Annotated in this window: 35 protein-coding genes (1 of these 35 running past the window's edge); 24 read left to right on the top strand and 11 right to left on the bottom strand. The window is 60.5% G+C overall.

What is annotated here, in order from left to right; all coding sequences use genetic code 11:
• Positions 1-825: the 5' portion of a protein adenylyltransferase SelO gene (locus AC1DX3_RS23575; RefSeq protein WP_476991807.1), read on the bottom strand. It extends 537 nt beyond the left edge of the window; 825 of the gene's 1,362 nt are visible here — the first part of the coding sequence; it begins with the start codon at positions 823-825; its stop codon lies beyond the left edge, outside the window.
• The gene (locus AC1DX3_RS23570) at positions 825-1,172 is read right to left on the bottom strand and encodes a cystatin domain-containing protein (protein ID WP_476991806.1); all 348 of its coding nucleotides are present in this window, start codon (positions 1,170-1,172) and stop codon (positions 825-827) included. Before AC1DX3_RS23570 ends, AC1DX3_RS23575 begins: the two co-directional genes overlap by 1 nt.
• A 510-nt stretch (positions 1,173-1,682) precedes the next feature.
• On the opposite strand from AC1DX3_RS23570, the gene AC1DX3_RS23565 reads away from it, so the two are divergent.
• Positions 1,683-4,268: a TonB-dependent receptor gene (locus AC1DX3_RS23565; protein ID WP_476991805.1), complete on the top strand. Its 2,586-nt coding sequence runs from the start codon at positions 1,683-1,685 to the stop codon at positions 4,266-4,268.
• A 207-nt stretch (positions 4,269-4,475) separates the two neighbouring features.
• On the opposite strand, the gene AC1DX3_RS23560 is transcribed toward AC1DX3_RS23565, so the two are convergent.
• Positions 4,476-5,819 (bottom strand): hypothetical protein, encoded by a 1,344-nt coding sequence (locus AC1DX3_RS23560; protein WP_476991804.1) that lies wholly within the window; start codon positions 5,817-5,819, stop codon positions 4,476-4,478.
• 277 nt (positions 5,820-6,096) lie between these two features.
• Here AC1DX3_RS23560 and AC1DX3_RS23555 point away from each other — a divergent pair, with 277 nt between their 5' ends.
• Both AC1DX3_RS23555 and AC1DX3_RS23550 read left to right on the top strand, forming a co-directional pair.
• Entirely contained in the window at positions 6,097-9,369 is a 3,273-nt protein-coding gene (locus AC1DX3_RS23555) for a beta strand repeat-containing protein (RefSeq protein ID WP_476991803.1), read from the top strand.
• A 167-nt stretch (positions 9,370-9,536) separates the two neighbouring features.
• Positions 9,537-13,367, top strand: coding sequence for a beta strand repeat-containing protein (locus tag AC1DX3_RS23550; RefSeq protein ID WP_476991802.1), 3,831 nt, complete (start codon positions 9,537-9,539; stop codon positions 13,365-13,367).
• 64 nt (positions 13,368-13,431) lie between these two features.
• Here AC1DX3_RS23550 and AC1DX3_RS23545 read toward each other — a convergent pair whose 3' ends face one another.
• Both AC1DX3_RS23545 and AC1DX3_RS23540 read right to left on the bottom strand, forming a co-directional pair.
• The gene (locus tag AC1DX3_RS23545; protein WP_476991801.1) at positions 13,432-16,518 is read right to left on the bottom strand and encodes a VIT domain-containing protein; all 3,087 of its coding nucleotides are present in this window, start codon (positions 16,516-16,518) and stop codon (positions 13,432-13,434) included.
• An 89-nt stretch (positions 16,519-16,607) separates the two neighbouring features.
• Entirely contained in the window at positions 16,608-18,413 is a 1,806-nt protein-coding gene (locus AC1DX3_RS23540) for a long-chain-acyl-CoA synthetase (protein ID WP_476991800.1), read from the bottom strand.
• Positions 18,414-18,615: 202 nt separating this feature from the next.
• On the opposite strand from AC1DX3_RS23540, the gene AC1DX3_RS23535 reads away from it, so the two are divergent.
• The 9 genes from AC1DX3_RS23535 to AC1DX3_RS23495 all read left to right on the top strand — a co-directional run bounded on the left by AC1DX3_RS23535 (position 18,616) and on the right by AC1DX3_RS23495 (position 29,746).
• Positions 18,616-18,840: a hypothetical protein gene (locus AC1DX3_RS23535; RefSeq protein ID WP_476991799.1), complete on the top strand. Its 225-nt coding sequence runs from the start codon at positions 18,616-18,618 to the stop codon at positions 18,838-18,840.
• 321 nt (positions 18,841-19,161) lie between these two features.
• The gene (locus AC1DX3_RS23530) at positions 19,162-19,473 is read left to right on the top strand and encodes a TrbC/VirB2 family protein (protein WP_476991798.1); all 312 of its coding nucleotides are present in this window, start codon (positions 19,162-19,164) and stop codon (positions 19,471-19,473) included.
• Positions 19,474-19,476: 3 nt separating this feature from the next.
• Positions 19,477-19,761 carry a VirB3 family type IV secretion system protein gene (locus AC1DX3_RS23525; RefSeq protein ID WP_476991797.1) on the top strand — a complete coding sequence of 95 codons (285 nt, stop codon included), beginning with the start codon at positions 19,477-19,479 and terminating at the stop codon, positions 19,759-19,761.
• 13 nt (positions 19,762-19,774) lie between these two features.
• Positions 19,775-22,210: a VirB4 family type IV secretion/conjugal transfer ATPase gene (locus tag AC1DX3_RS23520; RefSeq protein WP_476991796.1), complete on the top strand. Its 2,436-nt coding sequence runs from the start codon at positions 19,775-19,777 to the stop codon at positions 22,208-22,210.
• The gene (locus AC1DX3_RS23515; protein ID WP_476991795.1) at positions 22,210-23,493 is read left to right on the top strand and encodes a TrbL/VirB6 family protein; all 1,284 of its coding nucleotides are present in this window, start codon (positions 22,210-22,212) and stop codon (positions 23,491-23,493) included. Before AC1DX3_RS23520 ends, AC1DX3_RS23515 begins: the two co-directional genes overlap by 1 nt.
• Positions 23,490-24,287: a TrbG/VirB9 family P-type conjugative transfer protein gene (locus AC1DX3_RS23510; protein WP_476991794.1), complete on the top strand. Its 798-nt coding sequence runs from the start codon at positions 23,490-23,492 to the stop codon at positions 24,285-24,287. The genes AC1DX3_RS23515 and AC1DX3_RS23510 overlap by 4 nt, the downstream gene beginning before the upstream one ends.
• Positions 24,288-24,303: 16 nt before the next feature.
• Complete coding sequence (gene virB10 / locus AC1DX3_RS23505; protein WP_476991793.1) at positions 24,304-25,392, top strand: type IV secretion system protein VirB10; 1,089 nt, start codon at positions 24,304-24,306, stop codon at positions 25,390-25,392.
• A 1-nt stretch (position 25,393) separates the two neighbouring features.
• Positions 25,394-26,386, top strand: coding sequence for a P-type DNA transfer ATPase VirB11 (gene virB11 / locus AC1DX3_RS23500; protein ID WP_476991792.1), 993 nt, complete (start codon positions 25,394-25,396; stop codon positions 26,384-26,386).
• Positions 26,387-26,761: 375 nt separating this feature from the next.
• The gene (locus AC1DX3_RS23495) at positions 26,762-29,746 is read left to right on the top strand and encodes a tetratricopeptide repeat protein (protein ID WP_476991791.1); all 2,985 of its coding nucleotides are present in this window, start codon (positions 26,762-26,764) and stop codon (positions 29,744-29,746) included.
• A gap of 49 nt (positions 29,747-29,795) precedes the next feature.
• Here the strand turns inward: AC1DX3_RS23495 and AC1DX3_RS23490 are convergent, their stop codons facing one another.
• Positions 29,796-30,182, bottom strand: coding sequence for a hypothetical protein (locus AC1DX3_RS23490; RefSeq protein WP_476991790.1), 387 nt, complete (start codon positions 30,180-30,182; stop codon positions 29,796-29,798).
• A 724-nt stretch (positions 30,183-30,906) separates the two neighbouring features.
• Here AC1DX3_RS23490 and AC1DX3_RS23485 point away from each other — a divergent pair.
• Together AC1DX3_RS23485 and AC1DX3_RS23480 are read left to right on the top strand one after the other, a co-directional pair.
• Positions 30,907-31,851, top strand: a complete 945-nt coding sequence (locus AC1DX3_RS23485) for a dioxygenase family protein (protein ID WP_476991789.1) — start codon at positions 30,907-30,909, stop codon at positions 31,849-31,851.
• Positions 31,852-32,006: 155 nt separating this feature from the next.
• Positions 32,007-32,729 carry a metallophosphoesterase family protein gene (locus tag AC1DX3_RS23480; RefSeq protein ID WP_476991788.1) on the top strand — a complete coding sequence of 241 codons (723 nt, stop codon included), beginning with the start codon at positions 32,007-32,009 and terminating at the stop codon, positions 32,727-32,729.
• Here AC1DX3_RS23480 and AC1DX3_RS23475 read toward each other — a convergent pair.
• Positions 32,726-34,312, bottom strand: a complete 1,587-nt coding sequence (locus tag AC1DX3_RS23475) for a phospholipid carrier-dependent glycosyltransferase (RefSeq protein ID WP_476991787.1) — start codon at positions 34,310-34,312, stop codon at positions 32,726-32,728. The genes AC1DX3_RS23480 and AC1DX3_RS23475 overlap by 4 nt on opposite strands.
• Before the next feature lie 109 nt (positions 34,313-34,421).
• Between AC1DX3_RS23475 and rfbC the strand changes: the two genes are divergently transcribed.
• Entirely contained in the window at positions 34,422-34,976 is a 555-nt protein-coding gene (rfbC, locus tag AC1DX3_RS23470) for a dTDP-4-dehydrorhamnose 3,5-epimerase (protein ID WP_476991786.1), read from the top strand.
• Between the two features lie 30 nt (positions 34,977-35,006).
• Here the strand turns inward: rfbC and AC1DX3_RS23465 are convergent, their stop codons facing one another.
• Positions 35,007-41,261 carry a beta strand repeat-containing protein gene (locus AC1DX3_RS23465; RefSeq protein WP_476991785.1) on the bottom strand — a complete coding sequence of 2,085 codons (6,255 nt, stop codon included), beginning with the start codon at positions 41,259-41,261 and terminating at the stop codon, positions 35,007-35,009.
• Positions 41,262-41,579: 318 nt separating this feature from the next.
• On the opposite strand from AC1DX3_RS23465, the gene AC1DX3_RS23460 reads away from it, so the two are divergent.
• From AC1DX3_RS23460 to AC1DX3_RS23425, 8 genes are all read left to right on the top strand, one after another.
• Positions 41,580-42,686: an ABC transporter ATP-binding protein gene (locus tag AC1DX3_RS23460; RefSeq protein ID WP_476991784.1), complete on the top strand. Its 1,107-nt coding sequence runs from the start codon at positions 41,580-41,582 to the stop codon at positions 42,684-42,686.
• Positions 42,686-43,570: a carbohydrate ABC transporter permease gene (locus tag AC1DX3_RS23455; protein WP_476991783.1), complete on the top strand. Its 885-nt coding sequence runs from the start codon at positions 42,686-42,688 to the stop codon at positions 43,568-43,570. Before AC1DX3_RS23460 ends, AC1DX3_RS23455 begins: the two co-directional genes overlap by 1 nt.
• Positions 43,567-44,394 carry a carbohydrate ABC transporter permease gene (locus AC1DX3_RS23450; protein WP_476991782.1) on the top strand — a complete coding sequence of 276 codons (828 nt, stop codon included), beginning with the start codon at positions 43,567-43,569 and terminating at the stop codon, positions 44,392-44,394. The genes AC1DX3_RS23455 and AC1DX3_RS23450 overlap by 4 nt, the downstream gene beginning before the upstream one ends.
• Positions 44,391-45,701: an extracellular solute-binding protein gene (locus tag AC1DX3_RS23445; RefSeq protein ID WP_476991781.1), complete on the top strand. Its 1,311-nt coding sequence runs from the start codon at positions 44,391-44,393 to the stop codon at positions 45,699-45,701. The genes AC1DX3_RS23450 and AC1DX3_RS23445 overlap by 4 nt, the downstream gene beginning before the upstream one ends.
• 86 nt (positions 45,702-45,787) lie before the next feature.
• Positions 45,788-46,918, top strand: coding sequence for an aldose epimerase family protein (locus AC1DX3_RS23440; protein WP_476991780.1), 1,131 nt, complete (start codon positions 45,788-45,790; stop codon positions 46,916-46,918).
• Between the two features lie 94 nt (positions 46,919-47,012).
• Positions 47,013-48,140, top strand: a complete 1,128-nt coding sequence (locus tag AC1DX3_RS23435) for a glycoside hydrolase 5 family protein (RefSeq protein WP_476991779.1) — start codon at positions 47,013-47,015, stop codon at positions 48,138-48,140.
• A 171-nt stretch (positions 48,141-48,311) separates the two neighbouring features.
• Positions 48,312-51,014, top strand: coding sequence for a TonB-dependent receptor (locus AC1DX3_RS23430; RefSeq protein WP_476991778.1), 2,703 nt, complete (start codon positions 48,312-48,314; stop codon positions 51,012-51,014).
• A 182-nt stretch (positions 51,015-51,196) separates the two neighbouring features.
• Positions 51,197-52,231, top strand: a complete 1,035-nt coding sequence (locus AC1DX3_RS23425; RefSeq protein ID WP_476991777.1) for an arabinan endo-1,5-alpha-L-arabinosidase — start codon at positions 51,197-51,199, stop codon at positions 52,229-52,231.
• Between the two features lie 18 nt (positions 52,232-52,249).
• On the opposite strand, the gene AC1DX3_RS23420 is transcribed toward AC1DX3_RS23425, so the two are convergent.
• From AC1DX3_RS23420 to AC1DX3_RS23410, 3 genes are all read right to left on the bottom strand, one after another.
• The gene (locus AC1DX3_RS23420; RefSeq protein ID WP_476991776.1) at positions 52,250-52,990 is read right to left on the bottom strand and encodes a FadR/GntR family transcriptional regulator; all 741 of its coding nucleotides are present in this window, start codon (positions 52,988-52,990) and stop codon (positions 52,250-52,252) included.
• Between the two features lie 167 nt (positions 52,991-53,157).
• Complete coding sequence (locus AC1DX3_RS23415) at positions 53,158-54,807, bottom strand: sialidase family protein (protein ID WP_476991775.1); 1,650 nt, start codon at positions 54,805-54,807, stop codon at positions 53,158-53,160.
• Positions 54,808-54,907: 100 nt separating this feature from the next.
• Positions 54,908-56,062, bottom strand: a complete 1,155-nt coding sequence (locus AC1DX3_RS23410) for a M14 family metallopeptidase (RefSeq protein WP_476991774.1) — start codon at positions 56,060-56,062, stop codon at positions 54,908-54,910.
• Between the two features lie 254 nt (positions 56,063-56,316).
• Between AC1DX3_RS23410 and AC1DX3_RS23405 the strand changes: the two genes are divergently transcribed.
• Positions 56,317-57,671: HAMP domain-containing protein (locus AC1DX3_RS23405; RefSeq protein WP_476991773.1), on the top strand; the 1,355-nt coding region annotated here is incomplete at its 3' end.

Raw genomic sequence — 57,671 nt, 5'->3', positions numbered from 1 at the left:
GAAATAGGCGGCGGTGAAATTCGGATCGTAGCGCGGCAAAAAGCGATAGGGACCATAATCGAAGCTCTCGCCGGTGATGTTCATATTATCGGTATTGAGCACGCCGTGGACGAACCCCGCCGCCATCCACCGCGCCGCCAGCCGAGCCGAACTGGACACCACGGCGTCGAACAGGCCGGCGGCGCCGTCGGCCTCGGGATAATAGTTCTCGACAACAAAGGTGACGAGATCGCGCATGGTCTCGACCTCGTTGTGATAGGCCAGCCGCTCGAAGGTCCCGAAGCGGACATGGCTGTGCGACAGCCGGACCAGGACCGATGACCGCGTCGGCGAGGGTTCGTCGCCGCGAAACAGAGCTTCGCCGGTTTCGATAAGCGAGAACGACTTGCTGGTCGGCACGCCCAGCGCCTCCAGCATGGCGGTGGCCAGGACTTCGCGCACCCCGCCCTTAAGCGTCAACTTGCCGTCGCCGCCGCGCGACCACGGAGTCTTGCCGGAGCCCTTGGTGCCGAGATCGAGCAAACGGTTCTGATCGTCGAGCATCTGGGCGAACAGGAAGCCGCGCCCGTCGCCGAGATTGGGATTATAGTGGCGGAATTGATGGCCGTGGTAACGCAGGGCCAGGGGCACCGGCTGATTGTCCGGCAGGGGGAGAAACCGGCCGAAATGCGCCAGCCAGTCGGCGTCACTCAGGCCGTCCAGACCGACCGAGGCGGCAGCACGGTGATTGCGGTAACGCAGGATGGTTTGCGGAAAATCGGCGGCGGCGACCGCGTCGTGCAGGGCGAGCGGGCTGTCGGCCAGGCGCGGAGCAGGGCGGTACATCAATCGCAGACCTTGACCTCTTCCCACGAGGTGACTTGGTAGTGGCCCTGGAGATCGTGATAAACTTTGGCGGCGACCAGGCGGCCGTGTTTGAACAGCCCGAACTTCGGCGATACGACGCGCAGACACAGGCTGTAATTCATACCGGCGACGACCTGCTGGCGCGCTGAAACGATCTCTTTCAGTTTGGCCGGGGTGGGCGCCACCGAAATAGCATAGGCCGCCGCAGCCTTGACGCCCGGGTCGTCGACCGCGGCCGGTCCGAAGCCACCGACGATGGGCGGTGACGGCTGGGCAAAGGCTATCGTTGGCAACAAAAGAGTTAATGCAACTAAGGCGGGTTTCATGAACGGTACTCACTTTGAAGCGGACGAAGACCACACCTAAATGAAGCTTTTGCATGATGGCGGCAAGGGGCCGCCTGCTCGCCATCCGCGCGAGGTGTGTCTTTTATGCGCCATAGCCGCCATAATGAGCCGGTTTGTGCCCTTTTCGGCCGTTCAAAGTTGTGAAAAACCGACCGATTTCACGGTAAAATGTGGCGTTGTCCTTGCGTCAATGCTTGTGCTCAACGCAGACGCAGCAAATAAACACTTGAAAAAAATTTCCCTAAGGGAATGAGAAAATAATTTACCCAATTCAATAGGATATAGTAAATCTTCAGGGAGTGGATGGTTTAAAAATGGCAAGGGGCGCCAAAAAGGCTCAAGGTTATGTTGCGCCGCATTCTGGCCGTAAACAGCATTTGTTTCCGTAAACGTCATGTGTTAAGGCTTTGCCGATCGCCGGATTGCAGTTGTCGGCCGGTTGCAGAAGCAAAAAATATAATCTTCAAGCAGGTTACCTAAGGGAAAGAAATGCGAAACGCCACTCAATTACTCAACAGCCGTCGTGTAACTCAATTGATGGTCGGCGTGGCGGGCTCGGCGCTGCTGGCCGCTCTGCCGGTTGCCGTCATGGCTCAGGACACCACGGCCCCGGCCGCCGCTGCGGACGACACCACTGTCGTCATCGTCACGGCGCAAAAGCGCGAACAACGCTTGCAGGACGTGCCGATCGTCGTCACCACCCTGTCGGCAAAGTTGTTGCAGGACGCCGGTGTCCACGACATCAAGGACATGCAGATTCTGACTCCCGGCCTGACCGTGACCTCGACGCAGAATGAGACCCTGACCACTGCCCGCATCCGCGGCGTCGGTACGGTCGGTGACAATCCCGGTCTCGAATCGTCGGTCGGTGTGGTCATCGACGGCGTCTATCGTCCGCGCAACGGCGTCGGCTTCGAAGATCTCGGCGAGATGGAGCGCATCGAAGTCCTGAAGGGCCCGCAAGGCACGCTGTTCGGCAAGAATACCTCGGCTGGCGTCATCAATATCATTACCAAGAAGCCGCAGTTCACCTTCGGCGCCGATGGCGAGGCCACCTTCGGCAATTATGGCGCCCAGGGTTATTCGGCCTCGGTAACCGGTCCGATCGCCGGCGACACCGTGGCAGGCCGCCTCTATATCGCCCAGCGCAAACATGACGGTTACACCAACGTCAATACCGGCGTCGGCCCGCGCACCCTGAAATCCGACCAGGACCAGGACTTCTCCACCATCCGTGGCCAATTGCTGTTCACGCCAAACGAAGATCTCGATATCCGCGTCATCAGCGATTTCAGCCACCGTGACGAATATTGCTGCGTCGCTGTCCAAACGAAGGTGCCTGCCTCGCCCAGCACCGCGGACATTATCAACCTGCTGGCCGGCGGCAATGGCATTGCTCATCATGGCAGCGAAGATCCGTCCGCGCGTCTTGCCTATTCCAACCGCGACACCCACCAGGTCGTGCGCGACGGCGGCGTCTCAATCGAAACCAACCTGAAACTGCCCGACTTCTTCGACTCGACCCTGACCGCCATCACCGGCATTCGCGACTGGAAGGCCACCAATGGCCAGGATCTCGACTATTCCGGCGCCGACATTCTGTATCGTAAGGACAATGGCGACTTCAACGCCCGCTTCAAGACCTTCAGCCAGGAAATCCGCCTGGCCGGCGCCACACCCTCGATCAACTGGTTGGTCGGTGGGTTCTACGTCCGCGAAGACTTGAGCCGCAACGACTCCTATGTCTACGGCTCGCAATACGAGCCCTATATGGGCCTGTTGATTTCCAGCCAACTGGKCCTGCAGGATCCGGGCTTTGTTGCCAAGCTGACCAGCCCGAACGGCAATCCGGCGCTCGGCGCTCACTTTACACCCGGCGCCCAAGCGCGCGACATGTATACGCAACGGGACGAGAGCTATGCCCTCTTCACCAACGATTCGTGGAAATTGACCGACGCCATCGAACTGACGGTCGGTCTGCGCTACACCCACGAACAGAAGGACATGACCGGCATTTATACCAATAGCGACAACGGCGCGGCCTGTAAGGCCGGTCAGGTCGCCTACGGTACCGCCGCTGCCCTGATGCAGGCCTATGGCGCCGCCAATGCTGTCGCCCACGGCGCCAATCCCTACTGGGTCGGCGCTATCGGTGCCGGTAAGGCCACGACCCTGGTCGGCGCGCTCTGTCCGTTCTGGGCCAACCCGGCTTTCAACGGCCGCCGCGTCGCCCAAACCAACAGCGACGGCGATACTTCCGGTACGTTGAAGGCCGCCTGGCACGTGACACCCAACGTCATGACCTATGTCTCCTACGCCCGCGGCTACAAGGCCGGCGGCTTCAACCTCGATCGCGCCCAGACCGGCATCACGCCGGATGACAATCTGTGGTTCGCCGCTGAAACCGTCGATTCCGGCGAGCTGGGCATCAAGGCATCGATGATGAACAACGCCCTGAGCATCAATGTCGCGGCTTTCGACCAGAAGTACAAGAACTTCCAGCTCAACACCTTCCTCGGCACCGCCTTCGTCGTCGAGTCGATCCCGACCCTGACCTCGAAGGGTATCGACGCCGATATGGCCTGGCGCACGCCGATCCCGGGCCTGAGCTTCCAGGGCGGCATCACCTATGCCGACACGAAGTACGGCAACTTTACCGCCGCCGATCTCGACAATCCGTCGCACTTCGCCGGCCTGTCCCTGCTGCCGGGCTCCCAGGTGTCGTTCGCTCCGAAGTGGTCGTCCTCGGCCGCCTTCAGCTGGCAGAACACCTTTGGCAACTTGCGTGCCTCGGCCAACCTGACGGCCAAGTATTCCTCGGAATATAATACCGGTTCAGATCTCGATCCGAACAAGATGCAGGAGGCTTTCACCGTGGTCAACGGCCGCGTCGCCATCGGCGCTGCCGACCGTCGCTGGACCGTCGAACTGTGGGGCCAGAACCTGACCGATGTTACGGTCCGTCAGGTCGTCATCAACGCCCCGCTGCAGGGTACGTCTCAGGCCAACAACACCTATGACGCTTTCTTGGGGGCGCCGAAGACCTACGGCATGACTCTCCGCGTGAAATACTAGACCGCTCCTCTGAGCGACTCTGACCCTACTGTGAACGGCTGCAAACGCGTCGTCTTCCCGCGTGCCCTTGCTCGTGTACAAGCGTACACGTCGCTGCGCCTCGGCGGCCCCGGGATACTCGGAAGCCAGCCATTTTCGCCGGCTCACAGCGGGTCAGACCGCCGGTGATTTAAGGAAGGAAAGAGGGCGCTGCAATGGCGCCCTTTTTTACGCCTGGATCTTGGCGACCAGGTCCTGATAGGCCTTGAGCGGATGCAGCGGCGCCAGGCGCGGGTCGAGCCGTGTATAGATGATGTCCGGGTCGTGGCGGTCGAAGGCCAGTTTCAGATAGGCCATGGCGCCGTCACTGTCGTGCAGTTGCGCCGATATGCCCGCCAAATTGAAGGCGCTGCCGATCCCGTGGCTGTATTGCTTCTGAAGGACCTCGAGCAGGGCGCGCAACATGCCCTCGTGGCCGTTCTTGTCGAAACCTTCACGAGCGGCGCGGGCCGCGGATTCACCGTACAGGTCGTTGGCCAACTGCGCCGTCGCCATGGCCTCACGCAGGAAGTCCTCATCCTTGCCCTCGAGAAAATAGATCTGGGCGAGGTAGCTGTGCGGCGACCGGAAGGCAGGATGATCCTTCGCCATCTGTTTCAAGATGGTGACGGCGTCCGCCGCCTGGCCGGCGCGATACATGATTATGGCACGGTCGGCCTGGATAGAGATCGAGGACGGGTCGAGTTCCAGCGCCCGGTCGATATGGTTTAATCCGCCCTGAAAATCGGTCTGGGTATAGAGAAAGGTGGCATACCAATGCTGGGTATTGGCGTTGTTGGGCTCCAATTGCAGGGCGCGATCGTACTCCTTGCCGGCGCGCTCCGCCTGCCACGAACCGTAAAACAGGCTGAAAGCCAGGGCGGCATGGGCACTGCCGAGGCGGTCATCGATCCGGATGGCGTGTTCAGCGGCTGCGGCGGCCAGCGGAAAGGCCTGGCCCGACGGCATGGCCGTATACTCGCTCAGCAAATTGTAGCAGTTGGCCAGGCCGACATAGGCCTCGGCATAGCCGGGATCAATGTGGATGGCGGCGTTGAACTCGTCGACGGCGCGGGTCAGCGAGACGGGCGTGCGCGCGCTCCAGTCCTCCATGCCTCTGACATAAAGGGCCTGAGCTTCGGGCGGAGCGGTATGTGGTGTGGAACGAAATTGACCCGTTCCCCAAAACAGCGCGGCCCCCGTAATGATGGTTGCCGCCACCAGGCTCGGTAAGATGTAGGGACTGGTTCGCCGGACCTTCGCTTGCGGTTCCGCTATCGCCGGAACCGGCATTTCGACCGTGTGGGCGGGGCTCGCCGCTGTTTCATGATCCGGGCCGTCGGCACTGCGCAGCCAGGCTTCCAGTTCGTCGACATCGGCCGAGATGCGGCTACGCAGGTCGCCCGGTAACCGGTGGATGGGCAGGCCGCGCTCGCTTTCCCAGCGCATGACCGTGCGTTCGGTGCGGCCGAAAAAGGCGGCGACCTCCTTCCAGCTCTCCAGACGGCTTTTCTTCCCTTTGGGGCCGTTCATACCGCTGTTCTCCCTCGCCGCGAGAGAACCACGAAAACGCCCGCTTGCAAAGAGGGTTCGCCCCGCCGTCCATGTCGGTTCGTGTCACAAGATGTCGCCTCATGTCATGTCAAACCAGGCGCGATCGCAGGCCCCTCGTATTAGTCTACGGAAGCGGTTCGCAGGCTCTCCGGCGGGGGCGGCCCGTAACATTTATTTGGCGCTCGCCTTTGCGTTCCTTTGACCCGAAATCCGGCCGCCTTACGCCTTACATTATATATCCGCAGGAGAGACGACTATGGTATCCACCTACACGGCTGGCGGCGAGTTCATCGTCAACGCGACTCAGCAATATAACGAAACGCCGAACTACCATGCGCATACCGTTACGGGTCTGCCCGGTGGCGGTTATGTCATCGTCTGGCAAGGCGGCAGCGCCGCCGGCACCTTTGACATCTACATGCAGCGTTACAATAATGACGGCACAGCGGTGGGCGGTGAAACCATGGTTAATACGACCGTGCCCTTCGGCCAGACCCAGCCTCAGGTGACCTTCCTGAAGGACGGTGGCTACCTGATCGCGTGGACCAACTATACCGGTATTTCCCCCGCGGGTGTGCCGACGGGTGGCGATATCTTCTTTCAGCGTTACAACGCAGCGGGCGCCAAGGTCGGTGGCGAGACCATGGCCAACACCACGACGACCGATGAACAGGACACGCCGAGTATCATTGGCCTGGACGATGGCGGTTACGTCATCACCTGGGACAGCTTCGGCCAGGACGGCGACCGCTACGGCGAATACGGTCAGCGTTACGACTCGACCGGTGCCAAGGTCGGCGGCGAAATCCATATTTCGACCACAACCGTCGGCACCCAGGATAGCTCTGCCATGGCCGCCTTGCCCGCCAATGCGGCGCTCGGTTTTGCCGGCGGCCTGGTCGTTGTTTATAACAGCTCGACAACCTTGAACGGCAATAACGCCACCAATTATGATGTAATGATGCAGCGTTACGACCTCGCGGGTAATGCTGTGGGAACGGAAACCCGCGTCAACACGACCACGACCGGCAATCAGGACTTCGCTTCGGTCACGGCACTGGCCGGCGGTTTCGTCGTCACCTGGATCGATAATTCCGGCGGGAACAACCATTCCCTGGTGCGCCAACAAATGTATCTGTCAGACGGTACAACTTTCGGCGCGGAAACCACCGTCAACTCGACGACCCACACCGGCGATGCCGAAAGTACCAATGTCACGGTTTTGCTCGATGGCACCTATGTCGTGACCTGGTCCATGTCGGCCGCTGACGGCACAAATTACGACGTCTATCTCCAGCAATTCAGCGGCACGGGCAGCAAGATCGGTGGCGAAATCGTCGTTTCCAACTCGGCAGGCAACCAGATATATAGTTCGGTGGCCGTCCTGTCCAACGGCAGCTATGTCGTGACCTATCGAAGCCCGGACAGCGATGGGCAAGGTGTCTATCAAAAGGTCTTTTATCTCGACCACGTCCTTAATGGTGATGGCCTCGACAACACGATCACCGGAGATGCCAATTTCGCCACGACGATCAACGGCGGCGCCGGCAACGACACGCTGAGCAGCGGAGTCGGACTTTCGCCGGATACGCTGAATGGCGGCGACGGCAATGACACCTTAACGGTCGATGGCGGCGATACCGCGGTCGGCGGCAATGGTGACGATACTCTAATGATCCGCCATCTCAACGGCATGAACCTGTCGTTCGAAGGCGATGCCGGGCACGATATCATCGACACCACCCTGACGGACTTCGACCCGACCCTGTTCATGCCCGGCGGGGTGGAAGAGTTCCGCGGTGGCGCCCGTAACGACACGGTGGACGGTCACCAGACCGCCGAAACGACCCTGCTGATGAATGGCGGTGCGGGCAACGATGTCCTGACTGGCGGTATGCTGAATGACACGATCAATGGCGGTGAGGGCGACGACATTCTCAATGGCTGGTCCGGCAACGATGCCATGGCCGGCGGCGGCGGTAACGACATCTATGCTGTCGACAGCATAAGCGATGTGGTCACCGAAGCAAGCGGCCAGGGTACGGACAGCGTCAACGCCGCCGTCAACTACACCCTGACCAGCAATGTCGAAAACCTGACTCTGATGGGCGCGGCCAATATCAACGGTACCGGCAACACGCTCGCCAATACGATGATCGGCACCAGCGGTAACAATATCCTGGACGGTGGCGCCGGCGCCGACACCATGACCGGCGGCTTGGGCAATGACACCTATGTCGTCGATGTCCTGACCGATGTCGTCGTTGAAAAAGCCAATGAAGGTTTGGATATGGTGAAGACGGCCCTGACCTATACGCTGGGGCTCAATCTGGAAAACCTCAGCCTGACCGGGACGGGCAATGTCAACGCCACCGGCAACACGCTTGCCAATACGCTGACCGGGAATACCGGCAAAAACATCTTGACCGGCCTGGACGGCAACGATGTCCTGGACGGAGGCGCGAACGCCGATAAGATGATCGGCGGGCTCGGCAATGACAGCTATTATATCGACAATGCCGGCGACGTCGTTACGGAACTGTCCAATGGCGGCACCGACACGGTTTTCAGCACGCGGCCCTATACCCTGGGCAGCAATCTTGAAAAACTGACACTTCTGGGCAAGGGCAACGCTGCCGGCACCGGCAATGCCCTGGCCAATACGCTGGTCGGCAATGAGGGCAACAACCGGCTCAATGGCGGTGACGGCAATGACAGTCTCATCGGCGGCCTTGGCGACGACACGCTGGATGGCGGCAGAGGCGGCGACACGATGCGCGGCGGCCTCGGTAACGACCGCTACTATCTCGACGGCAAGACCGACGTTGTCGTCGAATTCAGCGGGCAAGGTACGGATCAGATCGCGATATCGGCGACTTACACCCTGGCCGCCAATGTCGAGAACTTGAGCCTGACCGGCTCGGGCGCCTATTTCGGTACCGGCAATGCGCTCAACAACGTCATCAATGGCAATAATGGCAATAATACGCTCGGCGGGGCCGAGGGCAACGATAGCATCAATGGTGGCAAGGGCGCCGACGTCATGCGCGGCGGGTTGGGTAACGACACCTTCTATGTCGATAATGCCGGCGACACGGTTGCAGAATACACCAATCAAGGCACGGACTCAGTCATTTCGACCGTCGCATTTACCCTGGGCAACAACCTCGAAAACCTGACACTGACCGGCGTCGGCTCCGTCAAGGGCACCGGCAATGCGCTCTCCAATGTCATCATAGGCAATGATGGCAAGAACACTCTCGACGGCGGTCAGGGCCACGATACCCTGACGGGCGGGGCCAATGCCGACATCTTCCTGTTCGGCGCCAAGAGCGGCGCCGATACCATCACCGACTTCTCGGCGGCACAGAACGACAAGATCAATGTCAACGCCTACACCCATGGCACGGCCCACGCCTCATTTATCACTCACGTTGGAAGCGATACTATTATCACCCTCAGCACCGGCAATGTTATTACCGTAACAGGGGCCTCCGCCGCCGATGTAACGGCGCACATGATCTGGTGAATGGAGGCATGCGTAAGCGTTTGCCGGGCCGGTAGTGACGCTTCGTCACCGCCGGCCTGGCTTGATTTTTACGAGAAACGGGAAGCTGCTGGTCAGGTTGCTGATGTGTGTGACCTGAATTACTTCTTTTTCCCGCCAATAGACATATAACCGCAGGAGAGACGACCATGGTATCCACGTACAAGGCGACCGGTGACTTCCTCGTCAATCAGACGACCGCTGGTAATCAGACGCCCGACTATCACGGCCGGACTGTCACCGGCTTGCTGGGAGGCGGCTACGTCATCGTCTGGGAAGGGCCCGACTCCGGCGGCATCAATCAGATCTACATGCAGCGCTATGACAATCATGGCGTCCGGGTTGGCGGGGAAACCGTCGTCAATGATCTGACAGGCACCGGCCATACTCTGCCCCAGGTCACCTATCTCGCCAGCGGCGGTTACGTCATTGCCTGGACCGGATACGGCCTCGACGGCGGTGGCGGCGGCAATGGTGGCGGCAGCATCTATTTCCAGATGTACGATGCATCGGGCGCGAAGGTGGGTAGCCAGACCCTGGCCAACACGACTGTTGCCGACGAACAGGATACCCCGACCATTACCGGCCTGCCCGACGGTGGTTTCCTGGTCAACTGGGACAGTTACGGCCAGGACGGCAGCGCCTATGGCGAATACGGTCAGCGTTTCAATTCAGCCGGCGCCAAGGTCGGCGGTGAAATCCACATCTCGACCACCACTACCGGCTCTCAGGACAGTTCGGCTGTAGCGGCCCTTGTGGCGGTGCCGGCCCTGGGGGCACCCGGTGGACTGGTCGTCGTCTATAACAGCTCGCCTTTGAATGCGAGCAATGTGGCCACGGATTACGACATCTACTTCCAGCGTTACGATACCGCCGGCGCCAAGGTCGGCACCGAGACGCGCGTTAATACAACGACGGCAGGACACCAGGATTACGCGTCCGTAGCGGCCATGGCGGACGGCGGTTTTGTCGTCACCTGGGTTGATAACGTCGCCAGTCATAACCGTATCTGCTCACAACGTTACAGCGCCAGCGGCACGGCCGTGGGTGTGGAGACCCAGGTCAATACGACCGCCAACGGCCTGGCCGAAGATACCTCGATCACAGCGCTGGCCGACGGCGGGTATGTCGTGACGTGGAGCATGTCGGGCGGCGCAGTCGACACCGCTGGACGCGGCGTTTACCTGCAGCAATACGACATATCGGGCAACAAAGTCGGCGGCGAGGTCCTGGTCAACGGCTTCCTGACCGGCAATCAGATATTTGCGTCGGTGGCCGTCCTCAGCACCGGCAGCTTTGTCGTCACCTATCGTGGCCCGGATCAATATGACGCCAATAATGTCCCGATCAGCACCGGTATCTATGAAAAAACCTTCTTCCTGACCACGACGATCAATGACGGCGCGGCCGGCGGTCATACCCTGACCGGCACGGGCAATTTCGCCACCACCATCAACGGCCTCGACGGCGACGACACCCTGGACGGCGGTCCCGGCGTCTCGCCCGACACGTTGAACGGCGGCGACGGCAACGACACACTGATTATGCGGGGGGGCGATTATGCCTCGGGCGGCGCCGGCAACGACACTTACAAGATCGTCGAGCTGAACGGCCAGACTTTCCAGTGGGACGATACCGGCGGCTTCGACACTATCGATACGACAGCCTTGATCTACGATCCGATCTTCTACTTGACCAATACCCAAGCGGCGGAAGCCTTCCGCGGCGGTAATGTCAACGAAACGGTAGACGCCCATTGGACGACCAATGTAGCGACCTTCCACGTCGATGCCGGCGCCGGCAATGACACCATCACGGGTACGACGGGCAACGACATTCTGAACGGTGAAGTAGGTAACGACATCCTTGACGGTTATCTCGGTGCCGATACCATGGCAGGCGGCACCGGAGAGGACACCTATTATGTCGACAATGTCGGCGATACCGTTACCGAAGCCGCTTTGGCAGGCAATGATCTTGTCTATGCCTCGGTCAGCTTCACGTTGGGCGCCAATATTGAAAGCCTGACCCTGACCGGTACGGCCAATATCGACGGTACGGGCAACAGCTCGGACAATAACCTCACCGGCAACAGTGGTAACAACGTCCTCAGCGGCGGCGCCGGACACGACCTGTTGCTGGGCGGTGACGGCAACGACACCCTGGATGGCGGCACGGAGGTCGATACGATGAAAGGCGGTCTCGGCGACGATACCTATGTCGTCAATGTCGCGACCGACTCCGTTGTCGAGTTCGACAGTCAGGGCACGGACACCGTCAGGGCGTCGCTCGGCTGGACCCTGGGCAGCAATTTCGAAAACCTCATCCTTACCGGCGCCGCCAATCTCAATGGCGGTGGCAATACGCTCGACAATGTCATTACGGGTAATAGCGGCGTCAATACGCTCAACGGCTTTGACGGCAACGATACCCTGGATGGCGGGGCGGGCGCCGACACCTTGAAGGGCGGCGTGGGTAATGACAACTATATCGTCGACAACAGCGGCGATATCATTGTCGAGTTGGCCGCAGCCGGGACCGACGCGGTTATGGCCACGGTCAATTACACCCTGGCCGCCAATGTTGAAAACCTGACCCTGACCGGTGCCGGCAATATCACCGGCGTCGGTAATGCCGGCGACAATACCCTGACCGGCAACGGCGCCAACAATACGCTGAGCGCCGGTGACGGCAATGATATCCTCATCGGCGGGGGCGGGGTCGATACATTGAAGGGCGGGATCGGCAACGACAGCTATTTCGTCGATTCTTCCACCGACATCGTCACCGAATTCAGCAATGCAGGCACCGACACGGTCAACAGCTCGGTCGGTTGGACGTTGGGCAGCTATGTCGAAAACCTTGTCCTGACCGGCTCCGCCAATCTCAACGGCAACGGCAACACGCTTGACAATGTCATGACCGGGAACAGCGGCACGAACACKCTCAACGGCAATGACGGTAACGATACCCTGGACGGCGGACTCGGGGCCGACACCTTAAAGGGCGGGGCCGGCAACGACACCTATTGGGTCGACAATATCGCCGATGTCGTCGTCGAACTGGCCGCGGCCGGCACCGACACGGTCAATGCTTCGGTCAGCTTCAGCCTGGCCGGTCAGCAGATTGAGAACATCAATCTTACGGGCAGCGCCAATATCAATGCTACCGGGAATTCCCTGATCAATGTGATCAACGGCAATACCGGTAACAATACGCTGGACGGTGGTGGCGGTGCCGATACCATGACCGGCGGCCTAGGTGACGACACATATATCGTCGACAATACCGGCGATATGATCGTCGAAGGCACTGCTCAAGGTACCGACCTTGTGCGCGCCTCTGTCACTTACAGCCTGTCGGGTAAGCAGGTCGAAAACATGACCCTGACTGGCACGGCCAATATCAATGGCACCGGCAATAGCCTGGCCAATGTGCTTACGGGCAACAGCGGCAACAACGTCCTGGACGGCGGCAGCGGCGCGGACACCATGGCCGGCGGAACCGGCGACGACAGCTATTATGTCGACAATATCGGCGACGTGGTGACGGAAGCCGCCAATGCCGGCACCGATACCGTCATCTCCTCGGTGACCTACACCCTGGCCGGGCGGGCCGCCGAGAACCTGACGATCAACGGCTCGGCCGCTGCCAGCGCCACCGGCAATAGTCTGGCCAACGTGCTGAGCGGCAATAATGCCACCAATACGCTGGACGGGGGCAGTGGCGCCGATACCTTGACCGGCCATGGCGGTGCCGACATCTTCCTGTTCAACTCGGCAAGCGGCGCCGATACCATTACCGACTTCTCCGCGGCCCAGAGCGACAGCATCAATGTCAACGCCTACACCCACGGCACGGCGCACACAGCCTATATCGTTCAGGTCGGCGGCGACGTGCATATCAATCTCGGCGGCAGCAATGTCATCACCGTGACCGCAGCCACCGCCGCCGACGTGACAGCCCATATGGTGTGGTGATGGCTTTGCCCAAGTGATTGCCTTATTCTGAAGGGCGATCACTTGGGCGGATTGTGATCCGTGCCTATTGTCTTACAAACGATCCGACCTTCACCGCCCCCTTGTCGTCCTTCTTGAGCTCGATGACAAAGGTCTCGACCTTTTCCGTCGCTCGGCCCCAGTCGCGGTAGAGATGGACGGTAATGCTGGTGGCGCCGTTGCGGTTGATGACGTCGGCCGCATAGACATTGGCCAGTACGGCATAGGTGCCTGCCGGGGCATAGTGCAGCAGGTACTCCTCGGGGCCATAACCGCGCGTCATGTCGTTCGACAACCGCCCGCCCAAGCTGGTCTTCGGATTGCTGTAGATGGCGCGCTCGCCCGACGGTTCGTCGACCCACAGGTCCATGTCGGTCTTGTCGGTATTCCATTCCAGGGTGATGCGGATATCGACGTCCAGCAGGTCGGTCAGTTCGGCCGGCAAGATATCCGTCAGGTCGTCCTCATCTTCGCCCAGGCTCTTCAGCCGGGCGACCAGGTGATTGGCCTCCATCAGGGCAATAACCTCGATACCGTCATAATCGCCGCTCCACGGTTTCAACACGACCTCGCTGAGTAGGCTCAAGGCGCGGCGGTAGGTCACCACGGCCGCGCTCTTGCTGACCGTGCCTGCCGCCAGCCGGGCGTCGGTCGCGGTCACCAGGGCCAGGGCCAAGTTGCGTGTCGCCTGCGGCTTTTCCGGTGTCAGGCGGACAACATGCTCATCAATGGAGATGGCATCGTCATAAGCGCCGTAGCGCAATAACCGGTCGGCGAGGATGATCTGACTGTCGATATCGCTGCCTGGCAGGTCGAGCGCATTGCGTGCCATGCCAGCGGCGCCGGCAGCAAAACCATTGCGGTACATCCATTCCGCGACGTCGAAGTAGAAGCCCGGTGTGTCGCCATATTGCTTTTCCTGGACAGCTAAGACCGTGTCGAGGCCGGCCTGGTCACCGCCTTTGATATCGATTAAGGCTCTGAGATACGGCCGGTCCGGGTTCCATTCGGCCGTCTGGACATCAATCCTGGCTTCACCCAGTGGGCCGAGCGGCGCGCGACGCACGCCTGTCACGACCACCATCTGATTTTCGTCCGAACCGATCTCGCCGTTAGAATCGGGCAGAGCACCAATATCGTTGCCGGCGATGATTCCCGCCATTGGTTCCGCGTCAACCGGCTCAATGGCCGAAGGGGGTGTGGCACGGGGCTGTACGACCGGCGGCGGCGCCATGGCAGGCGCTGGCGGCGGCGCACCGACTTCCCCACCCCCGCGATCGTCCTCGATATCGCCGGCTCGGGCGCGCCGTTTGTACATCTTTGTCGCATCTTTCAGGCTGACCGCCGGCCCATTCCACCACGCCTTTTCTTCCGTCCACAGCGCCTCGACATCGCTCAATCGCTCATCCTTGGCGGTCCTGGCGGTTTCGGCCATCCGGTCGCGTGCCGCCGTATAGTCGTCCCATATGTCGTGCGACGCCGTCTTGGGCGGTTCGACCCCGGCACGGGCATAGGCGGTGCCGTTTTCGAGGACGAGGAAGCTGATGTCGGGAGTCGCCACGTGATAATGCCGCGCCAGCTCCAGCACCTTGTCGTTGTCGGGCGCATCGGTGGCGGTCAACCGGTCGATCAGGGCATGGCCCCACATTGTTCCCGCGCCATCATTGTCGGCGGCCGTCAGCCCGCGCGTCACATAGGCCTGGTCCTGGCCATTGTAGTCGAGATCGATACCGGAGGACGGCGACCACGGGCCGATGACGCGGTAGAGATCGTCGCCCATTGGCGTAACCATATAGTCGAGCGAGGCGCCGTCATCGTCAATTATGTCCCAGAGCTTCGGCGCCCGGACCAGCAATTGCGTCAAGGCCTTGTCGTGGCCCAAATCACCCAAGTCGACATAGACGCCATCATTGCGCCCCGCCAGTTGCCCGAGGATGTCGCGCCGCGCGGACTTGGCAGACGACAACGTCATCACCCGGCACGGCCAGCGATTGGCGGCAAAACTGCCGATATCGGCACCGCCATCGGAGACCACGATGCAGACATCGGCCCGGCCGGGCAGGACCTTTTCCAGGCTTTCGAAACGCGTGGCGCCGCCATAGGTGATCCTGCCCAGAGCTTCGAGCACGGCCGCCGCCGTCGGCGCGTCGATATGGACGACACGCGGCGCGCTATCGGCGAAGACGACCAGATCGAGCGACCTCGGCGTTGTCTTCGCGACATAGTCGGCGATCAATTGCGCCTCGCCCTGGGTATCCTGGTCGCGGCGCGACCGCGAGGCGTCCCAGTATAACCGCACGCTCTTGGCCTTGAATGCGCCGGCCGGTTCGGCAGGCACCACCATCTCGAAAAACGTCTCGCCATTGCCGTGGCGCGACAGGCTGACCGGATTTGCCGGCGTCAGGCCGCTCAGGACTAGGTTGCCCGACAGGATACGATCCTTGGCACCCGCGGCGAAATGGTAGGTATTCTTGTCTTTGAGGATTTCCCCGGCAGTGTTCTTGTCCAGGGTGCCAGGCAGGCTGATTTTGAGCGGCCCGACCATGTCATGGGCTGTGACCTCGAGATGGAAATCGTCGACGGCGCCAGACGTCCCCAGCGGCACCTCGAAGTGCCCGTCCGCCGCCAAGGGCGTCACATAGACGATCTTGACCGTGCGGCCGCCCTCGGCAGGAATCGGAAAGATGTGGGTCGTGAAACGGTTGCCGGCATCCACCGTGGCCAGGCCGGGGTCGACTCCGTGACGCAGGCTTTCTTCATAGGCTTCGGTGGCCTGTAGCCGCGGCTGCAGCACGCCGTCGGTCAGGACATCCTTGATGTCGAGCCCATAGCCGGTGACCGTGGCGCCCGCCGGCAAGTCGAGGCTGAAATCACCCTCCAGGTCGCCGTCCGAAGGGTTGGCGAAAGTGATGATCAGGGTGGTCTGGGCCTGGTGGCCTATGATATCGACCTTGACGTCCAGCGACGCGATTTTCAGCGCGACATCGGCGACCTCGGCGCGATCTTCACCCAAATCGTGCGCCAGCAATTGCAGGTCCGCATTCAGCGCCGTATCGGCCCGCGCCGCCAACGGCTGTGCGGCGCTCAGCGCCAGGATCAAGGTCGCGATGGAAATACCTGACAGAGCGCGCATTGTAACCCCCCGATTTATTGCTTCTTGTGGGGTTAACTTGCCTGAGGTGGGAGCAATTGCAACCCTTCTTTGCGAGGGGCGGCCTTTGACTACATGCGCAGGCTGCCGTCCTTGATCTCGGCCAGCATATCCTTGGTCATCGGCACATATTGGTCGTTGCACAGGATATAGATCGGATCCTTGGTCGCGGACGGATCGTAACCCGCCTTGATCAGGTCCATCTTCTTGTACTTGAACGTGCCCGTCGTTTCGACATCGTGCAGGATGCGCACGAAACGCGGACGCGACCAGTTGGGCAGCAGGCTGTCGACATGGTTCTTGAAAGTCGTGAGGTCGAAGCCCTCTCGCGTGATCAGCGACGCCATGCCGGCCTTGCCGTCGTGATTGGGCACCGGCACACCATAGATGATGGCCTCTTCGACGCCGGGCGCGGAAGCCGCGTATTCGGCGACCTCCGAGGTCGAGACGTTCTCGCCCTTCCAACGGAAGGTATCGCCGATGCGGTCGACGAAATAGAGATAGCCGGCCTTGTCCTGTTTCATCAGGTCGCCGGTCCGGAACCAGGCGTCACCCTTTTTGAAAACGTCGGTCAGGATCTTCTTCTGCGACGCACTCTTGTCGACATAGCCGGAATAGGCGTGGCGGGCGTCGCCGGCGATCTGGCCGATGGCCTCGCCGATCTCGCCGGGCTTGCATTCGTAGCACAGCCCATCCGGGCGGCGCTCGGGCATTTCGCTTTCGATATCGAAGCGAACAAGACGAACATTGAAGCGGCCGCGCAGGATCTTCGGCACCCGGGCGATGGCGCCGGAATGGCCGTCGAGATTGAACAGGGATACATTGCCTTCGGTCGAGCCGTAAAATTCGACAATGGTCGGGATGTTGAAGCGCTGCTTGAAATGGTCCCACACCTCCGGCCGCATGCCGTTGCCGAAGGCCATGCGGACCTTGTGCTTGGTCTCGTCTTCAGGATTGGGTGACGGCGGCGAATTGACCAGGTAACGGCACAGCTCACCGATATAGACGATATGGGTGATGCCGTTGCTGCGCACATCGCTCCAGAACTGGCTGGCTGAGAATTTGCGCTTCAACACGATCGAGGCGCCGTTCATCAAGGCGGCGCCAACGGCGCACAATCCGGCCGTGGCGTGGTACAGCGGCAGGACGCAATAGAGCTTGTCCTCCGGCTTCATATGGGTCAGGCCGGCAAAGGCCATCATGTACATTTGCGCGCGGGCGTTGGAAATCTTGGCGGCCTTGGGCAGGCCGGTCGTGCCCGAGGTGTAGATGTAGAGCGCCACGGCGTTGGCCGTCATGCCGGCGCGGATAGCGGCGTCCGGACGCACCGTGCTCACGCCCTTGAGCGCGGCGTCGAGGCTGCGGCAGTTCTCGCTTTCCTTGGTGCGGTCGAGATCGAGCACCCACAGGGCCTGGAAGCGTTCGACCTGCTTCTCGATTTCCTGGAAAGCCGCCATGGTCGAATTGTCGACCAGGGTCAGGCTGGCCATCGAGATATTGATGCAGTGGGCCAGACCCGAACCCGTCAGCGAATTGTTGATCAGGGCGGTGATGACGCCGATCTTGTTGAGGCCGATCCAGATAGCGAGATAGTCGAGCCGGTTCGGCATGAACAGCGCCACCGTGTCGCCGGGCTTCAGGCCGCGTTGCCGCCCCCAGTGGGCGTAGCGGTTGGCCAGGACGTCGAGCTGCTGATAGGTGAGGGACTTGCCTTCGAAGACGACCGCCGTATTGCGCGGGAACTGATCGGCGACCTTTTCGAAATCGTCGCAGACCAGATTGGGTGAATCCGGGCTGACATTGTGGATGCGCCGCAGGATGCGCATCAAACGCTTCATGAAAACAAAATCACGTTTGATATTATTGAAGAGACGCATACGGGCTTCCGGGGAGGTTGGGCATTCGCCGCACAGGCTACAGCCGAATCATTACAGACAAAGCGTGAAATTGCCGTGAACGTGTGTTTTTTTAAGGACTTGCCTCACCCAGGCGTAGCGGAAAGTGGCCATCTTCCGGCAAGCCACTTGATCAGGACAGCCGAAGCCGTATAAGCACGGTCATACATTATGGAGCCTTGCCTTGACCGTCGCAGAAGCCCTCGAAGACATCTACACCTCGCTCGCCAACGACAATGTCGAGCTCGATGAGCGTATCAAGGCCGCCAAGGCGGCATTGGCTGCCGAGGGCCTGAAGGAACTGGTCGTCGAGCCCGGCCGCCTGGCGCAGAACAACCGCCAGGGCCGCAAGCTGATGCAGTCCTATTTCAAGAAAAAAGGCGTAACGGTGACCTTCGCCGGCGCCTGAGGGCGATTTTTGCCGCGGAAAGGTTTTGAACTTTTCGTGTTGATGACGAAATATACATGCTCGGGCCTTGGTGGCGCCGCCATTCCGGCTTAGACGTATCGACCGATGTGGCGAAATATCGGTAGTACGGTCATCGGCTTGCCGTTCAGCCACGTACTGGACCAGAGACTGGTATCGAGCGGGCGCGAGGGCGGACATATCCTTGATAATGCTGCGAGCTTGGGCAACAGTGGCGGAAGTGATTCCGTTGCGGAGCAATGGCCCTGTGAACTTTGACGAATGCCCGCATAACGCGGGTCATTTAGGTAATGTGAGGTGGATATGAAAAAACTAGCATTGAGATCTCTGGCAGGATCGCTGGCGGCGATGCTCGTGACCTGGGCGTCGAACGTCAGTGCGCAGGTGGCCGACCCTCAGGGCTCGTCGCCGATTTCGAACGCGCTGGACTGGATCCAGGGCACGCTGATGGGCAAGGTCGCAACGACGGTCGCCGTCATCGCGGTCGCCGCCGTCGGCTTCATGATGCTGACCGGCCGCATGAACTGGAAGTTCGGCGCCACGGTCATTCTGGGTTGCTTCATCCTGTTCGGCGCCGCGACCATCGTCGGCGGCATTCAGGCGGTCGCTCATTGAATCATGGCCGATCTGATCAAGTCGCCTGTTTTCAAAGCCCTGACGCAGCCGCAGATGTTCGCGGGCGTTACCTATAGCTATTTCATCATCAATGCGGTGGTGACGACCGAGGCCTTCCTGATCACGCGCTCCTTCTGGGCGTTTGCCGTCGCCGCGATCGTCCACGTCGTCGGCTACCTGGCCTGCCTGAGAGAGCCGCGCGTCTTCGACCTGTGGCTGACCAAGGTGTCGCGCTGCCCCCGCATCAAGAACTGGCGTTTCTGGCGCTGTAATTCCTATCATCCGTAGAGCGTAACGACATATGGCCGACGGCCCCAAAGGTTTGAGTGGTTTCGCCAGCTGGTTCCAGAAAGAACAGCGGGTCGGCGACCGGCTGCCCTATGACCGCCTGCTCGACGAGCGCACGATCCAGCTGCGCGACGGCAGCCTGATGCAGTCGATCTATCTCGAGGGCTTCGCCTTCGAGACGGCAGACACCGACGAGGTCAATCACCGTCAGATCGTTCGGTCGGCCGCCTTGCGCGCCATCGGCTCGTCGCGTTTCGTCGTTTATCACCACATCATTCGCCGCCGCGTCAGTGTCGGTTTGCAGGCGACCTACGACGATCCGGTATGCAACCTGATCCAGCAGAAGTGGCAGAACAAGCTGGCCTCGCGCCAATTGTTCGTCAACGACCTGTTCCTGACCATCGTCCGCCGCAGCCCCAAGGGCAAGGTCGGGGTCGCGGAACGCATTGCTGATCTCTTCGGCAAGGGCATGGGCGAAAACGCCGAAGCCGCGACCGAGGCGCGCGACCATCGCGAACTGATGGCGGCCTCCGAAGCCCTGATGGCGGCGCTGCAGGCCTACGGCCCGCGTCTGCTGGGTGGCTACGACACGATCAACGGCCGCTGTTCCGAGCCCCTCGAATTGCTGTCGGCGATCTATAATGGCGAGATGCGGCCCGTGCTGCGTCCGACCAGCGATCTCGGCCAATATCTGCCCTATCGCCGCGTCAGTTTCGGCCTGGAAGCCATCGAGCAGTCAAGCCTCGGCGACGGCAAGGACTTCTCGGCCATCCTGTCGCTGAAGGACTATCCGCCCCAGGCGACGCCCGGCATGTGCGACGCCATATTGCGCCTGCCGTTCGAGATGACCCTGACCGAAAGCTTCGGCTTCGTCGACCGCCAGATCGGCTTGGAGCGCATCAATCTGGCGCTGCGCCGCATGCGCGCCGCCGACGAAGAGGCCATGTCGCTGCGCCAGGGCCTGATGTCGGCCAAGGACGATCTGGCGACCGGCGCCATGGGCCTGGGCGAACACCATATGAGCCTGTTGGTGCGGGCAAAATCGCTGGAACAACTGGACGGTTGCACGGCGCAGTCCCTGGCGGCCCTGGCCGATCTCGGCGCCATAGCCGTGCGCGAAGACGTCAATTTGGAGCCGGCCTTCTGGTCGCAATTCCCCGGCAACGAAGCCTATATCGCGCGCAAGGCGCTGATCTCGACCGGCGCCTATGCGTCGTTCGCCTCCCTACATGGTTTCCCGATCGGTCAGCCCGAGGGCAATCACTGGGGCCAGGCGGTGAGCGTCTTCGAGACCTCGTCCGGCACGCCCTACTATTTCAACTTCCACAAGGCCGACCTCGGCAATTTCACCGTCATCGGGCCGTCGGGCTCGGGCAAGACGGTGGTGCTTAACTTCCTCGCCGCCCAGGCACAGAAATTCAAGCCACGCACCATCCTGTTCGACAAGGACCGCGGCGCTGAAATCTTCATCCGTGCCATCGACGGCCACTACGCCACCTTGCGGCCGGGCGAGCCGACCGGTTTTAATCCGCTGCAACTGGCCGACAATCCGGGCAATCGCGCCTTCCTGCGCGCCCTGGTCATGCAGTTGCTGACACGGCCGGACCTGCCGTTGAACTCGGAAGAAGAGGCCATTATCACCGAGGCGGTCGAAGCCAATTTCGACCAGGAACCGCAATATCGCCGCCTGCGTTATTTCCGCGAACTGCTGGCCGGCGTACGTCGTCCCATGCATGGCGATCTGGCGGCGCGCCTGTCGCCGTGGTGCAATGACGGCGAACATGCCTGGCTGTTCGACAATGCCGACGACGAGCTCGATATGGAGCGGCGTACGCTCGGCTTCGACATGACCCTGTTGCTCAACGAGCCGGTTCTGCGCACACCGTGCATGATGTACCTGTTCCAGCGCGTCGAGGAACGTCTCGACGGCACGCCGACCATCATCATTATCGACGAGGGCTGGAAGGCGCTTGACGACGAGGTCTTCGCCGCCGCCATCCGCAACTGGATGAAGACGCTGAGAAAGCGCAACGCCATACTGGGCTTCGGCACCCAGTCGGCGCGCGATGCTCTCGACAGCCGTATATCGTCCGCCATCATCGAGCAGTCGGCGACGCAGATCTTCATGCCCAATCCGCGCGCGCAGCCGGAAGACTATTGCGACGGCTTCGGCCTGACCGCCCACGAACTCGACCTGATCCGCGCCCTGCCTAATGCGTCGCACGCCTTCCTGGTCAAGCACGGCAATCACAGCGTCGTGGCGCGGCTCGACCTGTCGTCCATGCCCGATGTCCTGACCCTGTTGTCGGGCCGTGAATCCACCGTGCGGCAACTCGACGATCTGCGCCTGCAACATGGCGACGATGTCGCCGCCTGGTGGCCGCACCTGATCGGCACACCTTTCCCCGACGCCATCGCTGCGCCGAAGAAAAAGGGGAGGGCGCTCTGATGCAGGCCGGTTATTGTCCCTCGATCACCCTTGTCGGCGAAACCAGCGTCTCGGGCTCGCTCTACGCCATGGATTGCCACATCAATGCGGCGGTCGAGACCGGCTATAATCGTCTGTTCGGACCGGGCGGCGCGTTCGGCTATGCCCTGACCGCCATGCTGATCATCTATGTCGCGCTGCTCGCCTACGGTTTCATGACCGGGCGGACACGACTGACCGTCACCATGATGTCGCCGCGGATCATGACCATGATCCTGGTCCTGACCTTTGTGTCTGTGTGGCCGGCCTATCACGCCATTTTCTACGGCCTGATGATGAACGGCCCGGACCAGATCGCCGCCGCCTTGCTCGGTGAAAAAGGCAGCGCGGTGATGAACTTCGCCCAGCAGCTCGACGGTCTGTTCGTCCGCTTCGCCGATATCGCCCGCATGCTGGATACCGGCAGCAACAGTACGGTGGCGACCAGTTCGGGGCCGCAGCCCATGCCCTTGCCCCATTCCATGCCGGTGACCCTGTTCTGGCTGTCGGGCCTGTTCCTGCTGGTGTCGACGCTCGGCGTCCTCATCCTGACGCGCATGGTGCTGTATCTGTTGTTGATCCTCGGGCCGATCTTCATCGTCATGGCCCTGTTTCCGCAGACCCGCGGCCTGTTCAACGGCTGGCTGCGCACGACCCTGATCTTTGCGCTCGCGCCACTGCTGACCGTTCTCGGCGGGACGGCGGCCCTGATGCTGTTCGCCCCGCTGATACAGGCGATCGGCGACGATCCCGCCGGCGCGGTGAAGGCCGTCCAGCCCATGGTCATCCTGTTCATGGGCTCGCTGATCTATTGCGCGTTCCTGTTCACCCTGATGTGGGTGGCGGCGTCCCTTGTTCGCGACTGGCAGGCGGCCTTACGCGAGAAGCCGGGAACCGGCGGCATGGGCTCGGCAGCCAATCCGATCTATACGACCCCGTCCATACCTTCGACGGTATTTACCGTCACCGGCAATTCGTCGGCGACCGACACCTATCAACGCACCGAGCCGCTGGTGACCGCGGTGACCCGTGATTCCGGCGGTGGAGGTGGCGGCAATGGCGGGGGCGGGACGCGTACAGAGGTTTTGGGCCTTTACGATCCCCAGGCGCGGACGACCTCGGGCGATCGCTTCAGTCGCGTCCAGGGCCTGGGACAGAGATTTCGCGGGCGAACCTCGCCGCTGGCGACGCCCGGCGCCGGCGCCCAAACGACACCCCAGACGCCTTCGGGAAATTTGGGGCCTGTAAAGCCGGATATGACATGATGAAACGCCTGATCCTGACAGCTCTTATCCTGCTGGCTCCTTTCTCCGCCCCGATCCAAGCCTTGGCCCAGGGCGACGATAGCGACATGCGCCTGCTGACCCTGCCGTACAATCCCGACGGCATCATCCGCCTCGATGGTTGCATCAATTTCCAGACCATGATCGCCTTCGGTCCCGGCGAAGTGGTGCAGAATGTCGGACTGGGCGATTCCAGCCAATGGCAGGTCACGCCCAACAAGAAGTCCGACCTGTTGTTCGTCAAGCCGCTCGTAGCGCATGCCTTTTCCAATATGAGCGTGGTAACCAACAAACACAGCTATAATTTCGAGCTCCACAATGCGTCGCCGAGCGACTGCGCCAAGGGGCGGGTCGTCTATACCCTGCGTTTCGCCTATCCCCCCGATGCGCCCTCGGGCACGGTGACGGCGCCATCGCAACCGATCGACCCCAACGCTTTCCTGCCCTTGCCGGAAAAGCGCAACACCGCCTACACCTATAGCGGCGATGTCGCCCTGGTGCCCGTGCGCGCCTTCGATGACGGCGTCTCGACCTATTTCAAATGGCCGGCCGGCATTTCCACCCCGGCCGTGTACGCGTTGAATGCCGACAATACCGAAAGCATCGTCAACTATGCCTCGCGCGGCGACTATTTCGTCGTCGAACAGGTGGCGCGTGCCTTCGTGCTGCGCCGAGGCGATGAGAAAGCGGTGCTTTATAACGATTCCTATGTCGTTCAGGGTTTGGACGCCTTGTCGCCCAAGCTGCGCGACAGATCCCAGGGAGTGGTAAAATGATGGGATTGGTAAAACAATGACCAGAGCCCCCTTACCGGCGGGGAACGACCCGCGTCTGAAACTTGAGCCCGATGAACTGGAAGCGGCGTCCGTTCGCGCCATGCCCCAGGTCGCGCGTGCCTCAAGCATGGGAGACAGCCTCGGTCTGGCCGCTATTATTCTAGGAGCGTGCGGTCTTGGCGCCGTCGTCTGGATCAGTATGTCGGGCACACCGAAACCGCGTCCACAACCGCAACAACCGCCGACGGTCCAGCAGCCGGCGCCGCAGTCGGTCCTGCCGCCGATTGACCCAAGCCTCAATCCGCAACCCGAGGCGCCGCCAGCTTTCGTGACGCCGCAACCGGTGACCCAGCCCGTGCCGCCACCGGCCGCCGTGACAGATCCCAACGCCGCCCGCGCCCCGGCCCTGATCATCGACAACAGTACGCCCGAGGCCGCCACTGCCGCGGCGCCCAATTCCGGCGCCCAGGCCGCGGCGGCGCCGAAAGCGCTCAACGCCAACGACCAGTTCCTGGCCAGTCAGAACACCGACGTATCGCAAAAGGCCACCAAGATCGGCGATCCGTCCAAGGTCGTGCCCCAGGGCGCGGTCATCCCGGCCGTGTTGGAAACCGCAATCAATTCCGACCTGCCGGGCTATACCCGCGCCATCGTGTCGCGAGATATCCGCAGCTTCGACGGCACGGCCGTGCTGATTCCGCGCGGCAGCCGGTTGGTCGGCCAGTACAAGAGCGGCCTGACCAGCGGTGAGACGCGCGCCTTCATCATCTGGAACCGGCTGATCCGGCCCGATGGCCTGTCGATCAATCTGGCCTCACCGGCGACCGACGATCTCGGCCAGGCCGGCATGTCGGGCAAGGTCGACAGTCACTTTGCCAAGCGCTTTGGTTCGGCCATGCTGCTGTCCGTCGTCAACGGCCTCTCGGCGGCCTTCAGCAGCAAGAATTCTTCCACCATCGTCATCGGCACCTCCAGCGATGCCCAGGGTGTGATTGGTGACGCCTTGTCGAACGACATCAAGATTCCGCCGACCATCAAGGTGCCGCAAGGCGCTTCTATCCAGGTGTTCGCGGCGCGCGACCTCGACTTCAACCTGGGGCAATAGCGTGGCAGCTTTGGCGGAAACCGACACTGGTGTCGTCGCCCTCGACGGCGTCTATCTGCGCACCTATCTCAAACCCTTCCTGCCGTTTCTCGAACGCGACGAGGTGACGGAAATCTTGGTCAACCGGCCCGGTGAAGTGTGGATCGAGGCCTCAGGCCAACCACACATGCAGCGTCTGGAGATGCCCGAGGTTGACGACATCCTGCTGGCGCGTCTGGCGGCCCAGATCGCCCGCGTCGCCCACCAGGGCATCAACCGCGAAAGCCCGCTCCTGGCGGCCAGCCTGCCGAGCGGAGAACGCGTGCAACTGGTCGGACCGCCGGCAGCCAAACATTGGGCTCTGGCGATCCGCCGCCACCGCATGGTCGACCTGTCGCTCGACGCCTATGACCGCGGTCCGATCCCGGATCTTGCCGGTCACGGCCGGCGCGACGACCTGGTCTATGCCCGCAAACATCCGATCGCCTTTCTGAAAGAGGCTGTGGCGGCACGCAAGACGGTGCTGATTTCCGGCGGCACATCGTCGGGCAAGACGACATTCCTCAACGCGCTGCTGAAGACCATCCCGCYGCACGAACGCATTATCATGGTCGAGGACACGCCGGAAATTGCCTGTGCCCATGCCAATTCGCTGGGCCTGCTGGCGGTCAAGGGCGAGCTTGGCGAGGCCAAGGTCACGATCAACGATCTGCTGCAGGCGTCCCTGCGCTTGCGGCCCGACCGCATTATCGTCGGCGAAATCCGCGGTGAAGAGGCGACAACCTTCCTGCGTGCCATCAATACCGGCCACCCGGGCTCTTTCACCACGGTTCATGCCAATACGCCGGGTGGCGCCCTGGAGCAGATCGCCCTGATGGTCATGCAATCGGGCACGCAACTGACACGCTCCGAAACCTTGAGCTACGCCTCGTCCCTGATCGACGTGGTGGTGCAACTGACGCGCTCGGGCGGCGAGCGCATCATCAGCGACATCGCCTTGCCGGTGGCCAAGTAAGACAAGAATTTTTGCCACGGATGAGGCACGGATCGCCGCTTTGCGGCGACACGGATGGCTGCTGGCGCGATTCGGAGTAGTTCGGGCTCAATTTACCGCAAAATCGGCGCTCCGAATGAAAACACGTGGATTGTTGGTGGTATTATAATGCCTAGATCGCATTGCTTTGGCTCAATGTTCGCTCGAGGAAATTGCTGACATAGTGGAATCATTTCTCCTGCCCAGCTTGCGGGGAAGGTGGTGAGCTTGTCTCGCCGGAAGGGGGATAGGTCGTCTTCCACATCGCCCGGCGCCCTCGCGAAAATCTCGGTTTAGTTGTGTGAAATCTTGTGTTTGGCGACGAAGCTGATGTATGCTTCACCCACGGGGTGAAACATGACAACACAAACAGTCTCCGGTAATGGCGCCATAGCCGTCCAGATCGAAGGCAATGACAACCGCGTTGAAATTATCGCGGGTGGCGCGCGTCTGGTCCTCAATCGCCTGCATTTATCACGCGATCATCCGAAGACAATTCTGGAACTTCTACGCGCCGATATTCGCGCCATCGATCTTGTCGGGCGCCAGGATGAGCTTTCCAACCTGGCAAATTGGCGTAATAGCGACCGTCATGTCGCCGTGCGTTGCATCACCGGCCGCGCCGGCTCGGGTAAGACCCGCCTCGCGATCGAAGCCTGCGAAGCGGCTGACCGCGATGGTTGGACGGCGGCCTTCGTTTCCAGTGACGAACTAAAACGATTCCACCTGACGCAAAACCTCACCAACTGGTGCTTGCCGGCCGACGTTTTATTGGTCATCGATTATGCCGCCACATCGCTGGATATTATCAAGCCCTGGTTTGCCGACCTGGCGTCCAGCCGCCACACGGCGTCCGATGGAAAATTGCGTATTTTGCTACTGGAGCGTCAGGCTGACCCTCAATCGGGGTGGTGGGAAAGCTTGACCCGACGCGACAGCCGAGACCATGCCTGTGCCGCTGATCTTCTTGATAATGAACTACCGCAAGCTCTGCCGTCGCTTGGGTCCATAGTGGACAGACGGACTCTTCTCGAATCCACTATGGCGAAGGCCGCGCCACTCCTGGCAAAGTCGGTAAAAGCCTTACCGATAATTGGAGTGGATTCCACTTTTGATAAACTTTTGGCTAGCGATCGCATTGAAAATGAGCCGCTCTATCTTCTAATGGCCGGCGTATACGCTGTTCAACATGGGGCTCCAACCGCGCTAGCCCTTGGCAAGCCTGATCTGGCCGAAGCAATGGCTATAATTGAACGCAAGCGTATCGAGCGCCTGGCACAAAGCCGGACCTTTACGGACAATGGAGAGTTTCTGGCCCATCTGGTGGCCTACATAACCTTACGGGGCGGTTGTCCGTTGGGAGAAGTCGAAGACCTTATCCGTCATGAAATGGCACCGACGGAATTCAAAGGATCTCAAACGGCTCAATCCATTGCCGGCGTATTATGTGAGTGTCTTTCGGAAACTCTGGACGGCCGCCTCGACGCCCTCCGTCCGGACTTGATCGGCGAAGTCTTCGCCGTGAAGGAAATTACAGGCCCCAAAACAAAATCTGAATCGAACCGTATTGCTGTCGTCAAGCGCGCCCTCGCCGAAGATCAGCCCCGCGTTATTGATACCCTGATCCGCGCGTCTCAGGATTTGGCCGAGGGGAGCGCCGATCATATCAGTGTGAGATGGCTCCGGGCGGTCGTTCAGGATACAGGCGATTTTGACCAGCTAGTTAGCATCGAACGCCTTTTACCGAAGCGGAGCTTGGCTTTGCGTGAGCTTGCCTTGAAAGTAAGTCAACGGATTGTCGCAATTATTAAAGCATCCGGTCACGACGACCATAACCGTAAAGCCCCGTTGGCGGTGGCGCTCAACAATCTCTCGAATCGTTTGAGCGATTTCGGTCTAATAGAAGAGGCACTTGAAACCGCTAGGGAAGCCGTCGATCTTTATAGCGTTATTGCGGTAGATCAGCCTGATGCCTTCACCCCTGATCTAGCCATGTCACTTAGCAATCTCGCCAATCGTCTAAGCGCTATTGGCAAGAGAGAAGAGGCGTTTGAAACGGCCCTAAGGGCTGTCAACCTTTATCGCGATCTGGCGATGGCTAAGCCCGAAGCCTTCACCCCCAGTCTGGCAAATTCGCTCACTAATCTCGCCAATCGTCTGAGCGGTGTCGGCCGAAGTGAGGATGCTCTTAAAGCGGCTCGGGAAGCCGTCGATCTTCATCGCTCTCTGGTGGCGGTCCGGCCTGAAGCCTTCACCCCAGACCTGGCGGGTTCGCTCGGCAATTTCTCCCGGTGCCTGAGTGATATCGGAAGGAGGGAGGAAGCGCTTGAAGCGGGAGGGGAAGCTCTCAGACTTTATCGCACTTTAGCGGCGGCCCGGCCCGATGCGTTCACCCCAGATATGGCCAAGTCGCTCAATAATTACGCCAATCGTTTAAGCAGTGTCGGCCGCAGAGAAGATGCCCTAAACGCCGCCTGGGAAGCTGTTCCGCTTCATCGCGCTCTGGCGGCCGAACAACCGGAAGCCTTCACGCCATATCTGGCGCATTTACTCACAAATCTCGCTGTTAAGTTAAGTGATGTCGGTCGAAAAGATGAAGCGCTCACTGCGGCCTCTGAGGCTGTCGATATTTATCGCACTCTAATCGTAGACAGGCCCGATGCCTTCACTCCCGATCTAGCGCTGTCGCTTAACAATCTCGCCAATCGTCTGGCCACTGCCGGCAAAATAGAGGCGGGGCTAAAGGCGGCCCGGGAGGCCGTTGACCTTTTTCGCACCCTCTCAGCAACGCGGCCCGATGTCTTTACCCCCAATTTGGCTATGTCTCTCAACAACCTCGCCAATTTTCTTAAACGGGTCGGCCAGAGAGAAGAGGGGCTTGAAGCGGTCCGGGAGGCCGTTGTGCTTCGTCGCGCTCTGGCGGCGGCAAGGCCCGATGCCTACACCGCCGATTTGGCTATGTCGCTCGGCAACCTCGCCATCTTCCTTACCGAAGTCGGCCAGAAAGAAGAGGGGCTTGAGACGGTCCGAGAGGCCGTCGACCTTTTTCGCCGCCTAGCGGCGATGCGACCCGATGCCGTCATTCCCGATCTGGCAAATTCATTGTCCGTGCTTGCCAATATACTTCAAGCCAATGGTCACACCGCCGAGGCGGTTAGCCAGGATCGTGAGGCCGTCGCTACGCTTTCGCCGTATTTCCTGGCTCAACCGGCGGCATTCGCGCAACGGATGACGGCCTATTTGGGGGGCTACATCCAACGTTCGGAGGCTGCCGGAGTTGAAGTGGATGCAAACCTTTTGGAACCTATTGTGTCATGCCTCAAAAAACTTGAGGGCGAATAGCGTCAAGGTTGTCGCCGGTTTGGCTCTCCGAAAATGTCTCAACCGGCCGTCAGGTTATCGTCGTGCTGTTGCCATATCCCTTTATTTGCACAGCCTTCGCTCCCGCTCCGCTGACAGTCTGGTTCATCATCGTGGCGTCAAGAACGCTCGGGGGAAAAATCTCCCGCAATTGCTGTTCAAGGGCCGGCTGCGCCTTCAATACGTCTTCGAGGTCGGTCTGAAAGGCAGCAATACGCTTCGGATTATCGGGTTCCGTCGCCAGCATATCGAGTGACTCCTTGGCGCGACCGGTAAGATTTTTCTGGAGATGTGCCATCAATTTGCCGGCGATTTCAACGCTGGCTTCTCCGATTTTACTGGCGGCGCCTTTTCCTGCCTCAACGAGGTAGGGGCCTACGACAGTAAGCACCGCAGCCGACAAGAGTTCGATACTCATGCTTTAATTTCCTGAGTTGAAAGAAATCAACGTGAAGCTAGTGGTACGTTGAAACTACCTGATCATACCATCAGAGATGGAAAATTGCTAGCTAAGACAAGATCAAGATCAGACAGAGTTCTGAGCTCTTCGATATCCATCTGCCGAAAGCCGATGACAGCTACGGCCACCACCCGCGTCCCTGCGATATCCGCCGTGTCATCTGGATCATAGGTACTACAGCCGTCCGTGACGTTACGCATCGATATGGATGGCTGTGGCGAGATTTTTGGCCTTATTCGAGGAAAACCGGCGCTCTGAATGAAAAGGCGGCTGGTTGTGAGCGGCATTATAATGCCGATACAGGCTCTATCCTGCAAGATGCCTGCAGTCGATTGATGCGGTATTATAAGGCCGTTTTTGGCCAGTTGCTTGCTATTCGGAGTGCGGGTTTTCGTCGAATAGGGCCAAAACCACTCCGAATCTCGCCAGCAGTCCTTTCAGAGACGGCCGGCCATGAACAAAGTTGTGCTCCGATTTTTCACACTCCGGGTCCCATGGCTTGAGGCCTGACTGCGCTTCGCCGCATAAAATTTGCTCGCCCGGCTAGCCTTTTCCGCATCGAAACCGATTACATGTCGCGGTTGACACATACCGACGGTATTGAAACAAAACTGACGGAAATTTCGCCTCATTCCCTCCGTATCGCTGCTCTCTTCAACAGTCGCATATCCGGGGATATCTCATGCAAGACCAACACTCACAGGAACCGTTGCACAAGGACGAGGGCAGCCTCGAAGACCTGATCGCCTCGGTCGCCAGCCCTTCACGCCGCAAGGCCGTGCTCTTCATGGGCGGAGCGGCCCTGTCGGCATCGGCGCTGGCGGCCTGCGGCGGCGGATCGTCCGGCACCAGTGTGTCGGTGTCGTCATCGTCAACCTCTTCGTCGAGCTCGAGTTCGTCGTCTTCGAGCTCAAGCAGTTCGTCCTCCTCATCTTCCTCTTCTTCGTCGTCTTCGTCAGCCGGTACCTGCAACACCACGGCCTTGCCCGAAGAGACGGCGGGGCCCTATCCCGGCGACGGCTCGAACTCGGCGTCCGGTTCGGTCGTCAATGTGCTCAACCTGTCGGGCGTCGTGCGCAGCGATATCCGCACCAGCATCGGCAGCTATTCCGGCACGGCTGCCGGTGTCCAACTGACCCTGACCATCACCCTGGTCAACATCAATCTCGGCTGCACGCCCTTGTCCGGCTACGCCATCTATCTGTGGCACTGCAATCGCGACGGTAATTACTCGCTCTATTCGATCACCACCGAAAACTATCTGCGCGGCGTCCAGGTGACCGATGCCAACGGCCAGGTGACCTTTACCACCATCGTTCCGGCCTGTTACTCCGGCCGCATGCCGCACATCCATATCGAGGTCTATCCCAGCCTCAGCGTGGCGACCAGCTACACCAACAAGATCAAGACGACGCAATTTGCCATCGACCGCGATTTCTGCACGACCTTTTATGCCTCGGCGACCGGCTATAGCTCGAGCGTCACCAATCTCTCCGCCATCACCTTCGCCACCGACAATGTTTTCAGCGACGACACGTCGGCGCAATTGGCGGCCTCGACGATTTTGCCGACGGGCAGCATGTCGGCGGGTTATACCGGTAGCATACAGCTTGGCATGGCGCTGTAATGCCAGCAGTCTATGAGATTTCTCATAGACCGCTGGGTAGCGGGCGAACGCCCGCCCGAGCCGTTGCGAGGAGCCATGCGGCGATTGAGCTGAAAAAAGCGTTTATCCCACCGGTCATTCTTTGACCGGTGGGATAAACTTCCCATATTGGGGGCATGACCTCCCGAATCGCCCAACTGACCTATGCCATCGGTGATATCCATGGCTATGACGACCTGTTCGAACGCATGATCGACCGCGTTCGCATCGATGCCGAACTGTTGGGCGAACGGCCCCGCCTGGTGCTGCTGGGCGACTATATCGATCGCGGCCCGTCGTCACCCGAGGTGATCCGGCGGGTCGCGCGATTGCTTCATGCGCCGTGGTGCGACGTCGTGGCCCTCAAAGGCAATCACGAGGCGGCCCTGCTGCGCTTTCTCGATGACCCCGAGTTCGGCGAGACCTGGCGCAACTGGGGCGGCGGCACGACCCTGGCGGACTATGATGTGACCGCGCCGTTCCTGACGCAAGGCTTTGAGGTCTGGCAGGACGTCGCCAATGCGCTCAAAAGGGCAATAGATCCGGATCATCTCGCCCTGCTGGCCGGCCTGCCGACCTCGTTCCAGGCCGACGACTACCTCTTCGTTCACGCCGGCGTCGATCCCGACCTGCCTTTGGACGAGCAGGACGGCGACACCTTCATGTCGATCCGCGGCCGTTTTTTGCGCGCTGAAAAAGCCTGCGATTACGTCGTCGTCCATGGTCACACGCCGGAAAAGACGCCGACGAATGATCGCTGGCGCATCGGCATCGACACGGGAATCTATTTCAGCGGCGTCCTGACAGCCGTCCGGTTACGTGGCGAAGAGCGCAGCTTTATTCAGGTCAAAGCCTCTTAAAGCACCGGTTTGGCCGGTTTCTTCGGCACGGGCTGACAGACCACCAGTTTCACCGGAATATTGCGCAACTCGCACTCCGATCTGCTCAGATATTGATGATAGGTTAGCGGCGCATAGAAGAGATAGGTGCCGGCGATCAGCAAACTTAAGCCGCACAGGATCGAGAAGCGGTGCTTGTCGATGAACTTGACGCGCCGTGCGATGATCTTGAACGACAAGGCGACCAGCATAAAGCTCAAACTGAGGCCGATGAAATAGTGGTAGATGTACATGACGCGCTGGGTTCCGAGATAGACGTGGAACCACCAGAAGATCATGTACATGGCCAGCACGGCTTCCAGCCGGTCGTGATCGAGAGAATCGGCGTCTTCCGGCTTGAACACCCGGCGCCGCGCCACCAGGACGCAGGCGGCAAGGATGCCGGCAATGGCCAGGCCCCAGTTGAACGGATTGCCGACCATCTGGGTATAGGCGGTACGCTTGCCGTCGAAATCCCAGCGATAATTGATGGCGCGCGACATCAGCGGCCATAGAACGGGCTGCGAACCGTTGGGCTCGCTTTTGATCTCGCCGACGAAATCATGCTTCATATACTTGTAGTAGCCGGTCGTTGCGTCCCAAACGACGGACGGCGACAACGGCCGCTTGTGGTTGAGATAGTCCTTATAGACCTGACCCATATAGAACAGGTCCTTGCGGCCGGCCTCGGTCTTCGGATCGGGAGAGTTGGGATTGAGGACGACGTGCAGGGTGAAGACCAGGGCCACCATGGCGGTGAAACTGACCGCGATCGCCGATCCGCGGGCCAGCACCTTGACCACCGTACTCTCCGATCGATCCAGCCACAGCATGCGGATCAGGCTTAAGCCCCCCAGAGCCAGCATCACCAGGGAATTGACCTTGACCATGAAGCTGAGACCGCACAGCACACCGAACAAGGCATAGGTCAGGATCGGGCGTTTCGGTTCCCGGGCAAAGGTATAGAGCCAGACGAGAATCGAACCCAGGGTGAAGGTAAATTGATACGGATCGAGATGCGCTGCGCGAAAATGGACCAGGTAGGCATTTTCGAACACGTATAGCAGCGAGAAGACGAAGGCCTCGAAACTCTCGCCGCTGATGCGCAGCATGATCAGATAGAAGAGCAGGGCGCTGATGACCGAGAAGATAGCGGCGGGCAGGCGGATGCCGGTAAAGTCGTAGCCCTTGGGGACCACGCGGGAATCGAGCTTCTTGATGTCGCCGAGAAAATGGGTGTCGATGTTTTTATTGGCGCCGGTCGCCTTGATGCCGAGGTCCATGAACATGAAACCGAGCGGCGGGTGTGAGGCGTATTGCGCTTTGCCCTCGACATAGCGCTCGGCCGAGGTCAGGTAATAGGACTCGTCCCAAAAGGCGTGGTTGGGATTGTTGAGATCGCGAGCAAAATTGAAAATCGCCAGCACGACGATCAGGGCGCCCAGGACCCAACGCAGGGTCTTGTCGTCGGCGTTCCACAACATGTTCAGGAAATCGGTGATCTTTTGTCGGGGCGTAGTGAGGGCGGTGGGCGCTTTTGGCAACGGAGGGCTCGCACGTGTCATGACTTCAGGGTCTTATGCCCTAATAATTTCGCCCTGCCTATAGGCTTGAACGCGCTTGATGCTCCCGTCGTTACACCCTAGTTTGCGACATTCAACGGAGGCATGACCTGTGCAATTCGAAACCTTTTCCATTTCCGGCCCGGCACTGATTACCCCAAAGCGTCTGGGTGACGCCCGCGGTTGGTTCATGGAGGCTTTCAAGGACGGCTGGTTCCGCGAACATATCGCTGATGTCACCTTCGTCCAGGATAATCAGTCCCTGTCGGCCGAGGTCGGTACGATCCGCGGCCTGCATTACCAGTCGGCGCCGTTCGGCCAGGGCAAGTTGGTGCGTTGCCTGAAGGGCACCATCTTCGATGTCGCCGTCGATATTCGCCCTGGCTCTCCGACCTTCGGTCAATGGGTCGGCGCCGAACTGTCGGCCGAGAACGTCCAGCAATTATGGGTGCCGGATGGCTTCGCCCATGGTTTCTGCACCCTGACGCCTGATTGCGAGGTCTATTACAAGACGACCAATCCCTATTCGCGTGACCACGATTTCGGCGTCGCATTCGACGATCCGGACATCGCTATCGACTGGCCGATCGACCTGGCCAAGGCGGTGTTGTCGGACAAGGACCGTCGTCAACCGTCATTGGCGGAGCTGAAAGTCTCGCCAAAATAAAGGCCGGGTGACGGGAATCCGATTGAATGCCTACCAGACGATATGGCTAAACATATTGGCGTCGGTCGCCGTCGTATTCTGGAGCGTCACCGTATTGCCGCCGCCGAGATCGATGATCGTATCGCTGCCCGACTGGGTAATTACCGCCGTCGCTTGGGCGTTATAGGCGTGCAGGTTGATCAGGTCGCCCTGGCTGGCCGAAAAATCCTTGACGATATCGGCGCCCGAAGCCAGCCCGAAGGTGAAGGTGTCCGCCCCCAGCCCGCCGGTCAGGGTGTCGTTGCCGGTGCCGCCGGTAATGACGTTGGCGCCGGTGTTGCCGATGATGATATTGTCCATCGTATTGCCGGTGCCGCTGACATCGGCCGTGCCGGTCAGGGTGAGGTTCTCGATAAACGACCCAAGCGTAAAGGTCACCGCCGAACTGACCTTGTCGGTGCCGCCCGTATCGACGCCGCTCGACGTTTCGATGGCGCGGTCAGCGATATTGTCGACGACATAGATGTCATTGCCGGCGCCGCCGTACATGGTGTCGACGCCCTCCTTGCCGTTCAGCGAATTGTTGCCGCTGTTGCCGCGCAGGGTGTTGTCGAGCGAATTGCCGTTGCCGTTGACATTATCGGTGCCGGTCAGGGTCAGGTTTTCGATGAAACTGCCGAGACAGAAGCCCACCGATGAATTGACCTTGTCGGTGCCGCCAGTATCGACGCCGTTATTCGATTCGTAGACCTTGTCGGTGCTGACATCGACATAATAGGTGTCGTCGCCGGCGCCGCCCTTCATGGTGTCGGCGCCCGCGCCGCCGTTCAGCACATTATTGCCGTCATTGCCGACCAGGGTGTTGTCCGACGCATTACCCGTGCCGTTGATGTTGTCGGTGCCGGTCAGATACAGGGTCTCGACATAGGTCGAGGCGGTGAAGCTGACTGTGGAATAGACGCGGTCACTACCGCCGGAATCCACGCCGCCGCTTGTCTCGACAACCTTGTCGCCGGTGTCATCGACATAATAGGTGTCGTCGCCGGCGCCACCGGTCATGCTGTCAGCGCCAGCCAGGCCCTTAAGCGTGTTATTGCCGGCATTGCCGACGATCGTATTATCGAGGTCGTTACCCGAGGCGTCGATATTGTCGGTCCCGGTCAACACCAGGGTTTCGACAAAACTGCCGAGCGCGAAGGTGACCGAGGCATAGACCTTGTCGGTGCCGCCGGTATCGGTCGTACCGCTGGTTTCATAGACGCGGTCGCCGATATCGTCGACATAATAGATGTCGTTGCCGGCCTTGCCGTACATCTTGTCGGCGCCGGTGCCGCCGTCCAGGCTGTTATTGCCGGAATTGCCGGTCAGCGTATTGGCCAGGTCGTTGCCGGTGCCGCTGATGGCGGATGTCCCGGTCAGGGTCAGGCTCTCGATATAGGCGGCCAGGGTGAGGGTCACCGACGTATTGACCGTGTCGGTGCCGCCGGCGTCGACGCCGCTCAGGGTTTCGATCGCGAGATCGCCGATGTTGTCGATGACATAGGTGTCGTTGCCACCTGCGCCGTACATGGTGTCGGCGCCCGTCTTGCCGTCCAGCGTATTGTCGGCGCTGTTGCCGGTCAGCACATTGACGGAGCTATTGCCGATTCCGTTGACAGCGTCGGTCCCCGTCAGGACCAAGTTCTCGACATTGCTGCCCAATGTGCGCGTAACCGCGCTCATGACCGTGTCCGAGCCCTCGTTGCTGTTTTCCGTCACGACATCGCCGGCATTGTCGACGCCATAGATATCGTCGCCGGCACCGCCGGTCATGGTGTCGGCGCCGACGCCACCATCGAGATGATTGTTGCCGCTATTGCCCGTCAGACTGTTGTCCAGCCCGTTGCCGGTGCCGTCAGTATTGTCAGTGCCGCTCAGGACGAGATTTTCAACATTGTCGCCTAAGGTGAAGCTGATCGCGGCTTCGACCGTATCGCTGCCGGCGTCGCTCGCCTCGGTCACCGTATCGGATGCGCTGTCGACAACATAGGTGTCGTTGCCGGCGCCACCCGCCATTGTATCGCCGCCGGCGCCGCCATCAAGGCGGTTATTGCCACTATTGCCGGTGATGGTGTTGTCAAGGGCGTTACCCGTGCCATCAATAGAGTCGGTGCCCATCAAGGTCAGGCGCTCGACATTGCTGCCGAGGCTATAGCCGATCGACGACTCGACCGTATCCGTGCCTGAGGTGGCCGCTTCTGTGACGGTGTCCCACACGCTGTCGACGACATAGGTATCGTTGCCCGCGCCGCCAGCCATCACATCGTTGCCGGTGCCGCCGTCGATGCGGTTGTCACCGTCATTGCCGGTGATGGTATTGTCCCACCCGTTGCCGGTACCGGTGAGATTGGCGCTGCCGGCCAGGATCAGATTATCGACGTAATCGGCCAGGGTATAGTTTATCGAGGCACGCACCGTATCATTGCCGCCCCAGTCGTATTCAGTAATGATATCGCCGAGGTTATCGACATAATAGGTATCGTCGCCGTAATTGCCGATCATGGTGTCCGCGCCGGCGCCGCCATCCAGCACATTGTCGGCATCATTACCGGTTAGAGTATTGGCTGCGCCGTTACCCGTCCCATTGATCGAATACCAGCTCTTCAGGACCAGGTTTTCGACGTTGTCGGCCAGGGTGAAGCTGATCGTGGTGTTGACGGTATCCGTGCCGCCAGCGACCGCTTCGACGATGACATCGCTCAGGCTGTCGACTGTGTAGGTATCGTTGCCCAGGCCGCCGGCCATGTTTGTGTCGGAGCCGCGACCGTCGAGCGAATCGGCGCCATCAGTACCGGTGAGATAGACCGTGGTGTCGGCCAGGAACGTGCGCTGATAGATCTCCTGGGCGCCCGTCGTCGCGTTGTAGCCGTGCCAGGTGATGACATAGCCGCCGTCGCTGGTGGCGGCGATCGAAGGCGCATCCTGATCGCCCGTCGTTGCGGTATTGACCCGCGTTTCGGCACCCACGACGTGGCCGTTGGCGTCGAATCGCTGGGCGTAGATGCCCCAGCCGTCGCCGTCCTGGTCGTCGCTCTGCCATGTCACGACATAACCGCCGTCAGACAGGCTAACGACTGCTGGCGCGGTTTGGGCGCCGGCGGGCGTCGTATTGATCAGCGTCTCGTGCCCCATGGCGACGCCCGAGGAGGTATAACGCTGGGCATAAATGCCGAAGCCGTCACTGTCATTGCCGGCCCAGGTGATAATATAGCCGCCGTCGCCAAGCCCGGCGACCGCGGGCGTCACCTGATCGGTGCCAGCAAGATCGACCACGGTTTCGAGACCCACCACACCGGCGGCGTCATACAGCTGGCTGTGGATCAGCGTGCCGTCACCTTCGTCCGACTGCCAGGTGATGACGAAGCCGCTGTGGCCGACAGCCGCAACGCTGACCTGGCCTTGCGCGCCCGCAAGGGACGTGTTGGCGATGGTCTCGCTGCCGGCCTTGGCGCCATCGGCGTCGAAGCGCTGAAAGGCGACATCGTCATCCGTGCCGGCGATGACATAGGCGACGACATAGCCGCCATTGCCCAGCGCCGTGACGGCCGGAGCCGAGCGGACGCCTTCAATCGCGGCGCTGACCAGGGTTTCGCCGCCGACCGCCTGGCCGAGCCCATTATAGGTTTGGGCGAAAATTCCCTGACCATAGTCGTTCTGCCCCGAACTGACCCAGGTCACGACATAGCCGCCGTTCAGTAACCCGGTAACTACAGAGCCGGTCTGGTCCGCAACGCGATACGTGTTGACCGTCGTCTCGGATCCCATGGCATGACCCGCCCGATCGTAGAGCTGGGCATGGACATCGATCCCGGTGGCGGTGGCATCGCTGCTGGTCCAGGTTACGACATAGCCGCTGCCGTTCAGGCCCGCGACGGAAGCGTGGTCCTGGGACCCGTCCATATGGGTATTGACGACCGCCTCGGTGCCGGTCACCAGGGTGGTAACGGGGGCGTCGGCGGTAAAGGCCTTCTGATAGATTTCTTGTTCACCGGTAACCGCGTCGTAGCCGTGCCATGAGATGACATAACCACCGTCGGCCAGGGCTGTGATCGCCGGCGCGGTCTGATCGCCGCTGGTGGCGGTATTGACCACGGTTTCCGCGCCGACCAGGCCGCCATTGAGGTCGAAACGCTGGGCATGGATATCGTAACCGCCGCTGCCATCAGCGCCCTGCCAGGCGACGACATAGCCGCCGTCGGCCAGACCGGTCACCACACTTTGGGTTTGCGCGCCGGTTGTGCTCGTATTGACGACGGTCTCGGTACCGACCTTGGCGCCGGTGGCACTGAAACGCTGGGCTGAAATATTCCAATCGTCGCCATCGGTTCCGATAGCGGTCGACCAGGTCACAACATAGCCCCCGTCGGCGAGGCCAGCCGCCGTGGCGTCGACCTGATCGCCCGCCACCACGGTATTGACGAGGATTTCCTCGCTGATCGGCGTACCGGCCGAGGTGTAGAACTGGCAATAGATGCCGGTGCCGTCACCATCGTGATCGGTCGATTGCCAGGTCACGACGAAACCGTCGCCAGCGGTCGCGATGTGGGCGTTCGACTGATCGCCGGCAGTAAAGCTGTTGACGGCGAGAGGATCGCCGACGCTGGCGCCGCTGGCGTCGAAAATCCGCAGATAGATGTCGATGCCGTCATCGGTTCCTTGATAGGCGACGACGTAACCGCCGCCAGGCAAGGCCGCGACCGACGGGACATGCGTATCTGCGTTGGCTACCTGGACCTGGTCGCCAACCTTCGTGCCGGCCGCGTCGAACACCTGGGCGAAAACGCCGCCGTCGTCACCGGCGCCGGTCCAGGTGACGACATAGCCACCGCCGGTCAGGCCGATAACGGTAGCCGGTGTCTGGTCCGTCGCCGTGGCGCCATTGACGTCGAATTCCGCGCCGGCAGCTGTGCTGGACGCATCGTACAATTGCGCATGAATATCGCTGCCGCTGGTCCACGTCACGACATAGCCGCCGCCGGCCAGCCCGGTGACAGCGGCACCGTCCTGATTGCCGTCTGTATCGCTATTAACGACCGTCTCGACCTGTGCAGTCACCGGCGTAAGCGCCGGCCCGACCGAATAGATTGTCTGAACAAGATTATGCGTGAAGGCGCCGCCCGTCGTGGCCTGGCTCCAGGTGACGACGAACTTGCCGTCATCGAGCGCCGCAACCTGGGGGCCCGTATCTCCGCCGTTGCGGGCGGTGCTGGGCACGGCGTTGAACTTGATTTCGCCGCCAGCTGCGCGGCCGTCGGCGCCATAGACCTGGCCATAGGCATTGTAGGACGACGGGTCCATCATCATGTCCTCGCCGCGGATTTCCGTCTGCCAGGCGATGACATAGCCGCCATCGCTGAGCACGGTGACCGAGGGTGCCATCTGGTCGGAATAGGTCGTCGTATTGACGCGGATTTCGCCAGTAATGGCGTGACCGTCGGCGTCATAACGGCGCGAATAGATGCCATAGCCACTGCCGTCTTGGTCCGAACTGGTCCACACGACAAGGTAACCGCCGTCATCCATGGCGGTGATCTTAGGCATGTATTGCGCGCGATACGAGGAGGGCAGGTTGATCAATGTGTCGGTGCCGACCTTGGCGCCCATGGCGTCGTAACGTTGCGCATAGATGTCGTAACTGCCCGGCCCGCCGTTATAGTCGGCATAGGCAACGACATAGCCTCCATCCTTCAGGCAGGCGATGACCGGCGAATCCTGGTTGCCGCCGGTGCGACCCACAAGGTGCGTCTCCGCGCCGACCGGATTGCCATGGGCATCATAGCGCTGCCCGTAACTGCCGTAGCTGTTGCCGTCCTGGCCCTGGCTCTGCCAGGCGACGAAATAGCCGCCATCCGACATGGCCGTGATCGACGGATTTTCGGTGTAGTTATTGCCCCAGGTATTGACGCCGGTTTCGGTACCCTGCGGCACGCCATCGGCATCGTAACGCTGCATCCAGATGCCGCTGGCGCCGACGACACGACCCCAGGCGATAACGAAGCCGCCGTCGCTTAAGCCTGTCACGACCGGCGAAGTTTGGTAAGAATAGTCGACCGTATTGACGTGGAACTTGCTGCCCTGGGCCTCGCCGCTTTCGTCGTAACGCTGGGCGTAGATTTCCAGGAGGTTGTTGGTGTCGTAGACCTGCCAGGTTACGACATAGCCGCCGCCCGCCAGATGGGCGACGCTTTGCGCCGACGACGTCGCCGAGGAAAGTGTCACAACGAGCGAAGGATCGCCGGCGACGACAGTTCTTGTCGTTACGGTCATGATAAGCACCTGTCTACGCGCCTGGAAGCGATTTTCGCTTCCAATGGCTGAATATTACCTGCGACAATTATGCATGATAGAGTTTAAATAAGAGAGAATACGTAGCTAATGCATTTTAATATTTTAATTGCCACAAGTAACTATTAAATTGCGTCAATTTATATTAAATTTCATTTACTTTTACAGTTTAAATCTGATTAACCTTAAACGCCGGCTCATGCATTGAGCACCCTGTTCCTCGCCCGACTTCTGCGCTATGACATGCGCCGGGGACGGGGCCGCGCATCGCGCCGGCCGGGTGCAACAGGTAGAACCGCAATGCCGCAGCAGAGCCATGGCCTGGAATTTCGCCATGTGGTCAAGACGTTTGACGATCTGCGCCTGTTCGAAGACCTGTCCCTGACCATTGCCGGCGGCGAATTCTTCGTCATCCTTGGCCCCTCCGGCTGCGGCAAGACGACCCTGCTGCGCCTGATCGCTGGCCTGGAAAACGTCGACGGCGGCGAAATCTTTCTCAATGCAAAGCCGATCCACAATGTCCCGGCCGGCGACCGCGGCGTCGCCATGGTCTTTCAGGATTACGCCCTCTATCCGCACATGTCGGTCGCCGACAATCTCGCCTTCGGCCTGCGCAATATGGGGGTGGCGCCCGCCGATATCGCCGAGCGTATCAAGACGACCGCCGCGACCCTGGCCATCACCGACCTGCTCGACAAACGCCCCGGCAAGCTGTCGGGCGGCCAGCAGCAGCGCGTGGCGCTGGGCCGCGCCCTGGTCAAGAAACCCGACCTCCTCTTGATGGACGAACCGCTGTCCAGCCTCGATCCGGCCCTGCGCCTGCGTACCCGGCGCGAACTGGCGCAGTTGTCGCGCACCCTGTCGGCAACCGTGGTCATGGTGACCCACGACCAGGTCGAGGCCATGACCCTGGCCGACCGCATCATGGTCATGCACGACCACGTCGTCCAGCAGATCGGCAGGCCGCTCGACATCTTCATGCGGCCTGCCAACCTGTTTGTTGCCCAGTTTGTCGGCGCCACTCCGATGAACCTGCTGCCCGGCGCCGTGCGCAAGGGCAGGGATGGGCATGCCGATTTTACCCTGGCGGCCGGTCCTGTGGTGCACACCGCGATCGGCATGAGTACTCTGCCTGAGGCCGCGGACTGGCGGCTCGGCATCCGCGCCGAGCATGTCACGGTGGCGCGGGCGAAAAAGACCGGACTTACCGCCACAGTCGATTTCGTCGAACGCCTCGGCGAGCATTCCTGGGTCCATGTCCGCCTGGGCGATGGCAGCGAACTGATCGCCGCCGAAGCCGGAGTCAGCCTGCACCAGCCCGGCGACACGGTGACCGTCACGATCGACGGCGCCCACGCCCATCTGTTCGATGCCGCTGGCCTGGCCTATCATGCGGAGCCGGCCTGATGCGGTTGCGCGCTTTAGACGGTCCGTGGCGGAATATCCTCTTCGCCCTGCCTTTCCTCAGCGTCTATGTCTGGCTGCTGGTCTATCCGCTGCTGTCCGGTATCCGCCTTAGCCTGTTCCGCGCCAACCTGTTCGGCGGCCAGCATTTCATCGGCCTTGAGAACTATATCCGCCTGTTCCGCGACAAGACCTTCCTCCAGGCCCTCGGCAACAGCTGCTTGTTCGTGGTCCTGTGCGTGCCCGTCCTGATCGTCCTGGCGCTCGGTCTTTCCCTGGCGCTCAACCGCTCGACCCGCTTCGCCACCTTTATGCGCAGCGTCGTGTTCGCCTCGTCTGTCCTGTCGGTGACGGTCATGACCATCATCTGGCGCCAGATCCTGACACCCGACGGCGGCCTTATCAGCCATTTTGCCCGCTTCGTCCACCTGACGCCCGCGGCCTTCCTCAGCGACCCGCACTCTGTCCTGCCCAGCCTCGCCGTCATCACGGTATGGTGGAGCCTCGGCCTGCCGATGATCCTTTTCCTGTCCGCCCTGCAACAGGTGCCGCGCTCGGTCTATGAGGCCGCCGCCCTCGATCGCGCCGGCCCATGGGCGGTCTTCCACCGCATCACCCTGCCGGCCATCAACCCGGCGCTTGTCCTCGTCACCGCCTATGAATGCGCCCTGCAATTCCAGCTTTTCGGCCAACCTCAGCTCCTGACCCAGGGCGGGCCCAACGGCGCCTCGCGGCCGCTGGTCCTCTATATCTACGAGACCGGGTTCAACCATTGGGACGTCGGCTATGCCGCCGCGGCCTCGCAGATGCTGTTCGCTCTCATCCTCGTCGTTTCCCTGGTGCCGCAACTGGCACGGCGTCTCTTAGGCCAGGGGAGGCGGACATGACCTCACGCCGCCTGTGGGACTCGGCGCGCATCGCCTTCTGCGCCGTCATGCTGATCGTCATCCTGCTGCCCCTGGCCTGGACGGTCTTTCTCTCCCTGCGCAGCAATATCGACCTGATGCGCCAGGCGCCGCTCAGTCCCTTCGGCCCCTATACCCTGGCCAATTACGCCGAGCTCTTCCACACCCATGCCGTCTTCGGCTGGTTCCTCAACTCGATGGTGGTGGCCGTAGCATCGGTCGCCGGCGTTATCACCCTGTCGTCCCTGGCCGGCTATGCCTTCGGCCGGCTGCAATTCCCTTTGCGCAACTGGCTCTACGCCTTCGTCCTGATGGGCCTGGCCATTCCCGACCAGTCGGTCATCCTGTCGCGCCACCATATCTTCAGCGCCCTGCACTGGCACAACAGCTATATCGCCCTGATCCTGCCCGGCCTGTCGGCGCCGCTCGGCGTCTTCCTGATGACCGAGACCTTCCGCGCCATCCCGAAGGGCATGGAAGATGCCGCTCGCCTCGACAAGGCCTCGACCTTCGGCATTTTCTGGAACATCCTGTTGCCGCAAACCCTGCCGGCCCAGGCCAGCCTCGGCATCTACACCTTCCTGCTGGCGTGGAACGACTATTGGTGGCCGCTGATCTCCGCCACCAAGCCCGCCATGTACACCCTGACCGAAGGCATGGCCGCAGCCCAGACCAACTATATCGAAGTCACCGGCATGGGCTTCCTGATGGCCGAAGCGGTCCTCGCCGGACTGCCCGTGCTGATCGTCTATATCCTGTTCCAGAAGCATATCGTCCGCGCCATCACCGGGATGGTCAAGCTATGAAGGCCTGGCAGCTTCTCTTTGTCGTCCTCGCACTCACCGCCTGCGAACGGCCGGATCCGCGACCGGCCATCACCGTCCAGCGCATCTTCGGCGATTGCCGCGCCCACGTGCCGAAGTTCGGCCGGCCGACGCAGAATCCCAACGGCGAATGCGAGATCATTACCGGACTGCTCGATGAGTTCGAGAAGGAAAATCCCGACCTCCGCATCAATGTCAACACGGTCGCCTGGCCGGGTTACGACCAGCTCTCGGCCCAGATCGCCGCCGACGATGCGCCCGACCTCGTCACCATGCATATGGCGGTCATTCCGGATTATCGCGAACATCATCTGCTGATGCCGATGTCGGCCGCCCTGGCCGCCCAGGGCATTACCAGCGACCAGTTCACCCCGGTGGCCCGCCGCGAAATCACCACCGGCAACGAGATTTACGGCCTGCCGTTCGACACCTGGACGCAGCTCTTCCACATCAATGTGAACCTGTTCGCCAAGGCCGGCCTGGTGCGCGACGGTCAGCCCGTCCTGCCGCGCAACGCCGCCGAGTTGCTGACTCAGGCGCACCAGTTCCGGGCCGCCACCGGCAAACCCTATTTCGTTCAGTCCATGGTCAACGAAAGGGCCGCCTATGCTCGCAACCTCTATACCTACCTGCTGGCCGAACACGAGGTCATCTTCCCCGACCCGTCGCATATCCGACTCAACACGCCGCGCGCCATTGAGATCGTCAACCTGTTTAAGCAGATCTATGACGAGGGCCTGACGACGAAGGACCAGGACTACGCCGCCGCCAACGCCGCCTTCATCAATGGCGAAGGCGGGGTCTATATCGTCGGCACCTGGATGATCGGCGCCTTCGACGACGAAGCCGCCGAGCCCGGCCGGCCGCTTTATCATGGCTATACGGTCAAACCCTATCCGGTCCTGTTCGGCGACGCGCCGTCGGCTTTTGTCGACGGCCATGCCTGGGTCATGCCGGTCAAGAAACGCACCCCGGCGCAAACCGCGGCCGTCATGCGCCTGCTCAAATTCCTCACCGCCCACGAAGGTGCGTGGACGCGCTCGGGCCACCTGTCGTCGATGGAAGCGGTCATCAATAGTCCTGCCTATCAAAGCCAGCCCCACCGCCGCGACCTGATGGCGATCACCGACTACGGCCAGGGCCTGCCCAGCAATGTCCAGCGTCAGTTCGCTATCCAGGACATCGTCAGCGAGGAACTGGCCTCGGCCATCACCGGCGCCAAGCCGGTCGAGCAGGCGCTCACCGACGCCGAGACCCGCGTCGACGACATGCTGACCAACCTGTCATAAGTCACATTATGATTTGACCCGCGCCCATTCCTGTGGCAATTAATTATCTTATAAATCAGATTAATTGCTAAAGCAGGGATGACGACATGCAAAAACAGGCCTTTGCGCTGATAGGCGGACTCGCGCTCCTGGCCGGCGCCGCCCAAGCGACAGACGCCAAACGCGGCGATTTCGGTACCCTGCCCGACGGCGGCAAGGTCGAAGCCATCACCCTGACCAACCACAAAGGGACCTCGGCCACCATCATCACCTACGGCGCCAGCCTGCAAGCCCTGGTCACCGCCGACCGCGACGGCAAGCCGGCCGACATCGCGCTGGGTTACGCCACCCTCCAGGACTATCTCGATAAGCCGCAATATTTCGGCGCCACGGTCGGCCGCTTCGCCAACCGCATCGCCAGGGGGCAGTACAGCATCGACGGCCACGCCTATCAGGCCCCCGTCAATAATGGCGTCAACTCACTGCACGGCGGCACCAAGGGCTTCGACAAGGTCAAGTGGACCGTCGTTGCCGTCAAATCGGGCGATACCGCCTCGGTCGAGATGGATTATGTCAGCCCCGACGGCGATATGGGATATCCGGGCACCCTGACCGTCCACGCCACCTATGCCCTCGACGAAGCCAACCAACTGACCATCACCTATACGGCGACGACCAACAAGACGACGATCGTCAATATCACCAACCACGCCTATTGGAATCTGGCGGGCGAGGGGGCGACGCGCAGCATCAATGACGACCTGTTGACCCTCAATGCTGACGCCTATTTGCCGACCGATTCCGGCGCCATCCCGACCGGCGAAATCCGCCCGGTCGCGGGCACCGATTTCGACTTCCGCACGCCGACCGCCATCGGCGCCCGAGTCCGCGACGCCTCCGACCAGCAACTGGTGTTCGGCCGCGGGTATGACCACAACTGGGTCGTTAGCAAGACGGCGGCCTCAGCCCCGCGCGTCGTCGCCGTCGTCACCGACCCGATCTCCGGCCGCACCTTGACCCTGTCTTCGGCCCAGCCCGGCGTGCAATTCTATTCCGGCAACTTCCTCGACAGCACCTCGTCGGGCAAGTCCGGCCACATCTACCGCGAAGGCGACGCGTTCGTGCTGGAGCCGCAAATCTTCCCGGATACACCGAATCAGCCGGCCTTCGGCTCGGCCCTGCTGCACCCCGGTGAGACCTATTCCAACACCCTTATCTACCGGTTCAGCGCCAAATAAACGGCGTGTCGCCCAACATGCGACCAGCTTGGTCGTGCAATTGACGAAAGATAGCTTTATGAAACCGATGAAATTATTCCTAGTGGCGGGTACCATGGCGTTAGCCTTATCAACTCAGGCGTTTTCCACCGAGGCCAAGGCCGAAACCCAAAGATGGAGCGCTGAAAAGGCCAATACCTGGTACAGTCAGCAACGCTGGCTGGTTGGCAGCAACTTCATCCCGACCGACGCCATCAATCAGTTCGAGATGTGGGAAGCCGACAGCTTCGATCCCGCCGAGATCGACAAGGAACTGGGCTATGCCCAGGGCATCGGCATGAACACCATGCGCGTCTTCCTCCACGATCAGCTCTACGCCCAGGACGCTGAAGGCTTCAAGAAGCGTATCGACACCTTCCTGACCATCGCCGACAAGCACCATATCAAGCCGATCTTCGTGCTGTTCGATTCGTGCTGGGATCCCGATCCCAAGCTCGGTGTCCAGCACCCGCCCATCCCCGGCACGCACAATTCCGGCTGGATACAAAGCCCCGGCACGGCCGGCCTGCAAGACCCGGCGCAATATCCGAAGTTCGAAACCTATGTGAAGGGTGTCGTCAGCGCCTTCGGTCACGACAAACGCGTCCTGGCCTGGGATGTATGGAACGAACCCGACAATCAGGGGGGCGGCAATTATCATCAGCTCGACGAACAGGTGAAGATCGGCCTCGTCGCCAAGCTGTTGCCCCAGGTTTTCGACTGGGCGCGCAGCCAAGACCCGATCCAGCCTCTGACATCCGGCCTGTGGCACAATGACGACTGGGACAAGGCCAGCCAACTCAATGCCGTCGAACAGATCCAGTTGGCGCAATCCGACGTCATCAGCTTCCACAATTACGATTGGCCCGAAGTCCTCGAAGCCCGCATCCAGTCGTTGCAGCCCTATGGCCGGCCCTTGCTGCTGACCGAATATATGGCGCGTGGCAACGGCTCGACCTTCGACAGCGCTCTGCCGCTCGGCCGCAAATATAACGTCGCCATGATCAACTGGGGCTTCGTGCTGGGCAAGACCCAGACCAACATGCCGTGGGATTCGTGGCAGAAGCCCTACACCATGGCGCCGCCCCAGCTGTGGTTCCACGACATCTTCCACGCCGATGGCACGCCCTATCGCAAGGCGGAAACCGATCAGATCAAGCGTCTGACCGACGAGGCTGAGGCCGAGTTCCGCAAGACGCGGTAACATACTGCATATGCCGAAATAGCCAGGGCGATATTTTTGTCACAATCGACAACCATCGCCAATAAGTATGATAATTTGAATTGTCAGCTAAATCTGATTTATCATATAAATAAGATGTGCTAAACATCCGGGCAACGATCCGGACACAAGAAAAACAGGAGAGGTTACATCATGGCCACCAAGCGACTCGTTCTGTGCACGGCGTCCGCCGTCGCGCTTATACTATCCGCCAATTCCGCCTTCGCCCAAAATGCGCCTGCCGATGCCACGGCCGCCGCACCGGCTGACGACGCCACGACCGTCGTCGTCATCGGCCAGCGCAACAGCCTGAAGCGCGCTGCCGACATCAAGCGCAAATCGGACAATATCGTCGACTCGATCGTTTCCGACGATATTGGCAAGTTCCCAGACAATACCGTCGCCGCGGCCCTGCAGCGCGTGCCGGGCGTCCAGACCTCGAACGGCTACAATAACGAAGTCCAGGGCGTCATCATTCGCGGCCTTGGCGACATCGAAACCACGCTCGACGGCCGTGAAATCTTTACCGGCGTCGGCCGCGGCTATGCCTTCCAGGACCTTCCGGCGGAATCGGTTTCCGGTGTCGATGTCTATAAGTCGAACTCGGCCGAACTGCTCGAAGGCGGCGTTGCCGGCGTCATCAATATCAAGCGTCAGAAGCCCTTCAACTTCAAAAAGGGATTGACGATCGCCGGCAATCTGCGTGGCAATTACGGTCAGATCACCGGCAAAACCAACTATGTCGCCAGCGTTCTGGTCTCCAACCGTTGGGACAGCGGCGCCGGTGAAATGGGCTTGTTGGTCGATGCCTCCTATTCGGACCAGCATTTCAGCCGTCCGATCTCCTTCAACTGCGATCCGCGGTCCGGCAATAAGGGGCCGTCCGGTGGCACGGGTTCCGTCCTGCCGACCTGTGTCGGCGGTTTGACAGATACCGGTGACTATGATCGTCCTCAGCTCAACGCCGTCTTCCAGTGGAAGCCGAACGATAATCTCGAAGTCTATGCCGATGCCGAATATGCCGGCTGGGAATCGAAATTCGCTACCTTCTTCATCTTCTCGGACATCTTCGCGGCCCAGAATATCACCAATGTCCAGAATTCCTCGGAATGCTTCGACACCCATATCAACGGCGCCGGCTTCTACGATCCGGCGGGTGAGGCCGTTCATCAGTGCCTCGGTAACAAAGCGACCTTCAATAATGTTCCGGGGCTGACCTCGACGCAGGCCAAGACCGGCAAGACCGACCAATATATCTACGGCACCGGTTTGAAGTGGCACAAGGACGCCTTCGCCCTGAACTGGGACCTGTCCTATATCCGCTCCTACAACGCCAACCGCAACAACATCGTTGACATCGGCAAGCAAGTTTCGGCCGTCAATATCACGGTCGACGATTCCGGTCACGGCACCACGGTCATGACGGGCGATCCGCTCTCGAGCAAGGACGATTTCCGTTTCGCCAACGGCCTGTTCCAGGACTATAACCGGTCCTACAGCAACATGTTCCAGACCCGGCTCGACGGCACCTACGACCTCGACAACGGCATCTTCAAACAGATTCAATTCGGCGCCCGCTATGCCGACCGCGACGCCCTGTTCGAAGCTGTCACCTTCTCGCCGGGCGCGCCGGGCGGTAATCGTGTGACCCAGGTCAATTCCGTCGGTCTGCCCGCAGATTTCCTGATCCTGTCGCCCGACAGCATTCCGGTCATCAATAACGGCGCCCGTTGGTATACGCCGGATCCCGACTATCTGCGCGACCATATCGATACGCTGCGCACACTGTACGGCCAGGCGAAAGGCGATCCGGCCTGGGATTCGACCCGCTCTTATGCCGCCAAGGAAAAAACCGAAGCCTTTTATGTCCAGACCAAATACGGTTTCGACTTCAGCAACGGCATGTCCCTGGATGGTTTGATCGGCGTGCGCTACACCACGACGGATCGCACCCTGACCGGCACCGGTGTCATCAATGGCGTCAAGACGCCCCAGACGCGCAACACCAAGGATTCGGATTATCTGCCGAATATCAGTGGCCGCMTGAAGCTTACCGACCATCTGCAATTGCGCGCCACCTACGCCAAGACCATTGCGCGGCCGTTCTTCGGTGACCTCAACCCCGGTATTACCTACGACGTGCCGCTGAACGCCAATATCCGCCCCAATGCTTCTGGCGGCAACCCGGACCTGCGTCCGCAAAAGTCGAACAATGGCGACCTGACGGCTGAGTACTATTTCGGCAAGTCGAGCTACGTGTCGCTGGCCGTTTACGACCGCAAGATCACGGACCGCACCCAGGTTCAGACCACAATCGAGACCATCAACGGCATCGAATACCTGGTGACCAAACCGCGCAACGTCGCCGGCGCCACCCTTAACGGTTTCGAAGTCGCCGGCCAGGTCTTCTTCGACTCCCTGCCGGGCGCCTGGAACGGCCTGGGCGTCATGGCCAATTACACCCGCGCCAACAGCGAGATCAACACGCCGGGCGATCCGCTGGACGGCAATTCTCTGCAAGGCGTGTCCAAGAACGCCTACAATGTCGGCCTGTTGTACGAAAAATACGGCATCACAGGCCGCATCATCTATAACTGGCGCGACACCTATACGGACGGTTATTTCGGTGGCGGCACCCTGACCCCGGGAACAGGCGCCAAGTTCAACTATGTCAAGCCGAACGGCCGTCTCGATTTCAGCGTCAGCTATGATATTAACCCGCACCTGACGGTCAGCGTCGACGGCGTCAATGTCAATGGCGGCCAGTATCACAGCTATTTCGATACCCCGCTGTTCCCGCATGACATTCGCTTCGATGACAAGTTCCTCGGCTTCAGCGTTCGCGCCAAGTACTGAACTTAAAGACTATGGACGCGGGCTGCATTCCCGGTGACCCGCGTCTGTCTTCAAGGAGGGACCTCCCGGCGTTCCGATGTCTTTCTCGGAATGAAACTCCCCTCCTGACGTGCCGGCTAACTCCCTCCGACCGACCCTCGCCGGCACGTCTTTTTTTCTCTTCCGTCTCAAGGATGCCCGTCATGACGATGAAGACCGATATTGCCCGCCGTTCCTTGCTGATGTGTGCGCCGCTATTGGCTGCGCCGTTGGCCCTGCGCGCCCAGGCGACCAAATCTCTCAACGACCGCATGACGGGCTATATTGGTTACCTGCATGACCCGGTCATGATCAAGGAAGGCGATACCTATCACGTCTTCGGTTCCGGTGGCTGGAAGAAGGGCGCCCTGATGACGTGGCGGACCTCCAAGGATCTCGTCACCTGGACCGACAATCAATCGCCCTTCGACAGCCTGCCGGACTGGACCAAGATCATCGTCGGCGGTGACTGCTGTTGGGCGCCCGACATCTCCTATGTCAACGGCATGTACCGGCTCTATTACGCTATCTCGACAGGCGGCTCGATGCGCTCGGCAATTGGCCTGGCCATGTCGAAGACGCTCGACCGTTCATCGCCGGACTATGGCTGGCATGACCAGGGCGTGGTGGTCGAAACCCATCCCGGTGACGGACACAACGCCATTGATGCCAATTTCGTCGCCGACAAGGATGGCAAGCATTGGCTGGCCTTCGGCAGCTACTGGACCGGCCTGAAGCTGCTGGCGCTCGATCCGGTGACCGGCAAGCCGCTGGCCAGCGATCCCGTCCTGCGCAGCCTGGCCTATCGCCCGGCGCCCGATGGCGCCGACAATGCCATCGAAGCCGCCTTCATCTATCAGCACAGCGGCTGGTACTATCTCTTCGCTTCCTACGATCATTGCTGCCGCAAGATGGAAAGCGACTACTATGTCGCCTGCGGCCGTAGCGCTGACATTGCCGGTCCCTATATCGACCGCGAAGGCCGCGCCTTGATGGAAGGCTACGGCACCTCGGTGATTTTCGACCGGCCGTACAAGTCGCACCGCTATATCGGGCCGGGTCATTGTGCCGTGGTCAGGGACGGCGATCGCGACCTGATCGTCTATCATGCCTACGACACGACTCAGGACGCCTTGCCGACCTTGCGCATCTCGCCGATCTCGTGGGATGCCGACGGCTGGCCTTCGGCGGTGATGTAGGGAAGGCCCCGCTGCGCCCTATGACTGGGCCAGTTTATCCTGGGCTTCCTGGTCGTAAATGACCATCAGCACGTCATTCACAATGCGGAACATCTTCTTGTAGGCCCGGTCGGCATCACGGTCGAAGATCGCCTTCATGATATCTTCGTGGGCTTCGAGATTCGGCGTCACGCCGTTGACCCGCGTGGTGAACTTGATCGAAGTCTGCAAGGCCGTCTTGATCAGATCCTGGAACTGATAATAGAACGGGTTGCCCGAGGCGAACAGGATCGACACATGGAAGTCGATATCGGCCTGAGTCGGATCGCCATGGCCCTGGTCGGCCTGGACCATGCGGTCGAACGCCGCCTTCATGCGGTTCAGGTCCTCATAGGTAGCGTTATTGGCCGCCAGTTCGGCGCCCTTGGGCTCGATCGAAATGCGCAATTCGGTGAATTGCCGCAGCAGACGCAGAGAGAATTTACGCTCCAACAGCCAACGCAGCACGTCCTTGTCGAGCAGGTTCCAGTGCAGGGTCGACTGAATGACCGTGCCCTGGCGCGGGCGCGCCGTCAGCAGGCCCTTGGCGGTCAGCATCTTGACGGCTTCGCGTGTCACGGAACGGCTGACGCTGTACTGTTCAGCCAAGGCTGCCTCGGTCGGAAAGACCTTGCTGTCGTAAAAACCCGTGACGATCGCCTTGCCCAAATGATCGAGCAGGCCGACTGTCAGGTTGCGGCCGAGCGAGATACTGGTAACGGACTCTTTTTCAACGTGCATGGACGGAATGCGGACCTGTGGTAACGGCGGTTTCGCCTCTTAAGCGATAAGATGGGGCTGCGCAAGAACAGGACCTGTATCGCATTTATCATATTAATACTTGGTATGCGTGAAAAACCCCGGCAGGTAAACCTGCCGGGGCTGCAATTATGCATATTGTTGTGGGATTAGGCTGTCTTGGTGAGGGTGATCTTGAAGTTTGCCGTCGCTGTGACCGTGGCATCCACCGCATGGGTTGCCGTGATCGTGCCGGCATAATCGATCGACACCGTCGTCGGCGGAGTCGTGCCGCCGCTACCGCCGGAACCGCCGCAGCCGCTCAGCGTCAGGCATGACGCCACGACCAGGGCGCCGGCCACCTTGCTCTTGCTCACGGCCAAACCTCCGGCGCCGAACAGAAACGTGCCGAATAGTCCGGCATAGGCGATATTGTAGCTGCCGGCGTCGGCCGAGGCTGTCGGCTTCACGGTCAAATGGACTGTGGCAGGACTGGCGGGCGACAAGGTAACGCTGGCGTCCGACAGGGTGACGTCGGCCGGGATGCCGGGTACATCGACACTGAGATTGTAGCTGCCGGCAAAGGACGGCCCAGCATTCAGGGTGAAATCGCCGGTGGCCGAGCTACCTTTGGTGACGGCGATATTGCCACCGTTCAAGCTGACACCGCCCAAAGCCGCACGGTTGACATAGGTCTTGCAGACGGTGCCATCGAAATCGGACGCCAGTTGCAACACGGTCTTGCCATTGTCGACCGCCAGCAGGGGTGACGAATAGTTTTCGCAGTAGTTGCCGGCGGTGCCGTCGGGCATGGATACAGTCACCGGGGCGTCGAAGGCGGTCCAGGCACCTGTGCCGTCACCAGCGGCGTTGATGAACAGCGTCTTGCCGTTACCAGGCTGGACGACGCCATTCTTGACTAGGATCTGGCCCTGCAAGACCAGTTGCCCATGCGTGGTGCCGGCGGTAGGCGCCCAGGTCAGGGTCGGCGTATGCCAGAAGGTGGTGCCGTCGGCCAGGGCGATGGCCGTGCCGTGCGAGGTGGCATCCCCCCAGGTCAGGGCGTCGGCCGATGTCTTCATGAAGGCGGCGCAGTTGAGCGGACCGCACATCTCGAACGACATGACGTAAGGCCCGTCCGGCAATTTGACGACATTGGCCATGCCGGGACGGTCATTGGCGTCGGCACTGGCCACGACATTGACTGACGTGCTCCAGGTGACGCCATCGGCCGACTGAACATAGCTCAGGGTCTGGGAATGACCGGTTTGGGTCTCGTCGGAATAGAAGCAGACCAGATGGCCGTTGCCGGCGATGGTGAATTCCGGTTCCCACAGGCCGCCCTGACTGCGCGGCTTGGTGCCGGTGACGCAATTGGATAGGTAAGTCCAGTGCGCGCCCTGGTCGGTGCTCTTGTAAATCTTGATCTGCATCGGGTCGGCGGGTGTATCGCCACCGACCGAACCGGCCCACAACAAGGTGCCGGCCGGCATGGCGCCGATGGTCGCCGGCAACTCGTAAAGACCACCGCAGCACAGGCCCTTGGCAAAATCACCATCCTGGACCGTGCCGGCGATGGCGAAGGTGGCGCCATTGTCGTGGCTGGCGAAGATGTCCTGGTGACCGCCGCCGTCGAAACTGCTGACGCTGGCGATGATGATATCGTTGTGGGCGACATTGGCGTCGTGGCTGATGCGCACCAGCCGGGGATAAAGCGCCTGGTGGTCACTGAGCGGTCCCTGGGCGGCGAATGCAACAGCGGGGGCGATGAGCAGGCCGAGCAGGACGGCCGTCAAACGCAGGGGAGAGATGAATGACACTTCGGGTTTCCTCATTTTATTATCGTATTTATCATATAATTAAATGAAGCAGATCGTCAACCACCCAAACGACAAGGTTGGAAGGAATCGAATTGAAAAATCAGACGCCAGTCAGGCGCGCCTTGGTCAACCCGAACAACGGCCCATCCATATCACCCGCCATCTCTGCCAAGACCACCAAACAATCCACACCCAGCTGGCGCGAGCGCTCCGGCGACCAGCCATGGACTGGGTCAGGATTATCGATGTGATCCTTGAAAGGCATTTCCAGGGTCATGGCGATGGCGCCATAGCGTTCGGCCACCGAATTTGTCGAAATGGTCAGATTGGCGGCGCCGGGCGCGGGAACGGCATAACCGTCCTTGGTTTGGAAATCCGCCGTCTGAGCGCACAAACGCGCTAGATAGTCCTGATAGAGGGCGAACTTGACCGTATCGAACGACGGAATGCCTTCGAATCCGGCCATGAAGACGTGTGGGATGGCTTCGTCGCCGTGGACATCGATGGCGAAGTCGACGCCGGTCCTGTCCATTTCGTCGCGTACGCACAGCACTTCCGGACTGCGCTCCAGGCTGGGCGCGTGCCATTCACGGTTCAGATTGACGCCGACCGCATTGGTGCGCAGATGACCGCGGGCGCTGCCATCAGGGTTCATGTTCGGCACGACATAGATTGTCGCCGCGCGGCGCAATTCCGCCGCGTCACCGCTGGTCAGCCAGGCCAGTGCGCCTTCCATCCACCATTCCGCCATGGTCTCACCGGGATGTTGGCGGGCATAGAGCCACACCCGTAACGGCCCGTTGCCCATGGTCAGCAAATCCATCTGCCGGCCATCCAATGTTGTGCCGATCACGCTGTGGCTCACGCCCTCGGCGGTCGCAAATTCCTTGATCAGGGCCTCGTGACGCTTGCTGGGGTAGGGTGCGAAATAGGCAAACCAAATGCTGTCGCTTTGTGGTGTATGGCGAATGGTCAGGACCTTGTCCTCAAAGGTCGTCTCCGTGCGCTGCCAGGTCTCGTTGTCGCTGCTGATGCAGGCGCTATAGCCCGGCCAGCCATCGGGATAGGCGGAGTCGCCGGCATTCAGGATGCGCAGTTCCAAGGCTCGCCCCGCCGCGCCGTCGACGCGGAAATAGAACCATTGATAAAAGTCGGAGTCCTTGTCGTGGCGGATGTCGAGGTTCCAGCGATCGCCTTCGCCGTCCAGCACGATGATGTTGCCGCTGTCGAAATCGGCCGAAAACGAAATGCTCATAGGATCCTCGTTGCACAGGTTACGACCCGTGTCTTAAAGTGCCACGGTGCGAAGGGCAAACCGAGATATAGGATTGCAGGTCACAACCGCGTGGCCGAATTCGTGTCCCTTATGACTTATTTATAAGTTCATTAAAAACACGCATCGCCCGTTTATCGCCCTCGCTCAATATGTATAGAACCGGGGGCGGTGCGACACTTGACGCGCCTTTTCTCCCAAAACATTCGTGCCTTCCTCCAGATGTGGGAAAACTCATGGCGCCTCTAGATACCGCTCTCCAGCTTGCCGAACCGGTGAACGAGGGGGGCGAGATGGCCGCCCTTCTGCACGCCCTGACCGCCCTGCGCAAAGGCCAGGCCGATGTCCGATTGCCGATGGAATGGACCGGAGTCGCCGGCAAGGTTGCCGACGCCTTCAACCAAGTCGTCGAGATGAACGAACGACTGGCCGCCGAACTCGGCCGCCTCAGCCGTTCGGTCGGTAAGGAAGGCAAACTCAGCCAACGCCTCAGCCTTGGTAATGTTTCCGGCTTCTGGCAGGACTCGGTCGAGTCGGTGAACGACCTGATCGACGACCTGGTTCACCCGACCACCGAAACCGCCCGCGTCATCGGCGCCGTCGCGGAAGGCGACCTGTCAAAGACCATGGCGCTCAAGATCGATGACCGGCCGTTGCAGGGCGAATTCCTGCGTACCGCCAAGACCATCAATACCATGGTCGATCAGTTGGGGTCTTTCGCTGCCGAAGTGACCCGCGTCGCCCGCGAAGTCGGCACCGAAGGCAAACTGGGCGGCCAGGCCAAGGTCGAAGGCGTGTCGGGCACGTGGAAGGACCTGACCGACTCGGTCAACTCCATGGCCGGCAACCTGACCAGTCAGGTGCGCAATATCGCCGAAGTCACCACCGCTGTCGCCAATGGCGACCTGTCGAAAAAGATTACGGTCGACGTCAAGGGCGAAATCCTCGAACTCAAAAACACCATCAATACCATGGTGGACCAGCTGCGTTCCTTCGCCTCCGAAGTCACCCGCGTCGCCCGTGAAGTCGGCACCGAAGGCAAGCTGGGCGGCCAGGCCAAGGTCGAAGGCGTGTCCGGCACGTGGAAGGACCTCACCGACTCGGTCAACTCCATGGCCGGCAACCTGACCTCCCAGGTGCGTAACATTGCCCAGGTCACCACCGCTGTTGCCAATGGCGACCTGTCGCGGAAGATTACCGTCGACGTGAAGGGCGAAATCCTCGAACTGAAAGACACGGTCAACGCCATGGTCGATCAGCTCAACTCTTTCGCCGCCGAAGTCACCCGCGTCGCCCGCGAAGTCGGTACCGAAGGCAAGTTGGGCGGCCAGGCCGAGGTGAGAGGCGTCGCCGGTACGTGGAAAGACCTCACCGACTCCGTCAACATGATGGCTGGTAACCTGACCGGCCAGGTGCGCAACATCGCCGACGTCACCACGGCCGTCGCCAATGGCGATTTGTCGAAAAAGATCACGGTCGACGTCAAGGGCGAAATTCTCGAACTGAAAGACACGGTCAACGCCATGGTCGATCAGCTCAACTCCTTCGCCGCCGAAGTCACCCGCGTCGCCCGCGAAGTCGGTACCGAAGG

The organism is Asticcacaulis sp. P2_B1, from assembly GCF_056404915.1.
Note: the sequence above shows the minus strand (reverse complement) of the source record. Positions and strands in the feature narration are given on the sequence as shown.

What these genes read in the sequence shown, in the direction of transcription:
- AC1DX3_RS23525 (WP_476991797.1), top strand. Translation starts at nt 19,477, where the DNA reads ATGGCCGATCTGATCAAGTCGCCTGTTTTCAAAGCCCTGACGCAGCCG.
- AC1DX3_RS23475 (WP_476991787.1), bottom strand. Translation starts at nt 34,312, where the DNA reads ATGACACGTGCGAGCCCTCCGTTGCCAAAAGCGCCCACCGCCCTCACT.
- AC1DX3_RS23450 (WP_476991782.1), top strand. Translation starts at nt 43,567, where the DNA reads ATGACCTCACGCCGCCTGTGGGACTCGGCGCGCATCGCCTTCTGCGCC.
- AC1DX3_RS23410 (WP_476991774.1), bottom strand. Translation starts at nt 56,062, where the DNA reads ATGAGCATTTCGTTTTCGGCCGATTTCGACAGCGGCAACATCATCGTG.
- AC1DX3_RS23480 (WP_476991788.1), top strand. Translation starts at nt 32,007, where the DNA reads ATGACCTCCCGAATCGCCCAACTGACCTATGCCATCGGTGATATCCAT.
- AC1DX3_RS23420 (WP_476991776.1), bottom strand. Translation starts at nt 52,990, where the DNA reads ATGCACGTTGAAAAAGAGTCCGTTACCAGTATCTCGCTCGGCCGCAAC.
- AC1DX3_RS23540 (WP_476991800.1), bottom strand. Translation starts at nt 18,413, where the DNA reads ATGCGTCTCTTCAATAATATCAAACGTGATTTTGTTTTCATGAAGCGT.
- AC1DX3_RS23515 (WP_476991795.1), top strand. Translation starts at nt 22,210, where the DNA reads ATGCAGGCCGGTTATTGTCCCTCGATCACCCTTGTCGGCGAAACCAGC.
- virB10 (WP_476991793.1), top strand. Translation starts at nt 24,304, where the DNA reads ATGACCAGAGCCCCCTTACCGGCGGGGAACGACCCGCGTCTGAAACTT.
- AC1DX3_RS23455 (WP_476991783.1), top strand. Translation starts at nt 42,686, where the DNA reads ATGCGGTTGCGCGCTTTAGACGGTCCGTGGCGGAATATCCTCTTCGCC.
- AC1DX3_RS23510 (WP_476991794.1), top strand. Translation starts at nt 23,490, where the DNA reads ATGATGAAACGCCTGATCCTGACAGCTCTTATCCTGCTGGCTCCTTTC.
- AC1DX3_RS23555 (WP_476991803.1), top strand. Translation starts at nt 6,097, where the DNA reads ATGGTATCCACCTACACGGCTGGCGGCGAGTTCATCGTCAACGCGACT.
- AC1DX3_RS23485 (WP_476991789.1), top strand. Translation starts at nt 30,907, where the DNA reads ATGCAAGACCAACACTCACAGGAACCGTTGCACAAGGACGAGGGCAGC.
- AC1DX3_RS23490 (WP_476991790.1), bottom strand. Translation starts at nt 30,182, where the DNA reads ATGAGTATCGAACTCTTGTCGGCTGCGGTGCTTACTGTCGTAGGCCCC.
- AC1DX3_RS23425 (WP_476991777.1), top strand. Translation starts at nt 51,197, where the DNA reads ATGACGATGAAGACCGATATTGCCCGCCGTTCCTTGCTGATGTGTGCG.
- AC1DX3_RS23435 (WP_476991779.1), top strand. Translation starts at nt 47,013, where the DNA reads ATGGCGTTAGCCTTATCAACTCAGGCGTTTTCCACCGAGGCCAAGGCC.
- AC1DX3_RS23445 (WP_476991781.1), top strand. Translation starts at nt 44,391, where the DNA reads ATGAAGGCCTGGCAGCTTCTCTTTGTCGTCCTCGCACTCACCGCCTGC.
- AC1DX3_RS23545 (WP_476991801.1), bottom strand. Translation starts at nt 16,518, where the DNA reads ATGCGCGCTCTGTCAGGTATTTCCATCGCGACCTTGATCCTGGCGCTG.
- AC1DX3_RS23570 (WP_476991806.1), bottom strand. Translation starts at nt 1,172, where the DNA reads ATGAAACCCGCCTTAGTTGCATTAACTCTTTTGTTGCCAACGATAGCC.
- AC1DX3_RS23495 (WP_476991791.1), top strand. Translation starts at nt 26,762, where the DNA reads ATGACAACACAAACAGTCTCCGGTAATGGCGCCATAGCCGTCCAGATC.
- AC1DX3_RS23460 (WP_476991784.1), top strand. Translation starts at nt 41,580, where the DNA reads ATGCCGCAGCAGAGCCATGGCCTGGAATTTCGCCATGTGGTCAAGACG.
- AC1DX3_RS23465 (WP_476991785.1), bottom strand. Translation starts at nt 41,261, where the DNA reads ATGACCGTAACGACAAGAACTGTCGTCGCCGGCGATCCTTCGCTCGTT.
- AC1DX3_RS23440 (WP_476991780.1), top strand. Translation starts at nt 45,788, where the DNA reads ATGCAAAAACAGGCCTTTGCGCTGATAGGCGGACTCGCGCTCCTGGCC.
- AC1DX3_RS23520 (WP_476991796.1), top strand. Translation starts at nt 19,775, where the DNA reads ATGGCCGACGGCCCCAAAGGTTTGAGTGGTTTCGCCAGCTGGTTCCAG.
- AC1DX3_RS23560 (WP_476991804.1), bottom strand. Translation starts at nt 5,819, where the DNA reads ATGAACGGCCCCAAAGGGAAGAAAAGCCGTCTGGAGAGCTGGAAGGAG.
- AC1DX3_RS23530 (WP_476991798.1), top strand. Translation starts at nt 19,162, where the DNA reads ATGAAAAAACTAGCATTGAGATCTCTGGCAGGATCGCTGGCGGCGATG.